Source organism: Pseudomonas sp. GYB4201 (genome assembly GCF_056312595.1).
In genome coordinates this window covers 1-55,386 of sequence record NZ_JBWGIG010000016.1, presented here as the reverse complement: position 1 = coordinate 55,386, position 55,386 = coordinate 1, and the positions used below count along the sequence as shown (strand labels likewise).

The 55,386-nt window shown below is 65.5% G+C and carries 52 protein-coding genes; 31 read left to right on the top strand and 21 right to left on the bottom strand.

Annotated elements, in window-relative coordinates; genetic code table 11:
- Positions 1-48 precede the first annotated feature (48 nt).
- The 4 genes from alr to AC0Z2B_RS16770 all read left to right on the top strand — a co-directional run bounded on the left by alr (position 49) and on the right by AC0Z2B_RS16770 (position 4,519).
- Positions 49-1,125: an alanine racemase gene (gene alr, locus AC0Z2B_RS16785; protein ID WP_476298137.1), complete on the top strand. Its 1,077-nt coding sequence runs from the start codon at positions 49-51 to the stop codon at positions 1,123-1,125.
- A 137-nt stretch (positions 1,126-1,262) separates the two neighbouring features.
- Positions 1,263-1,811 (top strand): cupin domain-containing protein, encoded by a 549-nt coding sequence (locus AC0Z2B_RS16780; protein ID WP_027980762.1) that lies wholly within the window; start codon positions 1,263-1,265, stop codon positions 1,809-1,811.
- Between the two features lie 191 nt (positions 1,812-2,002).
- Positions 2,003-2,410: a c-type cytochrome gene (locus tag AC0Z2B_RS16775; RefSeq protein WP_476298220.1), complete on the top strand. Its 408-nt coding sequence runs from the start codon at positions 2,003-2,005 to the stop codon at positions 2,408-2,410.
- Between the two features lie 162 nt (positions 2,411-2,572).
- Positions 2,573-4,519 carry an acetyl-CoA hydrolase/transferase C-terminal domain-containing protein gene (locus tag AC0Z2B_RS16770; RefSeq protein ID WP_476298135.1) on the top strand — a complete coding sequence of 649 codons (1,947 nt, stop codon included), beginning with the start codon at positions 2,573-2,575 and terminating at the stop codon, positions 4,517-4,519.
- 64 nt (positions 4,520-4,583) lie between these two features.
- Here AC0Z2B_RS16770 and AC0Z2B_RS16765 read toward each other — a convergent pair whose 3' ends face one another.
- Both AC0Z2B_RS16765 and rep read right to left on the bottom strand, forming a co-directional pair.
- The gene (locus tag AC0Z2B_RS16765) at positions 4,584-5,156 is read right to left on the bottom strand and encodes a xanthine phosphoribosyltransferase (RefSeq protein WP_416421844.1); all 573 of its coding nucleotides are present in this window, start codon (positions 5,154-5,156) and stop codon (positions 4,584-4,586) included.
- Positions 5,157-5,211: 55 nt separating this feature from the next.
- Positions 5,212-7,221 carry a DNA helicase Rep gene (rep, locus tag AC0Z2B_RS16760; protein ID WP_416421845.1) on the bottom strand — a complete coding sequence of 670 codons (2,010 nt, stop codon included), beginning with the start codon at positions 7,219-7,221 and terminating at the stop codon, positions 5,212-5,214.
- 264 nt (positions 7,222-7,485) lie between these two features.
- Between rep and AC0Z2B_RS16755 the strand changes: the two genes are divergently transcribed.
- The gene (locus AC0Z2B_RS16755; RefSeq protein ID WP_476298133.1) at positions 7,486-9,150 is read left to right on the top strand and encodes a putative bifunctional diguanylate cyclase/phosphodiesterase; all 1,665 of its coding nucleotides are present in this window, start codon (positions 7,486-7,488) and stop codon (positions 9,148-9,150) included.
- Here AC0Z2B_RS16755 and AC0Z2B_RS16750 read toward each other — a convergent pair.
- A complete protein-coding gene (locus AC0Z2B_RS16750) occupies positions 9,074-10,510 on the bottom strand; it encodes a NorM family multidrug efflux MATE transporter (protein ID WP_476298131.1) in 1,437 nt (478 codons plus the stop codon). The two genes, AC0Z2B_RS16755 and AC0Z2B_RS16750, sit on opposite strands and share 77 nt — an antisense overlap.
- A 152-nt stretch (positions 10,511-10,662) precedes the next feature.
- Between AC0Z2B_RS16750 and AC0Z2B_RS16745 the strand changes: the two genes are divergently transcribed.
- Positions 10,663-11,583 carry a LysR substrate-binding domain-containing protein gene (locus AC0Z2B_RS16745; protein ID WP_473005063.1) on the top strand — a complete coding sequence of 307 codons (921 nt, stop codon included), beginning with the start codon at positions 10,663-10,665 and terminating at the stop codon, positions 11,581-11,583.
- 192 nt (positions 11,584-11,775) lie between these two features.
- Entirely contained in the window at positions 11,776-13,761 is a 1,986-nt protein-coding gene (locus AC0Z2B_RS16740) for a methyl-accepting chemotaxis protein (RefSeq protein WP_476298129.1), read from the top strand.
- 3 nt (positions 13,762-13,764) lie between these two features.
- On the opposite strand, the gene hglS is transcribed toward AC0Z2B_RS16740, so the two are convergent.
- Both hglS and gcvA read right to left on the bottom strand, forming a co-directional pair.
- Positions 13,765-15,156: a 2-oxoadipate dioxygenase/decarboxylase HglS gene (gene hglS / locus AC0Z2B_RS16735; RefSeq protein ID WP_476298127.1), complete on the bottom strand. Its 1,392-nt coding sequence runs from the start codon at positions 15,154-15,156 to the stop codon at positions 13,765-13,767.
- A 798-nt stretch (positions 15,157-15,954) separates the two neighbouring features.
- Positions 15,955-16,842: a transcriptional regulator GcvA gene (gene gcvA, locus AC0Z2B_RS16730; protein ID WP_476298125.1), complete on the bottom strand. Its 888-nt coding sequence runs from the start codon at positions 16,840-16,842 to the stop codon at positions 15,955-15,957.
- Between the two features lie 145 nt (positions 16,843-16,987).
- Here gcvA and amaB point away from each other — a divergent pair, with 145 nt between their 5' ends.
- Positions 16,988-18,478, top strand: coding sequence for an L-piperidine-6-carboxylate dehydrogenase (amaB, locus tag AC0Z2B_RS16725; protein WP_476298123.1), 1,491 nt, complete (start codon positions 16,988-16,990; stop codon positions 18,476-18,478).
- 47 nt (positions 18,479-18,525) lie between these two features.
- Positions 18,526-19,812, top strand: a complete 1,287-nt coding sequence (gene amaA, locus AC0Z2B_RS16720) for an L-pipecolate oxidase (RefSeq protein WP_476298121.1) — start codon at positions 18,526-18,528, stop codon at positions 19,810-19,812.
- Positions 19,813-19,926: 114 nt separating this feature from the next.
- Here amaA and AC0Z2B_RS16715 read toward each other — a convergent pair whose 3' ends face one another.
- Positions 19,927-21,363, bottom strand: coding sequence for a mechanosensitive ion channel family protein (locus AC0Z2B_RS16715; protein ID WP_476298119.1), 1,437 nt, complete (start codon positions 21,361-21,363; stop codon positions 19,927-19,929).
- 144 nt (positions 21,364-21,507) lie between these two features.
- On the opposite strand from AC0Z2B_RS16715, the gene AC0Z2B_RS16710 reads away from it, so the two are divergent.
- Positions 21,508-23,505, top strand: a complete 1,998-nt coding sequence (locus tag AC0Z2B_RS16710) for an FUSC family protein (RefSeq protein WP_476298117.1) — start codon at positions 21,508-21,510, stop codon at positions 23,503-23,505.
- Position 23,506: 1 nt separating this feature from the next.
- Here the strand turns inward: AC0Z2B_RS16710 and AC0Z2B_RS16705 are convergent, their stop codons facing one another.
- Positions 23,507-25,000, bottom strand: a complete 1,494-nt coding sequence (locus AC0Z2B_RS16705; RefSeq protein ID WP_476298115.1) for a YifB family Mg chelatase-like AAA ATPase — start codon at positions 24,998-25,000, stop codon at positions 23,507-23,509.
- 307 nt (positions 25,001-25,307) lie between these two features.
- Between AC0Z2B_RS16705 and AC0Z2B_RS16700 the strand changes: the two genes are divergently transcribed.
- Together AC0Z2B_RS16700 and AC0Z2B_RS16695 are read left to right on the top strand one after the other, a co-directional pair.
- Positions 25,308-25,559, top strand: a complete 252-nt coding sequence (locus AC0Z2B_RS16700) for a type II toxin-antitoxin system Phd/YefM family antitoxin (protein WP_416421860.1) — start codon at positions 25,308-25,310, stop codon at positions 25,557-25,559.
- 9 nt (positions 25,560-25,568) lie between these two features.
- On the top strand, positions 25,569-25,934 hold the full coding sequence (locus AC0Z2B_RS16695) for a type II toxin-antitoxin system RelE/ParE family toxin (RefSeq protein ID WP_476298113.1): 366 nt from the start codon (positions 25,569-25,571) through the stop codon (positions 25,932-25,934).
- A 12-nt stretch (positions 25,935-25,946) separates the two neighbouring features.
- Here the strand turns inward: AC0Z2B_RS16695 and AC0Z2B_RS16690 are convergent, their stop codons facing one another.
- Together AC0Z2B_RS16690 and AC0Z2B_RS16685 are read right to left on the bottom strand one after the other, a co-directional pair.
- Positions 25,947-26,858 (bottom strand): LysR family transcriptional regulator, encoded by a 912-nt coding sequence (locus tag AC0Z2B_RS16690; RefSeq protein WP_416421862.1) that lies wholly within the window; start codon positions 26,856-26,858, stop codon positions 25,947-25,949.
- Between the two features lie 129 nt (positions 26,859-26,987).
- Positions 26,988-27,248 carry an accessory factor UbiK family protein gene (locus AC0Z2B_RS16685; protein WP_416421863.1) on the bottom strand — a complete coding sequence of 87 codons (261 nt, stop codon included), beginning with the start codon at positions 27,246-27,248 and terminating at the stop codon, positions 26,988-26,990.
- Between the two features lie 412 nt (positions 27,249-27,660).
- On the opposite strand from AC0Z2B_RS16685, the gene glnK reads away from it, so the two are divergent.
- The 4 genes from glnK to sutA all read left to right on the top strand — a co-directional run bounded on the left by glnK (position 27,661) and on the right by sutA (position 30,423).
- Entirely contained in the window at positions 27,661-27,999 is a 339-nt protein-coding gene (gene glnK / locus AC0Z2B_RS16680) for a P-II family nitrogen regulator (RefSeq protein ID WP_002555808.1), read from the top strand.
- 35 nt (positions 28,000-28,034) lie between these two features.
- Positions 28,035-29,372 (top strand): ammonium transporter, encoded by a 1,338-nt coding sequence (locus tag AC0Z2B_RS16675; RefSeq protein ID WP_416421864.1) that lies wholly within the window; start codon positions 28,035-28,037, stop codon positions 29,370-29,372.
- A gap of 200 nt (positions 29,373-29,572) precedes the next feature.
- The gene (locus AC0Z2B_RS16670) at positions 29,573-29,998 is read left to right on the top strand and encodes a secondary thiamine-phosphate synthase enzyme YjbQ (RefSeq protein WP_416421865.1); all 426 of its coding nucleotides are present in this window, start codon (positions 29,573-29,575) and stop codon (positions 29,996-29,998) included.
- Between the two features lie 101 nt (positions 29,999-30,099).
- Positions 30,100-30,423, top strand: coding sequence for a transcriptional regulator SutA (sutA, locus tag AC0Z2B_RS16665; protein WP_416421866.1), 324 nt, complete (start codon positions 30,100-30,102; stop codon positions 30,421-30,423).
- Positions 30,424-30,484: 61 nt separating this feature from the next.
- Here sutA and AC0Z2B_RS16660 read toward each other — a convergent pair whose 3' ends face one another.
- From AC0Z2B_RS16660 to lptM, 6 genes are read right to left on the bottom strand one after another with little or no spacing between them, the layout of a single operon-like run.
- Positions 30,485-31,183, bottom strand: a complete 699-nt coding sequence (locus AC0Z2B_RS16660; protein ID WP_476298110.1) for an HAD family hydrolase — start codon at positions 31,181-31,183, stop codon at positions 30,485-30,487.
- Positions 31,180-32,079 (bottom strand): tyrosine recombinase XerC, encoded by a 900-nt coding sequence (xerC, locus tag AC0Z2B_RS16655; RefSeq protein ID WP_416421868.1) that lies wholly within the window; start codon positions 32,077-32,079, stop codon positions 31,180-31,182. The genes AC0Z2B_RS16660 and xerC overlap by 4 nt, the downstream gene beginning before the upstream one ends.
- A 2-nt stretch (positions 32,080-32,081) precedes the next feature.
- A complete protein-coding gene (locus tag AC0Z2B_RS16650; RefSeq protein ID WP_473005067.1) occupies positions 32,082-32,819 on the bottom strand; it encodes a DUF484 family protein in 738 nt (245 codons plus the stop codon).
- A 13-nt stretch (positions 32,820-32,832) separates the two neighbouring features.
- Positions 32,833-33,663 (bottom strand): diaminopimelate epimerase, encoded by an 831-nt coding sequence (dapF, locus tag AC0Z2B_RS16645; protein WP_473005068.1) that lies wholly within the window; start codon positions 33,661-33,663, stop codon positions 32,833-32,835.
- A gap of 4 nt (positions 33,664-33,667) precedes the next feature.
- Positions 33,668-34,915, bottom strand: a complete 1,248-nt coding sequence (gene lysA / locus AC0Z2B_RS16640) for a diaminopimelate decarboxylase (RefSeq protein ID WP_476298108.1) — start codon at positions 34,913-34,915, stop codon at positions 33,668-33,670.
- 9 nt (positions 34,916-34,924) lie between these two features.
- Complete coding sequence (gene lptM / locus AC0Z2B_RS16635; RefSeq protein WP_416421872.1) at positions 34,925-35,077, bottom strand: LPS translocon maturation chaperone LptM; 153 nt, start codon at positions 35,075-35,077, stop codon at positions 34,925-34,927.
- A gap of 183 nt (positions 35,078-35,260) precedes the next feature.
- Here lptM and cyaY point away from each other — a divergent pair, with 183 nt between their 5' ends.
- Complete coding sequence (gene cyaY / locus AC0Z2B_RS16630) at positions 35,261-35,587, top strand: iron donor protein CyaY (protein ID WP_416421873.1); 327 nt, start codon at positions 35,261-35,263, stop codon at positions 35,585-35,587.
- Between the two features lie 2 nt (positions 35,588-35,589).
- Positions 35,590-35,814 carry a DUF1289 domain-containing protein gene (locus AC0Z2B_RS16625; RefSeq protein ID WP_476298106.1) on the top strand — a complete coding sequence of 75 codons (225 nt, stop codon included), beginning with the start codon at positions 35,590-35,592 and terminating at the stop codon, positions 35,812-35,814.
- Between the two features lie 3 nt (positions 35,815-35,817).
- Here the strand turns inward: AC0Z2B_RS16625 and AC0Z2B_RS16620 are convergent, their stop codons facing one another.
- From AC0Z2B_RS16620 to AC0Z2B_RS16610, 3 genes are all read right to left on the bottom strand, one after another.
- Entirely contained in the window at positions 35,818-38,652 is a 2,835-nt protein-coding gene (locus tag AC0Z2B_RS16620; protein WP_476298104.1) for a class I adenylate cyclase, read from the bottom strand.
- Positions 38,653-38,807: 155 nt separating this feature from the next.
- Positions 38,808-39,053 (bottom strand): TIGR02647 family protein, encoded by a 246-nt coding sequence (locus AC0Z2B_RS16615; RefSeq protein ID WP_476298102.1) that lies wholly within the window; start codon positions 39,051-39,053, stop codon positions 38,808-38,810.
- A 129-nt stretch (positions 39,054-39,182) separates the two neighbouring features.
- Positions 39,183-39,479 carry a hypothetical protein gene (locus tag AC0Z2B_RS16610; protein WP_473005071.1) on the bottom strand — a complete coding sequence of 99 codons (297 nt, stop codon included), beginning with the start codon at positions 39,477-39,479 and terminating at the stop codon, positions 39,183-39,185.
- A gap of 145 nt (positions 39,480-39,624) precedes the next feature.
- Between AC0Z2B_RS16610 and AC0Z2B_RS16605 the strand changes: the two genes are divergently transcribed.
- Positions 39,625-40,299, top strand: a complete 675-nt coding sequence (locus tag AC0Z2B_RS16605; RefSeq protein ID WP_476298100.1) for a glutathione S-transferase family protein — start codon at positions 39,625-39,627, stop codon at positions 40,297-40,299.
- A 19-nt stretch (positions 40,300-40,318) separates the two neighbouring features.
- Here AC0Z2B_RS16605 and argH read toward each other — a convergent pair whose 3' ends face one another.
- Positions 40,319-41,713 carry an argininosuccinate lyase gene (gene argH / locus AC0Z2B_RS16600; protein WP_476298098.1) on the bottom strand — a complete coding sequence of 465 codons (1,395 nt, stop codon included), beginning with the start codon at positions 41,711-41,713 and terminating at the stop codon, positions 40,319-40,321.
- Positions 41,714-41,808: 95 nt separating this feature from the next.
- Here argH and AC0Z2B_RS16595 point away from each other — a divergent pair, with 95 nt between their 5' ends.
- The 8 genes from AC0Z2B_RS16595 (at position 41,809) to rsd (ending at position 49,232) form a co-directional block, all read left to right on the top strand.
- Complete coding sequence (locus tag AC0Z2B_RS16595; RefSeq protein WP_476298219.1) at positions 41,809-42,903, top strand: sensor histidine kinase; 1,095 nt, start codon at positions 41,809-41,811, stop codon at positions 42,901-42,903.
- Entirely contained in the window at positions 42,900-43,646 is a 747-nt protein-coding gene (locus AC0Z2B_RS16590) for a LytR/AlgR family response regulator transcription factor (protein ID WP_416421880.1), read from the top strand. Before AC0Z2B_RS16595 ends, AC0Z2B_RS16590 begins: the two co-directional genes overlap by 4 nt.
- A gap of 90 nt (positions 43,647-43,736) precedes the next feature.
- Entirely contained in the window at positions 43,737-44,678 is a 942-nt protein-coding gene (gene hemC / locus AC0Z2B_RS16585; RefSeq protein ID WP_476298096.1) for a hydroxymethylbilane synthase, read from the top strand.
- A complete protein-coding gene (locus AC0Z2B_RS16580; protein WP_476298094.1) occupies positions 44,675-45,439 on the top strand; it encodes a uroporphyrinogen-III synthase in 765 nt (254 codons plus the stop codon). The genes hemC and AC0Z2B_RS16580 overlap by 4 nt, the downstream gene beginning before the upstream one ends.
- Positions 45,440-45,466: 27 nt before the next feature.
- Positions 45,467-46,579 (top strand): uroporphyrinogen-III C-methyltransferase, encoded by a 1,113-nt coding sequence (locus tag AC0Z2B_RS16575; protein ID WP_476298093.1) that lies wholly within the window; start codon positions 45,467-45,469, stop codon positions 46,577-46,579.
- Positions 46,576-47,814, top strand: coding sequence for a heme biosynthesis HemY N-terminal domain-containing protein (locus AC0Z2B_RS16570; protein ID WP_476298091.1), 1,239 nt, complete (start codon positions 46,576-46,578; stop codon positions 47,812-47,814). Before AC0Z2B_RS16575 ends, AC0Z2B_RS16570 begins: the two co-directional genes overlap by 4 nt.
- 196 nt (positions 47,815-48,010) lie before the next feature.
- Positions 48,011-48,526, top strand: a complete 516-nt coding sequence (locus AC0Z2B_RS16565; protein WP_476298089.1) for a disulfide bond formation protein B — start codon at positions 48,011-48,013, stop codon at positions 48,524-48,526.
- 229 nt (positions 48,527-48,755) lie between these two features.
- Entirely contained in the window at positions 48,756-49,232 is a 477-nt protein-coding gene (gene rsd, locus AC0Z2B_RS16560; protein WP_476298087.1) for a sigma D regulator, read from the top strand.
- Positions 49,233-49,261: 29 nt separating this feature from the next.
- Here the strand turns inward: rsd and AC0Z2B_RS16555 are convergent, their stop codons facing one another.
- Complete coding sequence (locus AC0Z2B_RS16555) at positions 49,262-49,918, bottom strand: FKBP-type peptidyl-prolyl cis-trans isomerase (RefSeq protein ID WP_416421887.1); 657 nt, start codon at positions 49,916-49,918, stop codon at positions 49,262-49,264.
- A 239-nt stretch (positions 49,919-50,157) separates the two neighbouring features.
- On the opposite strand from AC0Z2B_RS16555, the gene AC0Z2B_RS16550 reads away from it, so the two are divergent.
- On the top strand, positions 50,158-51,069 hold the full coding sequence (locus AC0Z2B_RS16550; RefSeq protein ID WP_476298085.1) for an AlgP family protein: 912 nt from the start codon (positions 50,158-50,160) through the stop codon (positions 51,067-51,069).
- On the opposite strand, the gene AC0Z2B_RS16545 is transcribed toward AC0Z2B_RS16550, so the two are convergent.
- Positions 51,066-51,533, bottom strand: coding sequence for a TIGR02444 family protein (locus tag AC0Z2B_RS16545; RefSeq protein WP_416421889.1), 468 nt, complete (start codon positions 51,531-51,533; stop codon positions 51,066-51,068). The genes AC0Z2B_RS16550 and AC0Z2B_RS16545 overlap by 4 nt on opposite strands.
- A gap of 50 nt (positions 51,534-51,583) precedes the next feature.
- On the opposite strand from AC0Z2B_RS16545, the gene AC0Z2B_RS16540 reads away from it, so the two are divergent.
- The 3 genes from AC0Z2B_RS16540 to tssI all read left to right on the top strand — a co-directional run.
- On the top strand, positions 51,584-53,494 hold the full coding sequence (locus tag AC0Z2B_RS16540) for an ATP-binding cassette domain-containing protein (protein WP_416421890.1): 1,911 nt from the start codon (positions 51,584-51,586) through the stop codon (positions 53,492-53,494).
- Between the two features lie 126 nt (positions 53,495-53,620).
- Positions 53,621-54,253, top strand: a complete 633-nt coding sequence (locus tag AC0Z2B_RS16535) for a LysE family transporter (RefSeq protein ID WP_476298082.1) — start codon at positions 53,621-53,623, stop codon at positions 54,251-54,253.
- Between the two features lie 128 nt (positions 54,254-54,381).
- Positions 54,382-55,386: type VI secretion system tip protein TssI/VgrG (gene tssI / locus AC0Z2B_RS16530; protein ID WP_476298080.1), on the top strand; the 1,005-nt coding region annotated here is incomplete at its 3' end.

Genomic DNA, 55,386 nt, shown 5'->3' with positions numbered 1-55,386 from the left:
TCGCCGGGTTTTTTACGCCCACAGTCTGCCCAGAAGAAGACAGCCGTCATGCGTCCTGCCCGTGCCCTGATCGACCTCGACGCCCTGCGTCACAACTACCGCCTGGCCCGTGAACTCGCCAACGGGGCCAAGGCCCTGGCCGTGATCAAGGCCGATGCCTATGGCCATGGCGCGGTGCGCTGCGCCCAGGCCCTGGAACGCGAGGCCGACGGCTTTGCCGTGGCTTGCATCGAGGAGGCGCTGGAACTGCGCGCCGGCGGCATCCAGGCGCCGGTATTGCTGCTGGAAGGCATCTTCGAGGCGGACGAGCTGCAGCTGGTGGTGGAGCACAACTTCTGGTGCGTGGTGCATTCGCTGTGGCAGCTGGAAGCCATCGAGCAGGCGCAGTTGAGCAAGCCCATCGTGGTGTGGCTGAAGCTGGACTCAGGCATGCATCGGGTCGGCCTGCATCCCAAGGATTATGCGGGCGCCTACCAGCGCCTGCTGGCCAGCGGCAAAGTGGCGAAAATCGTGTTGATGAGCCACTTCGCCCGCGCCGATGAGCTGGACTGCCCCAGCAGTGCCGACCAGGTGGCAGTGTTCGAAGCCGCGCGCCAGGGCCTGGCGGCGGAAACCAGCCTGCGCAACTCGCCGGCCCTGCTGGGCCTGCCCCAGGTGCCCGGCGACTGGGTGCGCCCAGGCATCATGCTGTACGGTGCCACGCCGTTCGAAGCGCCCCAGGCCGAGGCCGCGCGCCTGCAGCCGGTGATGACCCTGGAGTCCAAGGTCATCTGCGTGCGCGAACTGCCCGCCGGCGAGCCGGTTGGCTACGGCGCCAGGTTCATCACCGACAAGCCCATGCGCATCGGCGTCGTCGCCCTCGGTTATGCCGACGGCTACCCACGCCACGCGGGCACCGGCACCCCGGTGCTGGTGGCCGGCAAACGCAGCCGCCTGCTGGGCCGGGTGTCCATGGACATGCTGTGCATCGACCTCACCGACGTGCCCGAAGCCGAGCTGGGCAGCCCCGTGGAACTGTGGGGCAAGCACATCCTGGCCAGTGAAGTGGCGGCCTGCGCCGAGACCATCCCGTACCAGATCTTCTGCAACCTGCGCCGGGTGCCACTGGTCTATTCCGGGGCTTGACGCCCGGTTGCGCAGGGCCGCAAGTCGCCAGGGCGTAGGCCGGGCGGGGTACAAGTGTTGTAAATACTGAACGCTGTTGCCATGATAACGTTCATAACAACACCCCTGACCGTGAATACCCCCTGGAGGCACCAGCATTGGACGTCGGTGAACGACTGCAAGCCATTCGCAAACTCAAAGGTCTGTCCCAGCGTGAACTCGCCAAGCGTGCGGGCGTCACCAACAGCACCATTTCGATGATCGAGAAGAACAGCGTCAGCCCCTCGATCAGCTCCCTGCGCAAAGTGCTGGGGGGCATTCCCATGTCCATGGTGGAATTCTTCTCCGAAGAGCTGCAGCCCGAAAACCCGACCCAGATCGTCTACAAGGCCAATGAGCTGATCGACATCTCCGACGGTGCCGTGACCATGAAGCTGGTGGGCAAGGCGCACCCCAGCCGGGCCATCGCCTTCCTCAACGAGATCTACCCGCCCGGCGCCGACACTGGCGAAGAGATGCTCACCCACGAAGGCGAGGAGACCGGCATCCTGCTCGAGGGCAAGCTGGAGCTGGTGGTGGGCGCGGAAACCTTCATTCTCGAAGCGGGCGACAGCTACTACTTCGAAAGCACCAAGCCACACCGTTTCCGCAACCCCTACGACGAGCCCGCCCGGCTGATCAGCGCCGCCACCCCGGCGAACTTCTGACCGCCAATTACAGCGCTACACTCAATGTTCAGGGAGCCGTGGCCTGCGCGCCACGGCAATACCCATGAGAACAATAAGGTTGTTCCGGGGCGGCAGGCTTTGTCGCTATACTGGACGCTGCCTGCGAAACCGTGGCCGCGGGCGCGATTAGCCACCATGAGGGTGTAGGCGTGAACTTCAAAATCAACAAGATGCTGGCCGCACCAGCAACCGCACTGGCCCTCTGGGCCCTGACTGCCCAGGCAACCACCACCGACGACATCGCCAAGCGCCTGGAACCCGTTGGCCAGGTCTGCGTGCAAGGCAAGGAGTGCCCCGGCATGGCCGTGACCGCCGTGGCCGCCGGTGGCGCCGCCAAATCCCCCGACGACGTCATCGCCAAGCACTGCAACGCCTGCCACGGCACTGGCCTGCTCGGTTCGCCGAAAATCGGCGACAACGCCGACTGGGGCAAACGCGCCAAGGAACAGGGCGGCGTCGACGGCCTGCTGGCCAAGGCCATCACCGGCATCAACTCCATGCCGCCCAAGGGCACGTGCTCCGACTGCACCGACGACGAGCTGAAAGGCGCCATCAAGAAAATGTCAGGCCTGCAGTAACCCCGTAGCAGCTGCCGAAGGCTGCGTCAGGTAACACCTCGAACATCTACATTGGCCGTGACGCGACCTGGCGGTCGCTGCTACAAAGGATGTGAGGCGCTGCAGGGATTGAATCTGCCCAGTGCGCGGTCCAAGCCCAATTGAGCGCAAGCGGAGGTGCCGATGACGCAAGTCTGTTCGATCGATCGTGCCGTGGACGAGGTGCTGGCAAGGCTGCCGGCGCATATTCACATGGGCCTGCCGCTGGGGCTGGGCAAGCCCAACAAGTTCGTCAACGCACTGTACGCGCGAATTCGCCAGTTGCCCGAGCGGCGCCTGACCATCTACACCGCCCTGAGCCTGGGCCGCCCCAAGCTGGGCGATGGCCTGCAGAAGCGCTTCCTCGAGCCCTTCGTGGAGCGGGTCTACGGCGATTACCCCGAGCTGGACTACCTCGCCGACCTGCACGCCGACAAGCTGCCCCCCAACATTCGCGTCGAGCAGTTCTTCATGCAGCCGGGCAACCTGCTGCACAGCCATGTGGCGCAGCAATCCTACGTCAGCAGCAACTACAGCCACGCCGCCCGTGACATCAACGCCCAAGGCCTGAACCTGGTGGCGCAACTGGTGGCCCAGGCCCCTTACCAGCCGGCGAAGCTGAGCCTGAGCTGCAACCCGGATATCACCCTGGACCTGCTGCCGATGCTGGCCAAGCGGCGCGAGGCCGGCGAGACCATCCTGATGCTCGGCCAGGTGCATGCCGAGCTGCCGTTCATGGCTGGCGACGCCGAGGTGGACCGCAGCCTGTTCGACCTGATGATCGACGAAGCCGACGCCACCACGCTGTTTTCCACGCCGAACATGCCGGTAGGGTTGCAGGACCACTTCATTGGCCTGCACGCCAGCACCCTGGTGCGCGACGGCGGCACGTTGCAGATCGGCATCGGCTCCATGGGCGATGCGCTGACCGCCGCGTTGCTGGCGCGCCAGGCCGACAACGCCGGCTATCGGGCTTTGCTGGAGGATATCGATCTGGCCCCTTGGCAGCCGCTGATCGAGCGCGAAGGTGGGCTGGCGCCGTTTGCCGAGGGCCTGTACGGCTGCAGCGAAATGTTCGTCAATGGCCTGCTGGTGCTGGCGGAGGCCGGCATCGTGCGGCGCAAGGTGTACAGCGACGTCGCTACCCAGGCGCTGGCCAACAATGGCAGCCTGGACGGGGCCGAGCCGCCGGGTGTCAGCATCCACGGCGGTTTCTTCCTGGGCCCGCGCAGTTTCTACCAGCGCCTGCGCGAACTGCCCTTGGAAACCCTGGACGGTTTCAACATGACCGCCATCAGCTACATCAACGAGCTGTATGGCCAGGAAGCGCTCAAGCGCCTGCAACGGCGCGACGCACGTTTCATCAACACCGCGTTTACCGCGACCCTGCTGGGCGCGGCGGTCTCCGACCAGTTGGAAGACGGCCGCGTGCTCAGCGGCGTGGGCGGGCAGTACAACTTCGTGGTGCAGGGCCATGCGCTGCACGACGCGCGTTCGATCCTGGTGCTGCGCAGCTGGCGCGAGGCCGGGGGCGAGGTGAGCTCCAATATCCTCTGGGAATATGGCCACTGCACCATCCCCCGGCACCTGCGCGATATCGTGGTGACCGAGTACGGCATCGCCGACCTGCGCGGGCGCACCGATGCCCAGGTGATCGAAGCCATGCTGACCATCACCGACTCACGCTTCCAGACCTCGCTGATCGAGCAGGCGCAGGTGGCCGGCAAGCTGCCCAAGGATTTCCGCCTGCACCCACGCTTTACCGACAATACGCCCGAACGGCTGAAAAGCCTGGCAGACAAGCACGCGAAGCTGTTCCCCGAATATCCATTGGGGTGTGATTTCACGGTTGAGGAACGGGACCTGCTGCGGGCGCTGAACTGGCTCAAGAGCAAGTTCAAACTCACCGAGCTGCTGGACCTGGGCAAGGCGGCGCTGGACGCGCCCCCGGCGTCGAGCTTCCCCGTGCATTTGATGCGCATGCAATTGGCGCAGCCAGAGGGGTTGCGGGAGGATCTGTTGCAGCGCTTGCTGCTGGCAGGCTTGCAGGCCACGGTGCAGCCGGAGCCCTTGAGCTACCTGCGGGGGTAGCGGGACGCGGCTTTTGGCCGCTGCTACGAAGACCCGTAGCAGCTGCCGAAGGCTGCGTCAGCCGTTACTCGATGAACGTAACCACGCCATCTTTCAACGATTTGACGCGCGCCAGGGATTCCACGTGGTAACCCTGGGCGTCCAGTTCGGCGCGGCCGCCCTGGAACGACTTCTCGATGACGATACCCAGGCCGGCAACGCTGGCGCCGGCCTGCTTGATGATCGAGATCAGCGCCTGGGACGCCTTGCCGTTGGCCAGGAAGTCATCGATCACCAGCACGCGGTCGCTGCTGTTGAGGTGGCGTGGCGAGATGGCCACGGTGCTCTCGGTCTGCTTGGTGAACGAGTAGACGGTGGCCGACAACAGGTTCTCGGTCAGGGTCAGCGACTGGTGCTTGCGCGCGAAAATCACCGGCACGCCCAGTTTCAGGCCGGTCATCACCGCCGGGGCGATGCCCGAGGCTTCGATGGTGACGATCTTGGTCACGCCGGAGTCCGCGAACAGGCGGGCGAACTCGTCGCCGATCTGCTGCATCAGGACCGGGTCGATCTGGTGGTTCAGGAAGGCGTCGACCTTCAGTACCTGATCGGAAAGCACGATGCCTTCTTCGCGAATTTTCTTGTGCAGTGCTTCCACGGCAGTTCCTCAATATACGTATTGGCCCCGGCTACGGGGCCGAGGCGGTGTTGAATCAGCGTTTGAGCATGGCGCGAATATCGGCCAATGCATTGTTGCCTCTTACGGCTTTGACTTCCGTGGGGGTGTCATCATTGCCTTCCCAGGCGAGATCATCCGGCGGCAATTCATCGAGAAAACGGCTGGGCGCACAATCGATGATTTCGCCGTACTGCTTGCGCTTGGCCGCGAAGGTGAACGCCAGGGTCTGGCGTGCGCGGGTGATACCCACGTAGGCCAGGCGGCGCTCTTCCTCGATGGTGTCGGCCTCGATGCTGGAGCGGTGCGGAAGGATTTCCTCCTCCATGCCCATGATGAACACGTAGGGGAATTCCAGGCCCTTGGAGGCATGCAGGGTCATCATCTGCACGCCCTCGGCACCGTCTTCCTCTTCCTGCTGACGTTCAAGCATATCGCGAAGCACCAGTTTACCGATGGCTTCCTCGATGGTCATGCCGCCTTCTTCGTCTTTTTCCAGGGTGTTCTTCAGGGCCTCCACCAGGAACCACACGTTGCTCATGCGGTAGTCGGCGGCCTTGTCGCTGGAACTGTTGGTGCGAATCCAGGTTTCGTAGTCGATGTCCATGATCATGCTGCGCAGGGCCGCGATCGGGTCTTCGCCGGCGCAGTTCTCGCGCACCTTGTCCATGTAGCGCTTGAAGCGCGACAGGCGGTCGGTGAAGCGCGCGTCAAGGTGCTCGGTCAGGCCCAGCTCGTCGGTGGCCTGGTACATGGAAATCTTGCGCTCGGTGGCGTAGTTGCCGAGCTTCTCCAGGGTGGTGGAGCCGATCTCGCGGCGCGGCACGTTGATCACCCGCAGGAAGGCGTTGTCGTCGTCCGGGTTCACGATCAGGCGGAAGTAGGCCATCAGGTCCTTCACTTCCTGGCGCCCGAAGAAGCTGTTGCCGCCGTTGAGGCGGTAGGGCACCTGGTGGTGCTGCAGCTTCAGCTCGATCAGCTTGGCCTGGTAGTTGCCGCGGTACAGGATGGCGAAGTCGCTGTAGGGCCGGTCGGTGCGCAGGTGCAGGGTAAGGATTTCCATGGCCACGCGCTCGGCCTCGGCGTCCTCGTTCTTGCAGCGCAGCACGCGAATCTCGTCGCCGTGGCCCATTTCGCTCCACAGTTGCTTCTCGAAGGCGTGCGGGTTGTTGGCGATCAGCACGTTGGCGCAGCGCAGGATGCGGCTGGTGGAGCGGTAGTTCTGCTCCAGCATCACCACTTTCAACGACGGGTAGTCGTCCTTGAGCAGCATCAGGTTTTCCGGGCGCGCGCCGCGCCAGGCGTAGATCGACTGGTCGTCGTCGCCCACCACGGTGAACTGGCAGCGGGTGCCGATCAGCAGTTTCACCAGCAGGTACTGGCTGGCGTTGGTGTCCTGGTATTCGTCCACCAGCAGGTAGCGCACGCGGTTCTGCCATTTCTCCAGGATGTCGGCGTGTTCCTGGAACAGCTTCACCGGCAGCAGGATCAGGTCGTCGAAGTCCACCGCGTTGAACGCCTTGAGCGTGCGCTGGTAGTGGGTGTAGACGATGGCGGCGGTCTGTTCCTTGGGGTTGCGCGCGTTTTCCAGGGCCTCGGGCGGCAGGATCAGGTCGTTCTTCCAGGCGCCAATCATGTTCTTGATCTCGTCGACGCCGTCGTCGCCCGAGTATTCCTTTTGCATGATGTCGGTCATCAATGCCTTGACGTCCGTTTCGTCAAAGATCGAGAAACCGGGCTTGTAGCCCAGGCGCGCATGCTCCTTGCGGATGATGTTCAGGCCCAGGTTGTGGAAGGTGGACACGGTCAGGCCGCGGCCTTCGCCGCCGCGCAGCAGGGTGCCCACGCGCTCCTTCATCTCGCGCGCGGCCTTGTTGGTAAAGGTCATGGCGACGATGTATTGGGCGCGGATGCCGCAGTTCTGCACCAAATGGGCGATCTTGCGGGTGATCACGCTGGTCTTGCCGGAGCCGGCACCGGCGAGCACCAGAAGAGGGCCGCCGACGTAGTTCACGGCTTCTTGCTGCCGGGGGTTGAGTCGGGACATGCGAAATTAGGGTCGCTAGCGAAAATGGCCGGGCATTTTAACAGGGTCGAGGAATAATGCCGCGACCATCCGACACTGTGACGCATCCCTCTATCTAAATTTGCCGCTTTTGATACTTTGCCGCAGGATACGTAACAATTTTACCGCAGATAGTCGAAAATAGCGGTCAGGGGTGGCTGCCGTCGCCATCCCGGGGTTGTCGCGTCCTGCGATGCAGTCCTTTTTCCTGCCGTATTTGCCAGTGGATTTTCCTGAGGAGCCCGCTTGTCTACGCCCGTCGAACCTGTGCGCCTGTTGCTTCTGGCCAACGACCCAGCCTGGGCGGCGTCGTTGCGCGAGTGCCTGGCACCGCTTGGCGCCGCCGCCATGCTGGTGGTGGCGCAGTCGTTCGAGGCGCTGGGCGAGGTGTTCCAGACCGACCGCACCGCCGTGGTGCTGGCGACCCCGCAGCTGCAACCGGTGCCGGGGCGTTGCAGCCTGCCGGTGGTGTTGCTGCTGGAACAGGAGCCGGCGCAGCCGCCCATGGGCGCCAGCGACTGGTTGGTACGCGACACCCTGACCGTCGATGCGCTGCGCCGCTGCCTGCGCCACGTGCGCGAGCGCGGGGTGCTGGAAGGCACGCTGCAGCGCCTGGCCGAGCAGGACCCCCTGACCGGCATCGCCAACCGCCAGGGCTTCCAGACCCTGCTCAACGCGCGTTTGGCCGAATTCGAGGGCCGCGGCCTGGCCCTGGGGCACCTGGACCTGGACAACTTCCGCCACGCCAACGACGCCCTTGGCCACCAGGCCGGCGACCGCCTGATCCTGCAGGTGGTGGCCCGCCTGCGCAGCCAACTGGACGCCGGCGACCAGCTGGCACGCCTGGGTAGCGACGAGTTCGCCCTGCTGATCGACACCCGCCGCGACGCCGAGCGCGCCGAGCGGCTGGCCGAGAACATCGTCGAGGCCCTGGCCGAGCCCTACTGGGTCGATGGCGAAAGCCTGCTGATCGGCTGCAGCCTGGGCATTGCCCACGCCCGCGCCCAGGCCGGCGCCGACCCGCTGATGTGGCACGCGCACATCGCCATGCAGCAGGCCAAGAGCACCCAGGGCTGCACCTTCCATGTCTTCAACGAGCGCATCAACCGCAACGCCCGCAGCCTCGCCGACCTGGAAAGCGAGCTGCGCCGCGCCTTGCGCCGTGATGAACTGGAACTGCACTACCAGCCGCGCCTGGACCTGCAAAGCGGCGCCATCGTCGGCCTGGAGGCGCTGGTGCGCTGGCGCCACGCCGAGCGCGGGCTGTTGCCGCCCAGCGAGTTCGTGCCGTTGGCCGAGCAGAGCGGGCTGATCGTGCCGTTGGGCTACTGGGTGATTTCCCGCGCGCTGCGCGACATGCAGGCGCTGCGCGAAGCTGGCCTGCCGGAGCTGCACATGGCGGTGAACCTGTCGTTCCGCCAGTTCCAGGACAGCCAGTTGCTGGCCACCCTGGGCCGGCTGATCGCTGACCGTGGCATCGATGCGCGCTGGCTGGAGTTCGAACTGACCGAAACCGCGGTGATGCGCCGCAACGACCTGGTCAAGCAGACCATGGACGCGCTGGGCCGCCTGGGCGTGCGTTTCTCGCTGGACGACTTCGGCACCGGCTTTTCGTCGTTCGTGCACCTCAACAGCCTGCCCATCGCCCTGCTGAAGGTGGACAAGAGCTTCGTCGGCGGCATGGAGCAGCGCGAGGAGAACCGCAAGCTGGTGCACGCCATGATCAACCTGGCGCACAACCTGAGCCTGGAAGTGGTGGCCGAGGGCGTCGAGACGCCCGAGCAACTGGCCCTGCTGCGCAGCTTTGGCTGCGACCAGGTGCAGGGTTACCTGATCAGCAAGCCTCTGCCCCTGCCCGAGCTTCAGGAGTACCTGATGTTTGGGCTGTCCCAGCGCGCGGTGCAGGGCTGAGCGCGGCGGCGGCCTTGAGCCGCCGCACGCGCCACTCGAACGCCAGCGTCAGGCTGGTGGCCGAGCAGGCCAGCCCCAGCGCCAGGCCCCACCATACCCCCTGCGGCCCCCAGCCCAGCGGGAACGCCAGCAACCACGCCGCTGGCGCGCCAATCAGCCAATAGCAGCCCAGGCCGACCAGGAAGGTCACCTTGGCGTCCTTCAGGCCGCGAATGGCACCCATGGCGATGGTCTGCACGCCGTCGAACAGTTCGAACCAGGCGGCGATGCCCAACAGCACCACGGCCAGCTGGATCACCCCGGTGAAGCCCGGGTTGTCGCGGTCCAGGAACAGCTCCACCAGCGGTTGCGGTGCCACCCAGAACAGCAGGGCGAAGCCGAGCATGGCCAGGGCGCCGAAGCCGATGCCCACGCGGCCGGCCAGGCGCACGGCGTGCAGGTTGCCGGCGCCATAGTGCTGGCCCACGCGCATGGTCACCGCATAGGACAGGCCGGCCGGCACCATGAACGCCACCGAGACGATCTGCAGGGCAATCTGGTGGGCCGCCAGCTGCGTGCTGCCCATGGTGCCCATGCACAGGGCCGCGAAGGCGAACAGCCCCACCTCTACCGAATAGGTTCCGCCAATCGGCAGGCCCAGCCGCCACAGCTCGCGCAGCGCCGCCAGTTGCGGGCGCGCGAGGCCCTGGCGCAACGGGTAGGGCTGGTAGGCCGCATGCAGGCGAATGTACAGCGCCAGCGCCACGGCCATGCCGGTGGCGACGATGGCCGTGACCAGGCCGATGCCGGTCAGCCCCAGTTTCGGCAGGCCGAACAGGCCTTCGATCAACGCATAGTTGAGGCCGAAGTTGGCCACCACCGCCACCAGGCTGATCATCATCACCGGGCCGGCGCGGCCCAGGGCGCTGGTGAAGCCGCGCAGGGCCATGAAACTCAGGTAGCCGGGCAGGGCGAAGGGCAGCAGCAACAGGAACTGCCGCGCGCCGTCGACGTTTTCCGGCGTCTGGCCCAGCATCAGCAACAGCGGGCCCAGGTTCCACATCACCAGCGCCCCCGCCAGGGCCATGGCCCAGGCCAGCCACAGCCCGGCCTGGGCCAGGCGCGTCACCCCGGGCACGTCGCCGGCACCCTGGCGGATGGACGCCAGGGTGCCCACGGCGGCGATCACGCCAATGCAGAAAATCGACACGAAGGTGTAGCTCACCGCGCCCAGGCTGCCGCCGGCCAAGGCTTGCGGGCCGAGGCGGGCCATCATCAGGGTGTCGGTGAGCACCATCAGCATGTGCGCCAGTTGCGAGGCAATCAGCGGCCCCGCCAGGCGTAGCAGGGCACCGAGTTCGATACGGATGGCGGAAGGCATGGGCAGGCTCGTTTCACAGGTAGCAGGAGAGCGGCAATTCTGGGCGCTTGTCGACTTTGGCACAAAAGGATAAAAACGATGCCTGGCATGAGTTTTACTCATTCGAGCAACGTCGCTTGCCAGCGCCCGTGATTTTTCCAGGAATTGCCCTCATGTCCCGTCGCCTGCCGCCTCTGTATGCCCTGCGTGCCTTCGAGGCCGCCGCCCGCCACAGCTCGTTCACGCGTGCGGCGGATGAGTTATCGATTACCCAGAGCGCGGTCAGCCGGCACATTCGCACGCTTGAAGAGCACTTTTCCTGCCGGCTGTTCCAGCGTAACGGCCGCAACCTGCAGCTCAGCGAGTCGGCGCGCCTGCTGCTGCCCGGCGTGCGCGAGGGCTTCGCCGCCCTGGAGCGCGCCTGCGCCACGCTGCAGAGCGAAGACGACGTACTGCGCATGAAGGCGCCTTCCACCCTGACCATGCGCTGGCTGCTGGCGCGGCTCAGCCGCTTCCGCCACCTGCAGGCCGGCAACGAGGTGCAGCTCACCAGCGCCTGGATGGACGTGGACCACGTGGACTTCAACCACGAGCCGTTCGACTGCGCGGTGCTGCTGGGCGACGGCAACTTCCCGCCCGACTGGCAGGCCACCTACCTGTTCCCCGAGCTGCTGATCCCGGTGGGCTCGCCGGCCTTGATCAGCGACCAGCCGTGGACCGTGGAGCAACTGGCGGCGGTGGAGCTGTTGCACCCCACGCCGGACCGCCGCGACTGGCGCGACTGGCTTGAGCGCATGGGCCTGGCCGAGCGCATCTCGCTCAAGGGCGGCCAGGCCTTCGATACCCTGGAGCTGGGCATGATCGCCGCCGCCAGGGGCTATGGCGTGTCCATCGGTGACCTGCTGATGGTGGCCGAGGACGTGGCCCAGGGCCGCTTGAGCCTGCCGTGGCCGACCGCCGTGGCCAGCGGGCTGAATTATTACCTGGTGTGGCCCAAGACCCGCCCGGGTGGCGAGCGTCTCAAACGCCTGAGTGATTTCCTGCAGGCCGAGGTGCAGGCCATGGAACTGCCGGTGGTCGAAATTCTGCGCTAGGTGGCGAAAAGCCTTTAAAATGCCATCAGTTTAACGTTTGCGAATAACCTGCCCAAGCACTCAAGTATTGGCCGTCGCAGCCGAATCTACAGGGTGCAGGACCTCATCCAGAAAGGTCCGTTTAAAACCGAATCGAACACTACGCCGCCTGGCCCCGAGCATCTCGGGCGTGCCCTGCGGTCAGGAGCCATCATGTCTCAACCCCGTGCCCGGATTGCCTCGCAACTCGGTATCGCCCTTGCGGCCATTCTCGCTGTCGTCATTACCGGCAGTACTGTCTTTGCCCTGCGCTCGCTGGACAGCGCCAACCTCGCCACCCGCGAGCAGCACCTGGCCAGCGAGGCGCGCCTGCTGGCCGACCAGCTCAGCACGTTCCACGGCACCCTGCGCGACAGCACCCAGCGCCTCAGCGGGCTGTTCGAGAAGCGCTTCGCCAGCGGCCTGACCCTGGACAGCGACACGCCCATCACCGTGGCCGGCGTCGCCACCCCGGCGCTGCTGCTCAACGGCAAGGCGCTGAACAACGACTTCCGCGAAGTGGACGACTTCCGCCAGATGACCGCCGGCGTGGCCACCGTGTTCGTGCGCAAGGGCGACGACTTCGTGCGCGTCAGCACTTCGTTGACCAAGCAGGACGGCAGCCGCGCCATCGGCACCCTGCTCGACCACCAGCACCCGGCGTACACACGCCTGCTGGCCGGCCAGAACTACGTGGGCCGCGCGTTGCTGTTCGACCGCTACTACATGACCCAGTACACCCCGGTCAGCGACCGCAACGGCCGGGTCATCGCCGTGCTGTTCGTCGGCTTCGACTACACCGACGCGCAGAACGCCCAGTTCGACAACCTGCGCCGCTTCCGCATCGGCCACACCGGTTCCCTGGCGCTGCTGGACGAAAACAGCAAGTGGCTGGTGGCGCCCGCCGGCGTGCAGGGCCTGGCCAAGGCCACCGACATTCTCGACGACTTCATCAAGCACCCGGGCCAGGGTGACTTCTGGAGCGACACCAACGAAGACTTCTACAGTGTGGCCGTGCGCTTCGACGACGGCCCCTGGAGCGTGCTGGCGACCATGCCCAAGGCCGAGATCCGCGCCGTGACCTGGAGCGTGGGCATTCGCCTGGCCATCGGCAGCCTGTTGGCCATGCTGCTGGCGGTGGGCGTGTCCATGTGGCTGCTGCGCAGCAAGCTCAAGCCGCTGGGTGACCTGGTGCGCCAGGCCGAAGCCCTGGGCGCTGGCGACCTGGACGCGCGCCTGAACGTGGCCAGCAATGACGAAATTGGCCAGCTGGCGCGCAGTTTCAACCACATGGGCGAAGCCCTGGCCACCATGGTGACGCACATCCGCAACGCCGCCCACGAGGTCAGTGGCCGCGCCCAGGCGCTGTCGGGCATGTCCACTGGCGCCTACGAGGGCATGGAGCAGCAGTCCGGCGAGATCAGCAGCATGGCCGGCGCGGTGGAAGAGTTCAGCGCCACGTCGCTGAACATCGCCGACAACATGGGCAACACCCAGCGCATGGCCCAGCAGAACGCCGAGCAGACGCGCATCGGCCGCAGCTCGATGACCGAGGCGTCGTCGTCGCTGGAACAGATTGCCGGCGCGCTGAACAGCACCGCCACCGTCATCAACACCCTGGGCCAGCGTTCCCAGGAAATCGGTGGCATTGTCGGCGTGATTACCTCGATCGCCGAGCAAACCAACCTGCTGGCGCTGAACGCCGCCATTGAAGCGGCGCGCGCAGGCGAGCAGGGCCGCGGCTTTGCCGTGGTCGCCGACGAGGTGCGCAGCCTGGCCTCGCGCACACGCCAGGCCACCGATGAAATCTCGGCCATGATCGGCAGCATCCAGCACGAGACCGGCAATGCCATCAGCACCATGGAGCAGGGCAAGGAACTGATGGAAGAAGGCTTGTCGCGCAACGCCAAGGTCGCCGCGGCGCTGTCGCACATTGATGAGCAAAGCCGCTCGGCGGGCGAGCAGTTCGCCGCCATCACCACGGCCACCCAGGAACAGAGCAGCACCGCCACCTTGCTCAGCAGCAACCTGCAGAGCATTGCCCTGGCCAACAGCGAACAGCGCGAAGTGGTCTCCAACCTGGCCATCACCGCCCGCGAGCTGGAAACCCTGGCTGCCGACCTGCGTCAGGAAGTGAACCGCTTCCGCGTCGGCCGCTAAGCCTCAGGCCAGGCTCGCCAACCCCAGCTGCGCCGCGCACTGTTGCAGTGAGCGGCGCTGGCTCTGGGCGTACAGCTCAAGCTCGTCGAGCACCGGCCGGCCCAGGGCCTGGTGGAAGCTGTCTTGGGTCGAGCCGCCGGCATAGTTGCTCTGGGCCGCATCGCCGAGGTTGGATTGGAAGATCCCGGCGGCGCTGACGGGCAGGAAGTCCTCGTACACCAACGGCTCGAAGTGCACGTGGCCGGCGTCGATCAGCCCTTGCAGGCTTGTGGGGCGGCCTGCCTGGTCGCGTGCCGCCAGGCCTTGTTCAGTGGCGAAATAGCGGAAGTAGGCCAGGTCCTGCTCGCGCATCTGCCGCACATCATCCGGAAACTCGGCGAAATGTTCGCCCAGCTGGCGCATGTACTCTTCGGCATTGCTCTCGCTGGGGAAGCCTGCCAGCGCCTCGCGGGAATTGTTCAATAAACGGTCGTACAGCGCTCGCCCCTTGGGCGTCAGCGCAGCGCCGCGCTGTTCGATCTCGCCGAAGCGCGCGGTGTGGCTGCCACGGGTGCCGTGTTGGTCGGTGAAGGTGATGCTTTCCTGCAGGGCCTTGAAGCTGGTCTGGCGCAGCAGGATAGGGTGACGGCGGGTGGGCGGGCCTTCGATCACGGCCTTGGGGGCGACGCCCTTGCCGGGCATCGCCGCCTGCACGGCGTCGATGTCCAGGGTACGCGGCGTCAGGTGGTTGATGTGCGGGCCCTTGAAGGCCACCACGTCGGCGATCAGCCGGTGCTGGTCGTGCAGTTGCTGGTACTGCGCGCTGCTGACGGTGGCGCTGTGGTGCCAGCGGAAGGTTTCCAGGGCCTGGGTGACGAAGGCCTCGGCGTCCGTTTCATCGAGGCCGCCGTCGCGTTCGCATTGGTCAATCAGTTGCAGCGCGCGCGGGGTGAAGATCTGCCGTTGCGCCAGCAGGCCCTGGGCCAGTTCGCGCAGGGGCAGGTTGTCGATCAGCTCCAGGCGCAGCAGCGAGGTGAACACGCGGAACGGGCTGACTTGCAGGGCCTGCTCGTGCACCGCGCGGAAGGCCGTGGAATGCACCGGCACACCCGCGGGCGTCAGGTCGTAATAGCCCACGGGCTGCATGCCCATGACCGCAAACAGGCGAGCGATGGTGGCCAGCTCCGCAGCGGTGCCCACGCGGATGGCGCCGTGGCGCTCCATGTCCAGGCGCTGGATTTCGCCGGTCCATTGCAGCGCCTCGGCGACCTCCGGCTGCTGGGCCATGACGGCCTGGTTGACCTCGCCTACCAGGTCCAGCAGCGCCCCGTAGAGCGGCACCTCCTGCTTGTACATGGCGGACATGGCCCGCGAGAACCGGGCGCGGATCTGGTCGGGGCTGACGAAGCTGGGCATGGCGAAACTCCGAGTGAATGAGCTGCGCCTATGAAAGCGGGGAATGACCAGGGGCCGCAAGCGAAAAAAAGTCGGTGTTTCATTCCGCAAATTCGTGCAAGCCCGGACGCGGCCTGGGGCCGCTGCTACAGGAACCGTGTTGCCTTCATCGCGATCGGCGGATTTCGCGCACCCCTGTAGCAGCTGCCGCAGGCTGCGTTCGGGGTCGCTGCGGTGTGCCGGGAACACCGCGGCACCTTGGACGCGGCCTGGGGCCGCTGCTACAGGAATCGTGTTGCCTGCATCGCGACCAAGGTCGGCTCCTACCGCGTGCGGGGTAGGAGCCGGCCTTGGCCGCGATGCAAACGGCGCGATCAGCGGATTTCGCGCGCCCCTGTAGCAGCTGCCGCAGGCGGCGTCCGGGTTCGCTGCGGTGTGCCGGGAACACCGCGGCACCTTGGACGCGGCCTGGGGCCGCTGCTACAGGAACCGTGTTGCCTGCATCGCGACAAAGGTCGGCTCCTACAGCGTGCGGGGTAGGAGCCGGCCTTGGCCGCGATGCAAACAGCGCGATCGGCGGGCTGCGCGCCCCCGTAGCACCTGCCGCAGGCGGCGTCCGGTTTCTCTGCGGTGTGCCGGGAACACCGCGGCACCTTGGACGCGGCCTGGGGCCGCTGCTACAGGAATCGTGTTGCCTGCATCGCGACCAAGGTCGGCTCCTACCGCGGGCGGGGTAGGAGCCGGCCTTGGCCGCGATGCAAACAGCGCGATCGGCGGGCTGCGCCCCCCGTAGCAGCTGCCGTAGGCTGCGTCGTAGGGCTAGGCCAACTGGTCAGTGACCCAATCCACCAACGCCCGCACCTTCGGCACTTCCGCCGAATGTTCCTGGTACGCCAGGAAATACGCGCCGTTGCTGCGCATCGCGTGCTGCCACGGCACCACCAGCTTGCCTTCGGCCAGGTCGCGCGCCACCAGGTAGCGCGGCACCAGCGCCACGCCGCAGCCCGACAGCGCCGCGCTGATGCACATGTAGAAGGTGTCGAAGCGCGGGCCGTGGTAGCTGTTGGCCGAGTGCAGGCCCTGTTCCAGGAACCATTCGTGCCAGGTCTCGGGCCGCGAGGTGCTTTGCAGCAGCACCTGTTGCGACAGCTCCTCGGCGCTGGCCAGCTCGCGACCGCCCAGCAGGTCCGGGGCGCACACCGGCACCACTTCTTCGGTGAACAGCTCCATGCAGGTGGCGCCCGGCCAGGTGCCCTGGCCGAAGAAGAACACCACGTCGGCCTTGGCCTGCAGCAGGTTGAAGGGCTCCAGTTCGTTGCGGATGTCCAGGTGGATGTTGGGGTGGCGCTTGCCGAAGCCCTTCAGGTGCGGGATCAGCCAGCCCACGCCGAAGCTGGGCTGGGTGGCCACGGTCAACACTTCGGTTTCCTGGCCGTAGGAGAGGATGTAGCGGCTGGACATGTCCACCTGCACCAGGATCTTGTTCACCTCGGCCAGGTACAGGCTGCCGGCCGGGGTCAGTTGCAGGCGCCGGCGGATGCGCAGGAACAGGTGGTGGCGCAGCATCTCTTCCAACTGGGCCACCTGTTTGCTCACCGCGCTCTGGGTGAGGTGCAATTCCTCGGCGGCGCGCGTAAAACTCAGGTGGCGGGCGGCGGCTTCGAAGCACTGCAGGGCGGCCATCGAGGGCACCAGGCGTTTGGACATGTCGATCTCGGCGGGCAGACGGGGGAAACATCATGCCCTGGAGGAATGATGTGCTGAATAAAGGTCGTTTGTTGCGTATCACTATTCGGATTAATACTGATCCCATCGCTTGATTTCAACAACTCATCGCATGCAGGAGAAGACAATGGTTGATGGACTGCTTCAGAGCCTCGGCGTCGCGGCCAGTGCCTACACCCACGGCAACCATCCCGTTCACACCCCCATCGATGGCAGCCAGATCGCCTCGGTGACCCTGGAAGACAAAACCCAGGTGCTGGCCAAGATTGATGTGGCGCAGCAGGCTTTCCTGGCCTGGCGCGACGTGCCGGCGCCGCGCCGCGGTGAGTTGGTGCGCCTGTTCGGCGAAGTGCTGCGCCAGCACAAGGCCCAGCTCGGTGAGCTGGTGTCCATCGAAGCCGGCAAGATCACCCAGGAAGGCCTGGGCGAAGTGCAGGAAATGATCGATATCTGCGACTTCGCCGTGGGCCTGTCGCGCCAGCTGTACGGCCTGACCATCGCTTCCGAGCGCCCTGGCCACCACATGCGTGAAACCTGGCACCCGCTGGGCGTGGTCGGCGTGATCAGTGCTTTCAACTTCCCGGTGGCGGTGTGGTCGTGGAACACCGCGCTGGCGCTGGTGGCTGGCAACTCGGTGATCTGGAAGCCGTCGGAAAAAACCCCGCTTACCGCGCTGGCCTGCCAGGCCCTGTTCGAAAAAGCCCTGAAGCAGTTCGGCGAAGCGCCTGTGGGCCTGTGCCAACTGGTGATCGGCGACCGCGACGCCGGCGAGGCCCTGGTGGACGACCCGCGTGTGCCGCTGGTCAGCGCCACCGGCAGCACCCGCATGGGCCGCGAAGTGGGCCCGCGCGTGGCCGCCCGCTTTGGCCGCAGCATCCTCGAACTGGGCGGCAACAACGCCATGATCCTGGCCCCCAGCGCCGATCTCGACCTGGCCGTGCGTGGCATCCTGTTCTCTGCCGTGGGTACCGCAGGCCAGCGCTGTACCACCCTGCGCCGGGTGATCGTGCACTCCTCCATCAAGGATGAAGTGGTGGCGCGCGTGAAGGCCGCCTACGCCAAGGTGCGCATCGGCGACCCGCGCAAGGACAATCTGGTCGGCCCGTTGATCGACAAGGCCTCGTTCGACGCCATGCAGGGCGCGCTGGCCAAGGCCCGCGACGAAGGCGGCCAGGTGTTCGGCGGCGAGCGCCAACTGGCGCAGCAATACCCGAATGCCTACTACGTGAGCCCGGCCATCGCAGAAATGCCAGGCCAGAGCGACGTGGTGCGCCACGAGACCTTCGCGCCGATCCTGTACGTGCTGGCCTATGACGATTTCGAAGAGGCACTGCGCCTCAACAACGAAGTGCCGCAAGGCCTGTCGTCGTGCATCTTCACCACCGACCTGCGCGAAGCTGAGCGCTTCCAGAGCGCCTCGGGCAGCGACTGCGGCATCGCCAACGTCAACATCGGCACCAGCGGCGCGGAAATCGGCGGGGCGTTTGGCGGCGAGAAGGAAACCGGCGGTGGTCGCGAATCAGGCTCCGATGCCTGGAAAGCCTACATGCGCCGCCAGACCAACACGGTGAACTACTCGCGCGAACTGCCGCTGGCCCAGGGCATCGTGTTCGATTGAGTCCGGCCCCCGTGGCCCCTTTCCTTTGATTTGACCGGGTTCGCGTCATGACTCAATTGCGTCAGGAATGTCTTTGGGAACACCTTACCCCGCCAGCCGCCGCCACTGCAGCACTGGCGGGCTCGGCCAAGGCCGATGTCTGTGTGATCGGCGGCGGCATCACCGGGCTCAATGCCGCCATCGCCTTGCTGGAGCAAGGCCAGCGGGTGGTGCTGCTTGAGGCGCATCAGGTCGGCCATGGCGGCTCGGGGCGCAACGTGGGGCTGGTCAACGCCGGCACCTGGATTCGCCCCGACGACGTCGAAGCCACCCTGGGCCGCGAGCAGGGCAGCCGCTTGAACAAGGTGCTGGGCGAGGCGCCGGCAGCGGTGTTCGCCATGATCGAGCGCCTGGGCATCGACTGCCAGGCACGCAACGCCGGCACCCTGCACATGGCCCACAACGCCACCGGCGTGGCCGACCTGGAAAGCCGCAACGAGCAGTGGCGCCGCCGCGGTGCCGACGTGGAACTGCTCACCGGCGCGAGCTGCGAGGCGTACTGCGGCACCACGAAAATCGCCGCCGCGCTGCTGGACCGCCGCGCGGGCACTATCAACCCCATGGCTTACACCCAGGGCCTGGCGGCCGCGGTAAAGCGCCTGGGCGGCGCCATTCACGAGCATTCGCCGGTGGAGCAGCTGCAACGCCAGGGCGATGGCTGGCTGGTGAAGACTGCCAAGGGTGAAGTCAGCGCCGCCAAGGTGGTGATCTCCACGGGCGCCTACACTGAGGGCGACTGGACCGACCTCAAGCGCCGCTACTTCCGTGGCTATTACTACCAGGTGGCGTCGAAGCCGCTGGTGGGCGCAGCGGCTGATGCGGTGCTGCGTCACGGCCAGGGCTCGTGGGACACCCGCACGGTGCTCAGCAGCATCCGTCGCGACGCCGATGGCCGCCTATTGCTGGGCAGCATGGGCCGGGTCGACAACAAGCCGGCCTGGTTCGTGCGGCGCTGGGCCGACCGCATCCAGGGCCATTACTTCCCGGCCTTGGGCAAGGTGGATTGGGAGATGCACTGGACCGGCATCATCGACTTCACCCCCGACCACCTGATGCGCCTGTTCGAACCGGCGCCCGGGGTGGTTGCGGTGACCGGCTACAACGGCCGCGGCAACACCACCGGCACGGTGGTGGGCAAGGCGCTGGCGGACTATCTGCTGAGCGACGACCCGGCGGGGCTGCCGCTGCCGTTCTCGCTGGACAAGCCGGTGACGCGTCCGGCGCTGCGCACCGGGTTCTACGAGACAGGGTTCTCGCTGTACCACGCGGGGCAGTGTTTGCGGGTGGTGTTGTAGCGCGTGGACGTACCACGTGTAGCCGCTGCCGAAGGCTGCGCTGGCCCTTGACCACGCTGAAGATCTCCGGCGTTCATAACGGCCAGCGCAGCCTTCGGCAGCAGCTACAGGTGCTCAGCGCTCTTTCAGATGCAACCAGTTCAGGAATCCACCCTTGCGGATTTCCGTCGGCTTCTGCAACAGCAACGACTGGCTCTTGCGCTGCCGGTAGTGCTGCAACTTGGTGAACGCCGCCACCACCTCGCTACGCTCGCCCATGCAGGCCTTCAGCGCCTGCTTGTCGATGCGGTACAGGATGCAGGTGGTCAGCGAGCGGAACTCCGCCATCGAGGTGCCCTCGGACACCAGGTTGTCCTCGCCCAGTATCTCCCCAGGCCCCATGCGTCCCGCCTCGATCATCCTGTCGCCGTCCTTAATGCGCGCCGACACCACGCCCGTGCCGATCACCAGCAGGAATTCGGACGTGGCGCCGTAGGCCAGGATCAAATGGTCCTCGGGGTATTCCACCGGGCTCATGCTTTCGGCCAGGTGGTCTTTGTCCTCGTTGCTCAGCGAGCGGAACACCCGCACCTCTTCCAACAGGCTGCGCTGCCGCGACCATGGCCGCTCCGCAGCTTCCAGCGCCCAGCTCACGCCCGAGGCCTGCAGGTGCCGGTGCGCCAGGTCGAACAACAGGTTCTGCGCTTCGGTCTTCTGGTCCATTGAACGGATGAAGCCGCTGGCCTCGTATTCCATGTATTCCAGGGTCGAGGCCTTCACCGCCGCCTTGGGCTTGGGCGAAATCAACAGCGCCGTGGTGCCTTGCAGGGCCTTTTCCAGCGCGTCCAGCACCTTGCGCGGGCGCACCTGGGCGGGCACGGCGATGCTGATGGACACGCCATGAATATTGCTCGGCCGGCTGAAGTTGAGGATTTTCGCCTTGGCCGCCACCGAGTTGGGGATCACCGCCATGGCGCCGTTGCTGGTCATCAGGTGGGTGGCGCGCCAGTCGATGTCGACGACCTTGCCTTCGGTGCCGTCGATGGCAATCCAGTCATCCACCTGGTAGGGCTTGGTGGTGTTCAGCACGATGCCGGAAAACACGTCGCTCAGGGTGCTTTGCAGTGCCAGGCCGACGATGATCGCCATGGCGCCGGAGGTGGCCAGCAGGCCTTTCACCGGCAACTGCATCACGTAGGCCGCGGCGGCGACGATGGCGATCAGGAAGATCACCGCGCCCATCACGTCCTGCAGCAGGCGCCCGGTGTGGCCATTGCGCTGGAACAGCACGGCGCCGAGGATCACCGTCAACAGCCGCGCGGCGAACAGCCACCAGACGATCTCCAGCAGCGTCGCCACCATGTTCAGCGTGGCGTCGTCGGGCCAGGGCGCTGGCGTCAGCGGGCTCATGCCGGTGGAATTGAGCACCCAGCTGAACAGGATGAAGGCGCTGGCGCGGGTGGCCAGGCGGGCCATGCGGTGCTTCTGCGGGATCGAGTGCCACACGGCCAGGTCGATCAATAGCAGCACGGTACCGATGGCCAACGGATGATTACTGATCAATGAGAACATGGCGGCCCCAGGGCGATTCGGCTGTTCTAGTGTGTTCGAGTATCTGCCGCGCCGCCACTGTGGATCTTGAATGAATGGGCTGGTTCTTGCGCCGGGATATGGCTACGATGCTAATCGTTAGCTAGCTATGCAGATTTGCAGGCAATGGCGATATTTCCCCGCGCACTGAGCGACTTTTCCAAGGCGGTCTTCAACCCCTCGACCCCGGCGCTGCAGTTCGCCCTCAAGAACATGCTGGGCGGCGGCCTGGCGCTGTACCTGGCGTTCATCCTGCAGATGCAGCAGCCACAGTGGGCGCTGACCACAGTGTTCATCGTCAACCAGCCGCTGAGTGGCATGGTGCTGTCCAAGGGCGTCTACCGCCTGCTGGGCACCTTCGTCGGTGCCGTGGTTTCCCTGGGCATGATCGCCGCGTTCGGCCAGGCCTCGTTGATGTTCCTGCTGTGCATGGCGCTGTGGCTGGGCTTCTGCACCGCCGGCGCGTCGCTGTACCGCAACAACGCCTCCTACGGTTTCGTGCTGGCTGGCTACACCACGGCGATCATCGCCTTGCCCTCCACCGCCGCGCCCCTGAACGTGTTCGACCAGGCCCAGGCGCGCTTCTTCGAGATCACCCTGGGCATCCTTTGCGCCTCGTTGGTCAGCACCGTGCTGTGGCCGCGCCGTGTCGAGCGGCAACTGGCGGCGCAGGCCCGCGGCGCCTGGCAGGCCGGCATGGCCGCGGCAGCATCGGAACTGCTGGGCGTGGACCAGCGCCAAGGCCTGCTGGATGCCCTGGGGCGCATCGTCTCGGTGGACGCCCAGCGCGACCACGCCGCCTTCGAGGGCCCGCTGGGGCGGCTGCGGGCCCAGGCGTTGCGGGTAATGAGCCGGGATTTGCTCAGCCTGTTGCGGGTGGCGCGGGGTGTGGCGCGCTTGCGGCAGATGCTGGATGAAGCGGCAGGCGAACGCCTCGACCCGATGATCCAGGGCGTGGCCCAGGCCCTGGCCGACGGCAGCGAAACAGCCCTCAACCAGCAGGGCGTGGTGCTGGACGAAAGCCTGCTCGACCCCAGCTTCGAACCCCAGGTGCACACCTGCCTGATGCGCCTGACCGTGGTGGTGCGCCTGGCCAGCGTGGCAGTGCAGACCTTGCGCGCCGTCGAGCAAGGTGACCCGGTCAGCAACGCCCCCGGCCCGCTGGCCTGGCACCGCGACATCGAACAAGGCGCCATCTCCGGCCTGCGCAGCGCCCTGGCGTTCCTCGCCGTGGCCGCGTTGTGGGTGTTCACCGCCTGGCCGGCGGGCCTGGGCGCGGTGTCCATCTGCGGCGTGGTGCTGAGCCTGTTCGCCGGCCGCGAAGCCCCGGCAGGCGCGGCGCTGAACTTCCTCAAGGGCATCGCCCTATCCGTGCCCGTGGCGGCGTTGGTGGCCTACGGGCTGCTGCCTGGCTGGGAAGGCTTCCCCATGCTGTGCCTGGGCCTGGGCGTGCCGCTATTCATGGCCTCGCTGTGCCTGAGCCAGCCGAGCATCGCGCCCATCGCCTCGTCGTTCTGCATCTTCTTCGTCAACAACGTCGCCCCCAACAACGTCATGAGCTACGACCTGGAACAGTTCCTCAACAAGGCCCTGGCCACCCTGTTCGGCGTCGGCATCTCGGTGGTGGTGTTCCGCCTGGTCACCCTGGGCCCTGGCCTGCGCCACTACCGGCGCCTGGTGCAGGCGTCGCTCGCCGACCTGTCCCAGCTCACCCAACGCCCGCTGAGCCACGCCGAGGGCTGGTTCGGCGGGCGCATGGCCGACCGCCTGATGCGCTTGGCGCGCTATCGCACCCAACACCCGGACGAACCCAACCTGCACTGGCACGACGGCCTCTACGGCCTGGACCTGGGCGGCGAACTGCTGCACCTGCGCGGCTGCCTGGTGGACGCCACGGGCACCGTCGCGGCGGCGCGTGACCGCTACCTGCGGCAGGTAGCGCGCCTGCTCAAGCAGGGGCCGCCGGCGCCGGCGCGGGCGGCGGTGCTGGATGAGCCGAGCGAGCGGCTGTTGGCGGTGCTGATGGCGGATACGCAATTGACCGAACGGCGCCGGGAGCTGGCGCGGGCGGCGGTGGTGCAGTTGCGGTTTGTTTGGCGGGGGTGGTGCAAGAAGAGCTCCTGAGCTAAGTGCTGCTGGGCCGATATTGCAACGCCTCCGCCACATGCCCCCGCCCAACCTGCTCCACCTCTTCCAGGTCCGCCAAGGTGCGCGCCACCTTCAACAGCCGATGCGCTGCCCGCAGTGACAGCGTCAGCCGCTCGCAGGCGGTTTCCAGCCATTGCTCATCGGCTGTGGATAACTTGCAGTGTTCCTTCAGCCCCGGCAGGTCGAGAAAGGCGTTGGCGCAGCCCTGGCGCCGCAGTTGCCGATCGCGTGCGGCGGCCACGCGTGCGGCAGCGTGGGCGGTGTCGTCGCCGGGCTGTGGGGTTGGGTTGAGGGCGGTGGTTTCGCGGGCGACGGTGACGTGCAGGTCGATGCGGTCCAGCAAGGGGCCGGAGAGTTTATTGCGGTAGCGGGCGATCTGCTCGGTACTGCAACTACAACGGCTGCTGGGGTCGCCGAGATATCCACAGGGGCAGGGGTTCATGGCCGCCACCAGCTGGAAGCGCGCGGGGAAACGGATTTTATCGCGGGCGCGGGCGATGACGATTTCGCCGGACTCCAGCGGTTCGCGTAGCACCTCCAGCACCTTGCGGTCGAACTCTGGGAGTTCGTCAAGAAACAGCACGCCGTGGTGGGCGAGGGTGATCTCCCCTGGCTGCGGGCGGCTGCCACCGCCAACCAGCGCCGCCCCGGAAGCTGAATGATGTGGGTGGCGAAACGGCCGCTGCGGCCAGTGCTTCAAAGGCGCCAGGCTGGCCACCGACTGTATGGCCGCGACCTCCAGCGCCTCGCGCTCATTCAGCGGCGGCAGCAGCCCGGGCAAGCGGCTGGCGAGCAGCGTCTTGCCGGTGCCGGGCGGGCCGCTGAACAGCAGGTTGTGCGCCCCGGCGGCGGCTACCAGCAGCGCACGCTTCGCCGCCGGCTGGCCCTGCACCTCGCTGAGGTCGGGGTAGGGCCGGTCCAGCAGGATCAGGCCGTTGGAGCTGAAGGGGCTGATGCGCCGCTGGTCATTGAAATGGCAGACCAGCTCCAGCAGGTTGCTGGCGGCAATGACCACCAGCCCTGACGCCAGGCTGGCCTCCTCGGCATTCTCGCAGGGCACCACCAGCGCCCGCCCGGCCTCGCGCGCAGCGAGCGCGGCAGGCAGCACGCCCTGCACCGGCCGTATCGCCCCCGACAACGCCAGCTCGCCCAGGCATTCCACGTCCTGCAGCGCCGCCGTAGGGAACTGCCCGCTGGCAGCGAGAATGCCCAGGGCGATGGCCAGGTCGTAGCGGCCCCCGTCCTTGGGCAGGTCCGCAGGCGCCAGGTTCTGGGTGATGCGCCGCGCGGGGAAATTCAGGTTCGAGTTGACGATGGCGCTGCGCACCCGGTCCTTGCTCTCCTTGACCGAGGCTTCCGGCAGGCCCACCAGCGTCAGCGAAGGCAGGCCGTTGGCCAGGTGGGTTTCCACCGTGACGGCCGGCGCGCCGACCCCGACCTGGGCGCGGCTGTGGACGATGGCTAGGGACATGATTGCTCCGTGCAGGGGTAGGGAAGGACCGCTTCCTTGCGGTGCTTTCAGGGTAGTGGCTGGTGAGGGGAGTGCCAGGGGGGTATTGCGTCGGGGTGTTTCTGCACTGCGCTCGTGCGCGGAAGAAGAGAAGCAAATAAGTGATGGAGGCATCGAACTGACACCAGCGTTGCCACACCAAGGGCAGGTTTCCAGTTGTCGGTTGGTATCGACCGTGGCCTAAATTTGGGCCACTATGAGTTCTCACACTCTTCCCTAGCGCAGTCTTCGTCTGCGCACCCTGCACCATCCGCCAGTGAGGTTTTCCATGAGGGTTGAAACCATCAGTTACCTGAAAAAGCATGCAGCCGACCTGGAATTGGATGAACCTATGGTGGTCACCCAAAACGGCAAGCCGGCCTATGTGATCGAGTCCTATGACGAGCGCGCGCGTCGTGACGAGGTAATCGCGTTGGTCAAGCTGCTGGCCATGGGTTCACAAGAGTACAAGGAAGGCAAACATTGCTCTGGCGATGAGCTCAAGGCGCGCCTTGCCAAAAGATTTACGTCTGAATCATAAGGATATCGTGTGGCGGAATCCGGAAGGCCTTTCAAGCTTCTATTCACCCCTACTGCTGTTCAGAGTATTGAAGATCAAGTGTCGTTCCTGGCCTCGACACCGGCTCACGATGATGCTTCAGCCTACCGCTGTCTTACCGAGTTGATCGACCAACTGCAGGAGCGCTTGTGCAAATTTCCTTCTGGATTTCCAGTCTCACCAGAGGCAAGTGAATTGGGGGTTGTCAGTTACCGACGCGTGATAATTGGACCATTTCGGATCTTTTACGAGATCCTGGAAGCGCCTCGTGAGGTTGCCGTGCTCCTTGTATTGCGCCAGAGGCAAAGCGTTGAGAAAGCCCTGATTCGATACTGCCTGGTGAAGCCTTTTTCCTGAAAGGCTGCGAAGTCAGCGCGGCAAATCACTCATGAACGCCTCCAGCCGCGACCTCAACCACCGCTCCCCCGGGTCCGTATCCATCACGCTCAACCACACCATCGACAGGTCCAGCGTAGGCGTGTCGAACGGCAGCGGCTCGGTGTACAGGTTGCCGTAGCCCACCATCGCGTTCGCCGCGTAGTCGGGGGCGCCGGCGAGCAGGTCGGTGCCGGCCAGCAGGGCGGGCAGGGCACTGTATTGGGGGACGGAGAGGACGACGTTGCGCTTGCGGCCGATTTCCTCCAGCCACTCGTCCACCACGCCGCTGGTGTTGGCCATGTGCGAGACCAGCACGTGGGGGCGTTCGCAGTATTCGTCGAGGGTCAGCGGGTGGTCGGATTTGTCGGCGCGCAGGATGCGCGGCTGGATGCGCCGCAGCAGCTTGCGCTTGGCGTTGGCCGGCAGGCCGCGGGTCTGGCTGATGCCCACGGTGATTTCGCCGGAGGCGAGCAGGTCGGGCACGCGCCAGTAGTCCACGTGCTGCACCACGAACACCACCTTCGGCGCCTCCTGGCGCAGGGCGCGCAGCAGGGGCGGCAGCAGGCCGAACTCGACGTCGTCGGACAGGCCGATGCGGAAGGTGGAGTTGCTGACGGCGGGGTCGAAGTCGTGGCTCAGGCTGATGGCGATGGACAGCGCGTCCAGGGCCGGCGACAGGTGCCGGGCCAGTTCCTCGGCGCGGGCGGTGGGCTCCATGCGGTGGCCGACACGCACGAACAGCGGGTCGTTGAACATGCTGCGCAGGCGGTTGAGCGCCGAGCTGATGGTGGGCTGGCCGAGGAACAGCTTTTCGGCGACGCGGGTGACGTTGCGCTCGAGCATCAAGGTCTCGAACACCACCATCAGGTTGATGTCGGCCTTGCGCAATTCATTGCGGTTCATCGGCGGCTGCCCCCAGTCCATTCGCATATGGCTGGAGTGTAGAGGGGCGGGTTTGTATGACGCAATGCTACAAACCCAACGCCCCGTAGCAGCGGCCGCAGGCCGGGTCACCGGGCGCGAGCAGAGCCGTTATTCCGCAGGTGGCGCCAGGCGTGCTTCGAGTTCGGCCATCTTCGCTTCCAGCGCTTCCAGGCGCGCGCGGGTGCGGGCCAGCACCACCATCTGGCTGTCGAATTCTTCCCGGCTTACCAGGTCCAGCTTGCTGAAGCCGCTTTGCAGCAGCACCTTGAACTGGCTTTCCAGCTCGGCGCGTGGCTGGCTGGTGTCGCTGCTGAACAGGCGCGAGGCGTGGTCGCCAAGGGCGTCGAGGAAGGCTTTGGGCGCAAGCATGGTGAAATTCCTGAATCTGATGGCCTGGAGTGTAACACGCAGGCGTCTATAGTCAGTGGCGTGGCGGCCGCACGGTTTTTGCGCATCGCCACGTTCGAGTGCGCACCAGGATAGGGCGCAACCGTTGATCAGATGTGGGGCGAGGGCGACAAGCAAGGGGAAACACGCCGAATTTGTTGGGTTGCACGGACATGGCAAGCTTTCTGCTTACACAGCATTGACCCATGCACTGATGCAGTCGATGTGACGAATGCAGTGCGCAGGCGGAGCGGGATGTGTTTCGTCAGGAGCGGTACTGGTGGTTGGTCTGGGGATGTGGGACCGACGACGCGTTACAAAGCCAGGCACTGCGCTTAGACTTGAGCTGGGTTTGTTTTCCTGGGGCAAGTCCACTAATTCGGGAGAGAGTTTCATGAAGCTAGTCACTGCCATCATCAAGCCGTTCAAATTGGACGACGTCCGCGAGTCGCTGTCTGAAATCGGCGTGCAGGGCATTACCGTAACCGAGGTGAAAGGCTTCGGGCGCCAGAAGGGTCACACCGAGCTGTATCGCGGCGCGGAATACGTGGTCGACTTTTTGCCCAAGGTGAAGATCGATGTCGCCATTGACGACAAGGATCTGGACCGGGTGATCGAGGCGATCACCAAGGCTGCCAACACCGGCAAGATCGGCGACGGCAAGATTTTCGTGGTCAATCTGGAACAGGCCATTCGCATCCGTACCGGCGAAACCGATACCGACGCGATCTAAGCCGCCCCAAACCCAACGCCCCAGGAGAAAACAATATGACTCTGCGTCAATTCGCAGGGCTAGGAGCCCTGTTGTCCCTCGTAATACCCGGCATGGCCCTGGCGGCTGATCCGGTTCCGGCACCGGTGCTCAATTCGGGCGATACCGCGTGGATGCTGACGTCCACCGCCCTGGTGCTGTTCATGACCATTCCTGGCCTGGCGTTGTTCTACGGCGGCATGGTTCGTTCGAAAAACATTCTTTCCGTGATGATGCAGTGCTTCGCCATTACCGGCCTGGTCAGCATTCTGTGGACCATCTATGGCTACAGCCTGGCGTTCGATACCACCGGTATGGAAGCTGGCGTCGTCAACTACAACTCCTTCTTCGGCAGCATGGCCAAGGCGTTCCTGGCGGGTATCACCCCGGCCAGCATCACTGGCCCTGCGGCGCTGATTCCGGAAGCGGTGTTCGTCACCTTCCAGATGACCTTCGCCATCATCACCCCGGCGCTGATCGTGGGTGCCTTCGCCGAGCGCATGAAATTCTCGGCCATGCTGGTGTTCATGGGCATCTGGTTCACCCTGGTGTACGCACCGATCGCGCACATGGTCTGGTCTGGTCCGGGCTCGCTGCTGGGTGACTGGGGCGTGCTGGACTTCGCCGGTGGTACCGTGGTGCACATCAACGCCGGTATCGCAGGCCTGGTGGCGTGCCTGGTGCTGGGCAAGCGCAAAGGCTTCCCGACCACCCCGATGGCCCCGCACAACCTGGGCTACACCCTGATGGGCGCAGCGATGCTGTGGGTAGGCTGGTTCGGCTTCAACGCCGGTTCCGCCGCCGCTGCCAACGGCACCGCCGGCATGGCCATGCTGGTCACCCAGATCGCCACCGCCGCCGCTGCACTGGGCTGGATGTTCGCCGAGTGGATCACCCACGGCAAACCTAGCGCCCTGGGTATCGCTTCGGGCGTGGTTGCCGGCCTGGTAGCCATCACCCCAGCTGCCGGTACCGTGGGCCCGATGGGCGCCCTGGTCATCGGCCTGGCGGCTGGCGTGGTGTGCTTCTTCTGCGCCACCACCCTGAAACGCAAGCTGGGCTACGACGACTCCCTGGACGCCTTCGGCGTGCACGGTATCGGCGGTATCCTCGGCGCTATCCTGACCGGCGTGTTCGCAGCCCCGTCGCTGGGCGGCTTCGGCACCGTGACCGACATCGCTGCCCAAGTCTGGATTCAGTGCAAGGGCGTGGCGTTCACCATCGTCTACACCGCCGTGGTGACCTACGTCATCCTCAAGGTGCTGGACGTGGTCATGGGCCTGCGCGTCAACGACGAAGAAGAGTCGGTTGGCCTGGACCTGGCGCAACACAACGAGCGCGGCTACAACCTGTAACCGCCTGCGAAAAAATGCCCGGCTTGCCGGGCATTTTTTTGCCTGCGATTTGTCATTTGTCCAGGGCGCAAACGGTTTCTGCCAGCCAAGTTCCAGCAACCGTGCCATGTAGGCGAAAGGCTTACAGGCAATGATGAATTTAGCCCCTTTGCTTTTTCCCAGAGCGCGCTAGAATGCGCCCCGAACGTGTGGAGAATGGTATGTGGCAGCAACGGTTGATCACCTTGAAGCCAAGGCCGCGCGGCTTTCACCTGGTAACGGATGAGCTGCTGCACGACTGGCCAGAGTTGCGTGCATGCCGTATCGGCCTGCTGCACCTGCTGCTGCAACATACGTCGGCGTCGTTGACCATCAACGAGAACGCCGACCCTGCGGTTCGGCGTGATTTCGAGCGTTTCTTCAACCGCCTGGTGCCCCAGGGCGACGGCGGCTATGAACACAACGACGAAGGCGCGGATGACCTGCCGGCACACTTCAAGGCCAGTTTGCTAGGCTGTCAACTGACGTTGCCGGTGCGGGACGGGCGGCTGGCGCTGGGTACCTGGCAGGGTGTGTATTTGGGTGAGCACCGTGATCATGGCGGTGCTCGCAGGGTGCTCGCCACGTTGCAGGGCGAGGCCAAATGACCGTCGGCAAACCGACGGATATGAATTTTTCCTGGCAGCCATCGACAGACGGTCAGGCTGCGCTATAAATAATCTGCTTTTCGCAAGTCATGAGGTAGAACATGAGCGACGATGATCTGGAAAACGACGAACTCGAAGTAGGTGACGAGGACGATACCGAGGAAGGCCTGGAAGCGGCAGCTGAAGACGTTGCCGACGACAGCGGCGACGATACCCCCGCGCCCTCGGCCAAAGGCAAATCCAAGGCTGCAGTGTCGGTAGACGAACTGCCTAGCATTGAAGCCAAGAACAAGGAGCGTGATGCCCTTGCCCGCGCCATGGAAGAATTCCTGGCTCGTGGTGGCAAGGTGCAGGAAGTCGAGGCCAATGTGGTCGCCGACCCGCCCAAGAAGCCGGACAACAAATACGGCAGCCGCCCTATCTGAGTCCCTGCTTGCATGAAAAAAGCCCGCCGTCGCTGCGGGCTTTTTCATGCCTGGGCGTTGGTTATTTCCAGCGTGCGAGAATGTGCGGGATCTCCAACAGGCTACGCACCTCGGCGTCCGGCTTGTGATCCGCCTCCCACGCCTTGCCCTGCGGGTTGAACCAGATGGCCCGGAAGCCGGCCTGCTGGGCGCCGAAAATGTCGTCGCCGGGGTGGTCACCCACATGCACCGCGGCACTGGCCGCTACGCCACCGGCGCGCTTGAGCGCCTCGTTGAACAGCGCCGGGTCCGGCTTGCCGATGCCCAGGTCCTCGGCGCACAGGGCAAAGCCGAAGCGGTCGGCCAGGCCCAGGCGGCGCACGTCGGCGTTGCCGTTGGTGACCACGCCCAGGGTGTAGTGCTGGCCCAGTTGTTCCAGTGCCGGTAGCACTTCGGGGAATACCTCGATCTGGTGACGGGCGTGTAGGAATACCTCGAAGCTCTTTTCTGCAAGCGGCACGGCTTCGGCCTCCGGGTAGCCGGCTTCGCGCAGGGCGTGCAGCAGCACCAGGCGGCGCAGCGCACTGATGCGGTGCTTCAGGCCAGGTTCGGCATCCACCAGGCGCTGGCGAATGGCGAACAAATGCTCGACCTCAACGCCGCCCAGTTTTGGTGCGTGCCTGGCCAGCCAATCGCGCAGCACCGCTTCGGCGCTGACGATGACGGGCGCGGTGTCCCACAGGGTGTCGTCGAGGTCGAAGGTGATCAGCTCGATGCTCATGTGTCACTGTCCTTGCTGCGTTTGGCCCGTGGGTGGGCGCTGTCGTAGACCGTGGCCAGGTGCTGGAAGTCCAGGTGGGTGTAGATCTGCGTGGTGGCGATGTCGGCATGGCCGAGCATTTCCTGCACCGCGCGCAGGTCCTGGGACGACTCCAGCAAATGGCTGGCGAAAGAGTGCCGCAGCATGTGCGGGTGCAGGTTCTGGCCCAGCTCGCGCTCGCCGGCGGCCTTGACCCGCAGCTGGATGGCCCGCGGGCCCAGGCGTCGGCCCTGCTGGCTGACGAACACGGCGTCGTCGGCGGGGTTGCTCAGGCCGCGCAGGGGCAGCCACTGCTGCAGCGCCTCGCGCGCCTTGCGCCCCACTGGCAGCACGCGGGTCTTGCTGCCCTTGCCGTGCACTTGTACCAGGCCGTCGGCCAGGTCCAGCTGCTCAAGGTTCAGGCTGGTCAGCTCCGACAGGCGCAGGCCCGAGGAATAGAACAGCTCCAGCATGGCCTGGTCGCGGTGGGCGAGAAAATCGTCCTCCACGGCGCCTTCCAGCAACTGCAGCGCACGGTCGGTGTCGAGGGTGCGCGGCAGGCGCCGCTCGCCCTTGGGTGGCGACAGGCCGTTGGCCGGGTCGTGGCTGCAGATGCCTTCGCGGTTGAGGTAGCGGTACAAGCCGCGCACCGCTGATAGCAGGCGGGCCAGGCTGCGCGAGGATTGCCCCTGCTGGTGCAGGCGGGCGACCAGGCGGCGCAGCTGCTGGATGTCGAGGGCGTTCCAGCTGGCCAGCTGTTCTTTCTCACAGAACGCCAGCACCTTGTCCAGGTCGCGCCGGTAGGCTTGCAGGGTGTGGTCGGACACTTGCCGCTCACTGCGCAGGTGCGCGCAGTAAGCGTCCAGGTGCGCCTGCATGGTCAGCGTACCGAGCGCAGGCTGCCGGTGAAGCGCGGCAACACGCGGCCCAGCACCTCGGCGATGTAGCTCAGGAACAGCGTGCCCACCGAGCTCTTGTAGTGCTGGGGGTCGCGGCTGCCGATGGCCAGCACGCCGTGCAGGCCCTGGTGGGTCAGCGCGACCACGGCGGTGGAGCCGACCTGCTTGCGCTGTTCCTCGCCGAACAGGAAGTCCAGCTCATGGTCGCGCAGGCTGCCGCTGACGGTCTTGCCGCCCGACAGCAGCGCGCCGATGGCCTGGTGCGCCTCGCTGCTGCTGACCCAGCGGCCCACCGGGGTGGCGATCTCGCTGAACAGGATGAGGCTGACGAAGGGCACCTGGAATTCCTGGCGCAGGCTGTCTTCCACGGCGATGACCACTTCTTCCAGGCTGGCGGCATCGAGGATGTCGAGGATCAGCCGGCGGGTCTTGTCGAACAGGCGGTCGTTGTCGCGGGCCACGTCCATGAGCTGCGACAGGCGGTGGCGCATCTCGATGTTGCGCTCGCGCAGCAGCTTCATCTGCCGTTCCACCAGCGACACGGTGTCGCCGCGCTGGTGCGGCAGGCGCAGGCTGATCAGCAGCTCCTCGCGTTCCACGAAGAACTCCGGGTTGGCTTGCAGGAACGCCGCGACCGCATCAGCCCCGGGGGCCGGCGCCGTGCTGTCCTCAACGTTATCAAGGGGCTGTGGTGCAGGTGCCTGGGGCTTCTTGGTCATGGTCGTGGCTCGCTCATAGACGCACTTGTCCTTCGTAGACGCGCACCGCCGGGCCGGTCATCAGCACGGGCTGGCCGGGGCCCGCCCATTCGATGGACAAGCGCCCGCCGGGCAGGTCGATCAACAGCGGTGAATCCATCCAGCCCTGGCTGATGGCGGCGACCGCGGCGGCGCAGGCGCCGGTACCGCAGGCCTGGGTTTCCCCGGCGCCGCGTTCCCAGACGCGCAGTTGCGCGCGCTGACGGTCGATCACGTGCAGGAAGCCGACGTTGACCCGCGCCGGGAAGCGCGGATGGTGTTCGATTTTCGGGCCCAGCTGGTGCACCGGCGCGGCGTTGATGTCGTCGACCTTCAGCACCGCATGGGGGTTGCCCATGGACACCGCCGCCAGGTTCACCACCTGGCCGTCGACCTCGACGTCGTAGTTCTTCGCCTGGGCGTCGGCCACGAACGGGATGTCGGCGGGCACCAGGCGTGGTGGGCCCATGTCGACGCTGATCTGGCCGTCGTTGCGGATATCCAGCTCGATGATGCCGCTCTTGGTTTCCACGCGAATGCGCTTCTTGGCGGTCAGGCGCTTGTCCAGCACGAAGCGGGCGAAGCAGCGCGCGCCGTTGCCGCACTGTTCCACTTCCGAACCGTCGGAGTTGAAGATGCGGTAGCGGAAGTCGACGTCCGGGTTGCTCGGCGCCTCCACCAACAGCAGTTGGTCGAAGCCGACGCCGGTGTGGCGGTCGCCCCATTGTTTGGCATGCTTGGGCAGGATATGCGCGTGTTGGCTGACCAGGTCCAGGACCATGAAGTCATTGCCCAGCCCATGCATCTTGGTAAAGCGCAGCAGCATGGGTTTACTCCGGCAACAGGCTTTCGCCCGCGAACAGTTCGGCGACCGTTTCACGGCGGCGCACTTCAAACGCCTGGTCGGCATCGACCAGCACTTCAGCGGCACGGCCGCGGGTGTTGTAGTTCGAGCTCATGACGAAACCATACGCCCCGGCCGAACGCACGGCCAGCAGGTCACCTTCTGCAAGGGCCAGCTGGCGCGCCTTGGCCAGGAAGTCGCCGGTCTCGCAGATCGGCCCGACGATGTCATAGCTGCGGCCTTCGCCTTCGCGCGGCTGTACGGCGCTGACGTCCATCCACGCCTGGTACAGGGCCGGGCGGATCAGGTCGTTCATGGCCGCGTCGACGATGGCGAAGTCCTTGTGATCGGTGTGCTTGAGGTACTCGACCTTGGTCAGCAGCACGCCGGCGTTGGCGACGATGTAGCGCCCCGGCTCGAACACCAGCGCCAGGTCGCGGCCTTGCAGGCGCTCGCGCACGGCCTTGATGTAGTCGCCGGCCAGCGGTGGTTGCTCGTCCTGGTAACGCACGCCCAGGCCACCGCCCAGGTCGATGTGTTGCAGGAAGATGCCGCAGTCGCCCAGGCGGTCGACCAGGCCCAGCAGGCGGTCGAGGGCGTCGAGGAAGGGTTCCAGGCTGGTGAGCTGCGAGCCGATGTGGCAATCGACGCCTATCACTTCCAGGTTCGGCAGCTGGGCTGCGCGAACGTAGACGTCTTCGGCGGCGACGATGTCGATGCCAAACTTGTTTTCCGCAAGGCCGGTGGAGATGTACGGGTGGGTGCCGGCGTCGACGTCGGGGTTCACCCGCAGCGACACCGGGGCGCGCACGCCCAGCTCGGCGGCTACCTGTTGCAGGCGCTCCAGTTCGTCGGTGGACTCGACGTTGAAGCAGTGCACGCCCACTTCCAGAGCGCGGCGCATGTCTTCGCGGGTCTTGCCGACGCCGGAAAACACCACGCGGTCGGCACGGCCGCCAGCGGCCAGGACGCGTTCCAGCTCACCGCCCGAGACAATGTCGAAGCCTGCACCCAGGCGGGCCAGCAGGTTCAGCACGCCGAGGTTGGAGTTGGCCTTGACCGCGAAGCAGACCAGGTGCGACATGCCGGCGAGGGCGTCGGCATAGGCCCGGTACTGCTGTTCGATGTGCGCACGGGAATAGACATAGGTTGGCGTGCCGAAACGCTCGGCAATGGAAGCCAACGACACGCCTTCCGCGAACAGCTCACCGCCGCGGTAGTTGAAAGCGTCCATGGTCTTCCCTTACATCATGTGTTTGTGCGATTTCGACGAGCCGTCCTGTTGCACGGTGGATTTTTGGCCGTCCGGCAGGAACAGCGGGCCTTTCTGGCCGCAGGCGGACAGCAGGCAGGCAGCCGCGACCAGCGCAGCAAGGGCGGAAATCAGGCGCTTCATGGCGAAATCCTTTGTAAAAGCATTAATTGCGCCCGAGTATACCGGCCACCCGGCGCCTTGCCTATTGATGCCCGGTCGCTGCGCCCAGGGGGGGTAACTGGTCGTAATAACTTTGCAATCGGCGCCCGCTGCTCGTATCTTCCCGCGCTTGCAGTGTGATTGGACACTTACGAGGTTCCCGCAATGAGTTTGACCGAAGCGCGCTTTCATGACCTGGTCGATGCCACGCAACAGGCATTGGAAGAACTGTTCGAAGATCACGCCGACGACGTCGAGATTTCGTCCGGCCTGATGACCATCAAGTTCGACAACGGCAGCCAGCTGATCATCAGCCGCCAGGAACCCCTGCGCCAGCTGTGGCTGGCCGCGCGTTCGGGTGGCTACCACTTCGACTACGACGAAGAGATGGGCAAGTGGGTGTGCGAGAAGTCCGAAGAGCTGCTGGGCGAGATCCTCACCCGCGCCACCTGGGAACAGGCCGGCGTGAAGCTGGACTTCGAAGAGATCTGAGCGTGACCACCCAAACGCCAGCGGCCCGCCCGCCCAAGCCCTTGTTCAGCAACGTCAGCCCGGCGGTGCCGTCACCCTGCATCAGCCTGTGCCGGCTCAATGAGCAGAAGGTCTGCAAGGGCTGTTTCCGCCACGTGGAAGACATCCGCGAATGGCGTTCGGCCGACGACGCCCGTCGCCGGCAGATCTGCGACCAGGCCGCCGAGCGCCGCGCAGGCACGGCCTGAGGCCTACATCTGGCTCAAGGCGTTGTTCAGTGAGCGCTCAAGGTCGGCCTTGTAGCGCAGGTACAGGTGGGTGGCGCCCGGCGTGTCGCCCAGCAGGCCGGACAAGTCCAGGTCAGTGATGTAGCAGCGGTAGGCCATGGGCTCGGTGCGCTGCTTCAGGATCTGGCGGGCCACCACGCTGAACAGTTGCTCGCCATGCTCCAGCTCCGAGAACTCGCGTTGATTGCAGTACAGGGTCACGTGCACCTGGCCGGGTGGCGAGCGTTCGATAATCGCCTGCACATCGTAGTAACGCTTGCTGGTGGCCGTCGGCGGACCCGGCCGAGGTTCGGCGCTGCGGGCGCGGCCGCTGCCGGTGGGCAGCAGCTGGTAATACAGCACCTGCTCGTCATGGCCTTCCACGGCCTGCAGCGCGTTGCGGCGGCGCAGCACCGACTGCAGGAAACGCTGCATCGGCACCAACAGGCTAGCCTCGTCGTGTAGCGGCAGGCGCTGGTGCCATAGCGCGTTCAACTCATCCAGCACGTAGACGTCCGCCCAGCTGTCCTGCAGGCGGTAGAACAGCTGCACGCATTCGGGTTGCCCTAGCGGCAGCACAACGGCCAGGTCGTGATCTTCCAGCGCGTTGCCGTCCAGGTGCAGCGGGCTGTAGCCCGGCAGGTCCTCGCCCAGGTATTGCACCAGTGCCGCCACCGTAGGCAACGCCATGTGGCGCACGTTGCCCGGTACCAGTTCCAGCACGTGATACTGCTGCTGCACCTGGATCAGGTAGCGGTAGTGCAGGCCGCTGCGCAGCAACTGCTGGGCGGTGGCCAGCAAGGCCTCCACGCGCTGGGCGATGGCCTGGGCGCGGTTGTGGCAGAAGCAGCGCACACGCACCCGTGGCGTGGTGCCGGCGGGGAGATGATTGAGGTAGTCGCGCAGGCAATCCATCAAGGCCGTCGGGCCGTCGAAACGGTTGACCAGCACCTCGTTCCAGCTGTTGAGCACGACCTGGTCCAGGGTCAGCACCAGGTTCTCCCGCACCCCCGCGTAGCTCAGCGAGTCGGTGCGTTCGGTGGTCATCAGGATGTTCAGGTCGCGGTGATGCTTGAGCGGGTCGATGCCCACGTTCACCAGCAACAGCACTTCAACCGGCACCGTGGGCCGTAGCAGCTGTTCATCGGCCACCGTGCCCAGGGGCAGGGGGATGCTCTGTTGCAGGCTGGCAATCAGGTTGAACAGCTCGAATTCGGTCAGGTCGCTTTCGCCAGGGTGCAAGGCCAGGCGCGTGCTGCTGTCGATCACGCCGTTGCGGTGGCACCACACCAGCATTTCCAGCAGGTAGCGGCTGCGCTTGAAGGGCGCGAAGTGTTCCCACTCGTAGGCGCCCAGGTTGCCGTTGTACAGCCCCCACAGTACTTGCCCCGGTTCCTTGCGGTTGGGCGACTGCACCAGGGTCAGGGTGTCCTCGGCCAGGTCCGGGGCGATGCCGGGGTTGATGAACTCGACCTTGCCGGCCTTGCGCTCGAACGCTGCGTACAGGCGCCGGCCGAGAATGCTCAGGTCGCGACTGTTGATCCGGTTCACCGCTTGCTGGTCGCGGGCGAACTGGGTGAGGAAGCGGTAGCTGTAGTTGAGTTCGTTGACCAGCGCCCGGCGCTCGCTGGTCACCTGGCGCACCTTCCACTGGCTGCGGCTGTCGAGCAGCGCCAGGTGGCGGTTGTCCCAGCCCCATTCCGCCGCCAGGCGCTGCATCACCTGCCGCTGCCAGCTGGGCGGGCGTTGCCGGGAGCCGGCGGTCAGCTTCTTGTTGACCTTCAGGTACAGGCTGCGGCGCGCCAGCTCCAGGCGGTCGATGTCGCCGCGTGCCAGCAGGTATTCCTCGATGCGCCGGTACACCACCATGTAGGGGTCCAGTTCGTCGATGTCGACCTGGTTGGCGTACACCGCCTGCTTGAGGCGCAGGCTGAGGCAGCGCACCTCTGGATGTTCGCTGGCGTAGGCCTCGGTCAGCAGCAGCTTGAGCACTGACTTGTAGGGCGAGTCGATGCCCTTGAACAGTTGCCACAGCCCGGCGCCGATGAACTCGCCGGCGGGAATGTGCGCCAGGTGGCCCAGGTCCAGCACGTCCTCGGCGCGGATGAAACGCTTGCCCAGCAGGGTCTCGGTGTACTGGGCGTAGCGCGTCTCTTCGTACACCGGCACCAGCCACCACAGCGGCGTGCGGCCGGCCAGCCAGATGGCGGTGCGGTAGAACTCATCCAGCAGCAGGTAGTGCTGGCTGGTGCCGCAGTCTTCGGAGCTGAGTTCGGTGTCGCGCTCGCCACGCACGAAGCGCGGCGGGTCGATCAGGAAAAAGTGCGCCTCGGCGCCCTGGGTCGCGGCCCAGGCTTCCAGCAGCTGGCATTTCTTGCGCAGCTCGGCGATTGCGTCAGCGCCCAGTTCGGTGTCGTGGCACACCCAGAAGTCCATGTCGCTCTGTTCGGCCTGGGCCAGGGTGCCCAGGCTACCCATCAGGAACAGCCCGTGCAGCGGGCGTGGCGGGTTGCCATGGCGCGCCTTGTAGGAGAACGAGCGCGTCAGGCGCTGGGCTTCGGCCAGCACCTCGGGCTCGGGCTCGTAGTTCGACAGGCCGGCCGGGGTATTGCCCGAGACATAGCCGGGCAGCAGCGGGTGGTTGACGTGAAAGAACAGCGGCAACAGCGTCAGCACCTGTTGCTGGCGGGTCGACAGCCCTTCCATGGCGCGCCCCAGGCGGCCCTGGTTCAGCGTCAGGAAGCGTGCGCGCAGGGTCGCGAGAACCTTGCGATCGATTCCCTCGTCCAGATCGGGGCGGATTTCATGGGTGCGCGGCATCTGTGGCTCGAATCGACTGCTGGGCGACGTGACGTGGGCAGGGCGGAACACCCGCCTTCAGCCGGTTATCGGCAGCCTTGAGAAGAGTTTGAGCCGGGTTGGCAAAAATAACGGCAGCGCCGGCACCCCATCTGGCGCCGGCGCGAGCAGTGGCGTCAGGCGGGTTCGCCGACACTCAACACGGTCAGCAGCGCCTGGGCGTGCTGCGCAGCCTGTAGCCCGCCGCTGGTCAGGTAGCCGCCGTCGACCTGGGTGATCAGTTCCTTGTCGTGCAGCCGCTTGGCCGCCGCAATGGCCTGTGGGGTGGCGGTGTGGTGGATCTTGAGGCCTTCCTGGGTGTTGTCCAGATTGAACAGCGCGAGGATTTCCAGTTCGGCGACCAGCTCAGGGGTATACGACATAGGTACTCCGGACTTTTCTAGGAATAGACGGCCAACCCCAGCGGGGGCAGGCCGTGGAGGCCCCGGTTTGCGTGGAGGGCAGCGGGGCATCTCCAGTGTAGTAAGGCCGCAGCGATTCTGCCGGGAAACTCAGTCCTGCTCGGGCTTCGCCTCGGGTGGCAGCTCGGGCAGGGCGCGCAGGGCCTTTTCGTACCATTCGGTGTCGAACGCGCGGTCTTCTTCCAGGATCTTGTCGATTTCTACGGCAAGTACGTGGGCCATCATTTCCAGGATATCGTCGCGCTCGTAGCCGACCAGCGTCAGCTTGTTGAACGTGGCCTTGGCAGCGGGCGGGTTGTCGCTCTCGATCTGGTTCTCGATGGCCTGGATCAGGGTGTCTTCGGCGAATTGTTCGTCTTCGTCGTCGCGTTGGGTGGCGTCGGTCATTGCAGGTTCCTCACGGTAGGCCGCCAGTTTAACGGTATTGGTCGGCTTTGCATCAGCTGACGCGTCTTGAAATACAGAATGGCCCATCGCCCAACGGCGGCTGCCTAGTTTGGCGGCTCTCGTTCAAGGCCATGGAGGTCAGGTGATGCTCAAGTTGTACGGGTTTGCGTCCAGTAACTATTTCAACATGGTGCAATTGGCGTTGCTGGAGAAACGCCTGCCGTTCGAGGAGGTGTTGCTACACGGCTGCCAGAGCCCCGGGGTCATGGCGGTGAGCCGTCGTGGCAAAATCCCGGTGCTGGGCACCCCGGACGGATATTTGACTGAAACGGACGTGATCCTCGGTTATCTGGAGGAGGTGTACCCGCAACGGCGATTATTGCCTTGCGACCCGTTCGACCGGGCGCGGGTGAAGGCGTTGGCCAAGGAAATAGAGCTGTACATCGAGCTGCCCGCGCGGGTCTGCTACCCGGAGGTGTTCTTCGGCGGGCGCGCAACGCCACCGGCCTTGAAGGAGAAGGCCAGGCGAGACCTGGTGAAGGGGTTTGCCGCGTTGGCTGAAGGGGCATCATTTACCCCGTACGTCGCGGGGCGCGAGCCTACGCTTGCCGATATCTACTTCCTGTACAGCGTGGACCTGGCCAGGGAGGTGGGGTTGAAGCTTTTCGACATCGATTTCCTGGAGGGCCTGCCGGGTGCGCAGGCGCTGCTGGCGCTGTTGGCGCTCAACCCCAACGTGGTGGAGGTCGCCAGCCGCAGGGCCGATGACCAACTGCGGTTCCTGGCGCAACTCAACCCGGTAACCGCTGCCGCAGGCTAGCGGCAGCGGCTACAGGCGATCAGCGCTGGGCCAGCAGGGCCTGGCCGCGGATCACGGCGGCGCGTACCTGGGCTGGCGCGGTGCCGCCGATGTGGTCGCGGGCGTTGACCGAGCCTTCCAGGGTCAGCACCTCGAAGACGTCCTGGTCGATCTGGTCGCTGAAGTGGCGCAGTTCTTCCAGGCTCATCTCGGCCAGGTCCTTGCCGCTGTCCACGCCGTATTTCACGGCATGGCCGACGATTTCGTGGCAGTCACGGAACGGCAGGCCGCGGCGCACCAGGTAGTCGGCCAGGTCGGTGGCGGTGGAGAAACCGCGCAGAGCCGCTTCGCGCATGATGGCGTGCTTGGGCTTGATGGCCGGGATCATGTCGGCAAAGGCACGCAGCGAGTCGCGCAGGGTGTCGGCGGCGTCGAACAGCGGTTCCTTGTCTTCCTGGTTGTCCTTGTTGTAGGCCAGTGGCTGGCCTTTCATCAGGGTCAGCAGGCCCATCAGCGCACCGAACACGCGGCCGCTCTTGCCACGCACCAGCTCGGGCACGTCGGGGTTTTTCTTTTGCGGCATGATCGAGCTGCCGGTGCAGAAGCGGTCGGGCAGGTCAATGAACTGGAACTGGGCGCTGGTCCACAGCACCAGCTCTTCGGAGAAGCGCGACAGGTGCATCATGGCGATGCTGGCGGCGGCGCAGAATTCGATGGCGAAGTCACGGTCCGACACGCCGTCCAGCGAGTTACCGCCCACGGCTTCGAAGCCCAGCAGCTGGCAGGTCAGTTCGCGGTCGATCGGGTAGGTGGTGCCGGCCAGCGCGGCGCTGCCCAAAGGCATGCGGTTGGCGCGTTTGCGGCAGTCCACCAGGCGCTCGTAGTCGCGGCTGAGCATTTCGAACCAGGCCAGCAAGTGGTGGCCGAAGGTAACCGGCTGTGCAGTCTGCAGGTGGGTGAAGCCGGGCATGATGGTCTCGGCTTCGCGCTCGGCTTGCTCCAGCAGGCCTTTTTGCAGGCGGGTGATCTCGCCCAGGATCAGGTCGATCTCGTCGCGCAGCCACAGGCGGATGTCGGTGGCCACCTGGTCGTTGCGGCTGCGGCCGGTGTGCAGCTTCTTGCCGGTGATGCCGATGCGGTCGGTCAGGCGTGCCTCGATGTTCATGTGCACGTCTTCCAGGTCCACACGCCACTCGAAGGTGCCGGCCTCGATCTCGCCCTGGATGGTCTTCAGGCCATCGACAATGGTGTCGCGCTCGGCCTCGGTAAGCACGCCGACCTTGGCCAGCATGGTCGCGTGGGCGATCGAGCCCATGATGTCGTGACGGTAGAGGCGCTGGTCGAAGTTGACGGATGCGGTGAAGCGGGCGACAAAGGCGTCGACGGGCTCACTGAAGCGGCCGCCCCAGGACTGGTTGGTCTTGTCAGTACTCATGAATTCGCTCGTTGAAGGCGTGAACGGGAAATTGGCTGCAATAATAACAGGGCTTCAATCCGCTCGGGGATTGAGTGCCCAGTGGAATGCACATAATGCCTACAGATGGACGCAAGGCCGCACGCCGCCAGCGTGCGCAACAGGAGTTCTTCCTGCCGGTGCTGTGCGAGGCGCAGGCATTGCTGGTGCTGGTGATGCTGGCCGAACTGCTGGTGCTGGTACTGGTGCTGGCCGATCCCGGTGCGCCGGGCTTCGACTGGTCGCGGCTGGCCCTGACGTCGCTGTTCGTGCAGTGGCTGGTGCTGTTGTCGGCGGCGCTGCTGTGCGGCCTGCGCCCCTGGCTGGCGCGCCTGCACCCCGGCGCCGCCGGCGGCACCTGCTGCGCCATGGTGGTGGCGCTGACCCTGCTGGCCACCGGGCTGACCGATTACCTGCATTTGGTGCCGGCTACGCCTGCCTCGGATCTTTCCTTCGGCATATTCAACCGTTACCTGCGGCACGGGCTGATTGCGCTGATCATGTCGGCGCTGTTGCTGCGCTATTTTTACCTGCAGAGCCAATGGCGCATCCAGCAACGGGCCGAGCTCCAGGCACGGCTGGAAGCCTTGCAGGCGCGCATCAAGCCGCACTTCCTGTTCAACACGCTTAACAGTATCGCCAGCCTGGTGCCGGTGGACGCAGTGCGCGCCGAGCAGGCGGTGCTCGACCTCTCTGACCTGTTCCGCGCCAGCCTTGGCAAGGCCGGCACCCTGGTGAGCTGGCGCGAGGAGTTGGCCCTGTCGAAACGATATTTACGGATTGAGCAATATCGTCTTGGCGAGCGTCTACAGTTGGACTGGAGGGTCGACACAATTCCCGATGACCTGCCGATCCCGCAGCTAACCTTACAACCGTTGTTGGAGAACGCCTTGATCCACGGAGTGGCCCCACGCATAGAAGGGGGTGTGATCCGGGTGGAAGCCGACTATAAAGGGGGAGAGTTCATATTGTGTGTAAGCAATCCCTACGACGAAGCCGCCCCGCCGCGGGCTTCGGGCGGTACTCACCAGGCACTGACAAATATTGGTGCTCGACTTGCGGCACTTTTTGGCCCGCGCGCGAGTCTGAGCGTGGATCGCCGTGACGGTCGTCACTTCACCTGTCTACGCTATCCTTGTGCGAGACTCACGCAGGAATCCAGTGCTATATGAATGTCCTGATCGTTGATGACGAACCCCTGGCCCGCGAGCGCCTGACCCGATTGGTCAGCGATCTCGAGGGTTACAGTGTGCTAGAGCCCAGCGCCACCAATGGCGAGGAGGCCCTGGCCCTTATCGACAGCCTCAAGCCCGACGTGGTGTTGCTCGACATCCGCATGCCCGGCCTTGATGGACTGCAGGTTGCAGCCAAGCTGTGCGAGCGCGAGGCGCCGCCGGCGGTTGTGTTCTGTACCGCCCATGATGAATTTGCCCTGGACGCCTTCCAGACCAGCGCCCTGGGCTACCTGGTGAAACCGGTGCGCCCCGAGCACCTGCTCGAAGCGCTGAAAAAAGCCGAACGCCCCAACCGTGCGCAGCTCTCCGCGCTGACCCGTCCGGCCGCCGAAAGCGGCAGCGGCCCGCGCACCCATATCAGCGCACGCACGCGCAAGGGTATCGAGCTGATTCCGCTGGACCAGGTCATCTATTTCATTGCCGACCACAAGTACGTGACCCTGCGCCATGAAGGCGGCGAGGTGCTGCTCGACGAGCCCCTCAAGGCACTGGAGGACGAGTTCGGTGACCGCTTCGTGCGTATCCACCGCAACGCGCTGGTCGCCCGCGACCGCATCGAGCGCCTGCAACGCACGCCCCTGGGGCATTTCCAGTTATTCCTCAAGGGCCTCAATGGCGATGCGCTGATCGTCAGCCGCCGCCACGTGGCCGGTGTGCGCAAAATGATGCAACAGTTGTAGGCCGTCCGGGGCGGGCGAACCCGCTCCGGCCGCCATGCTGTTCCCGCGATGCTGGTATGATCGGCCCATCTACCCAGCACGGATTGATTCATGCCTACTCGCGAGATCCGCATCGCCACCCGTAAAAGCGCCCTGGCCCTGTGGCAGGCCGAATACGTCAAGGCCCGCCTGGAACAGGCTCACCCCGGCCTGGTGGTGACCCTGGTGCCGATGGTCAGCCGCGGCGACAAGCTGCTTGATTCGCCCCTGTCGAAAATCGGCGGCAAGGGCTTGTTCGTCAAGGAGCTGGAAAACGCCCTGCTCGACAACGAAGCCGACATTGCCGTGCACTCCATGAAGGACGTGCCCATGGACTTCCCTGAAGGCCTGGGCCTGTACTGCATCTGCGAGCGCGAAGACCCGCGCGACGCCTTCGTTTCCAATACCTTCCCAAGCCTCGAAGCCCTGCCTGCCGACAGCGTGGTCGGCACCTCCAGCCTGCGTCGCCAGACCCAGCTGCTGGCGCGCCGCCCCGACCTGCAGATCCGCTTCCTGCGCGGCAACGTGAATACCCGCCTGGCCAAGCTCGACGCCGGTGAGTACGACGCCATCATCCTGGCCGCCGCCGGCCTGATCCGCCTGGGCTTCGAGGAGCGCATCACCGACAGCATCAGCATCGAAGACAGCCTGCCAGCCGGCGGCCAGGGCGCCGTAGGCATCGAGTGCCGCACCGCCGACAGCGAAATCCACGCACTGCTGGCGCCGCTGCATCACAGCGACACTGCCGCCCGGGTCACTGCCGAGCGTGCCCTGAACAAACACCTCAACGGCGGCTGCCAGGTGCCTATCGCCTGCTACGCCGTGCTGGAAGGCGAGCAGCTGTGGCTGCGTGGCCTGGTGGGCGAACCCGATGGCGGCCGCCTGCTCAGTGCCCAGGCTCGCGCCCCGCGGGGCGACGCCGAGCGCCTGGGCATCGAGGTCGCCGAAGCGCTGCTGCACCAGGGCGCCGACCAGATCCTCAAGGCCGTCTATGGCGAGGACGGCCACCCGTGACGGGCTGGCGCCTGCTGCTGACCCGCCCTGCCGAGGAATCGGCCGCGGTGGCGCAAGCGCTGGACGCCGCCGGCATCTACAGCGCCAGCATGCCCCTGCTCGATATCGAGCCCCTGCCGGTCACGCCGCAAATGGTCACCCAGGTGTTGAACCTGGCGCAGTACTGCGCGGTGATCGCCGTCAGCAAGCCGGCCGCACGGCTGGGCCTGGATTTGATTGACCAGTACTGGCCGCAGCCGCCGCTGCAAAGCTGGTTCAGCGTGGGCGCCGCCACCGCGGCCATCCTCGAGGACTACGGCCTGCGCGTGCACGTGCCGCCCCAGGGCGACGACAGCGAAGCCCTGCTGGCCCTGCCGGAGTTGGGCCAGGCGCTGCAGCAGCCTTACCCGCGGGTGCTGATCCTGCGCGGCGAGGGCGGCCGCGAATTGTTGGCCGAGCACTTGCGCGAGCAGGGTGCTACTGTCGATTATCTGCAACTCTACCGTCGCAGCCTGCCCGATTACCCGGCGCAGGCGCTGTACCAGCGGGTAACGGCGGAACGCCTGAACGCGCTGGTGGTCAGCAGTGGGCAGGGTTTCGAGCATTTGCAGCAACTGGCCGGTGAGCACTGGCCACAATTGGCCGGGTTACCGCTGTTCGTGCCCAGCCCGCGAGTCGCCGCCCTGGCCCAGGCCGCCGGCGCTCGCCATGTAGTGGATTGCCGTGGCGCCAGCGCCGCGGCCTTGCTGGCGGCCCTGCAAGAACACCGCCTACCCGGGTGAAACCTGCCCTATGCAAAGGATGGATACGTGAGCGAAACAGTCTTGCCCCAAGATGATCTGCAGTCGACGCCCCAGGCGGCTGTCCCCCCTGTGGTGAAGAAGTCTGGCCGTGGCGCCGCCGGCATCGCGGTCGTGGCCTTGCTGCTGGGCGCTGCCGGCGTCGCGGTCGGTGGCTGGAGCGTCTGGCAGTTGCGCCAGTTGCAGGCGGGCCACCAGGCCCAGTCCGGGCAATTGCAGGCGCTCGACAGCCAGGCCCAGGCGTTGAGCCAGGGTGAGCAGGCGCTCACCACGCGGCTGGGGCAACTGCCTAACGCCGATGAATTGGAAGACCGTCGTCGCCTGGTGGCGCAGTTGCAGGGCGACCAGCAGCGCCTCAGCCAGCGCCTGGAAACGGTACTGGGTGCCAGCCGCAAGGATTGGCGCCTGGCCGAGGCCGAGCACCTGTTGCGCCTGGCCAGCCTGCGCCTGTCGGCGTTGCAGGACATTGCCAGCGCCAAGGCGCTGGTCCAGGGCGCCGACGAGATCCTGCGCGAACAGGATGACCCCTCGGCCTTCGCTGCCCGTGAACAGCTGGCCAAGTCCCTGGCGTCGCTGGCCAGCGTCGACCAGCCGGACCGCACCGGCCTGTTCCTGCAATTGGGTGCCCTGCGCGACCAGACCGTGGGCCTCTCGGCCCTGGCGCCGGAGTTCCAGGCCCAGGGTGACGCCGAGCGTGCCGCCCTGGCTGGCGACGATGACCGCTGGGAGCGCTGGTGGCACAAGATTTCCAGCTATTTCCGCGTTGACTTCCGCCCCGACCAGAACATTCGTCCGCTGCTGGCCGGGCAGAGCCTGAACCAGGTGCGCCTGGCGTTGAGCCTGGCGCTGGAACAGGCCCAGTGGGCCGCGCTCAATGACGAGCCGAAGGTCTATGGGCAGGCGCTGGATGAGGCCCGCAGCATCCTGCTGGCCAGCTTCAACCAGGACAACACCGAGAGCCGTTCGATGCTGGCCCGCCTGGATGCCCTCAAGGGGCAGCCGGTGTCGGTGGTCACGCCGGACCTCAACGCCAGCCTCGAGGCGGTGCAGAACTACCTGGAGCATCGGCACATGCCCGCCGAGGCACTGATGACCCAGCCGCAAGCGGGGGCACGCCCATGAAGCGTGCCTATGTCCTGGTCTTCATCGCCATTGCCGTGGCCGTCGGCCTGGGGCTGGGCATCGCCAAGCACCCAGGCTACGTGCTGATCGACTACCCCCACGTGTTCCGTTATGAGTCGGGGCTGTGGGCCACCCTGGCGGCGCTGGTGGTGCTGGTGCTGGCGGTGTTCGTGCTGTGGGTGTTGCTCAGCCTGGTGCTGACCTCTGCGGGGGTGGTGAACCCCTGGTCTGGCCGCAACCGCCAGCGTCGCACCCAGGTGGCCATCGAGCAGGGCCAACTGGACCTGGCCGAAGGCCGCTGGGCCAGCGCCCAGCGCAACCTGCACCGTGCCGCCGAGGCTGAGCGCCAACCTTTGCTGTATTACCTGGGTGCTGCGCGCGCGGCCAACGAGCTGGGCCGCCACGAAGACTGCGACAACCTGCTTGAGCGCGCCCTGGAGCGTCAGCCCCAGGCCGAGCTTGCGGTAGCCCTGACCCACGCCCAACTGCAAGTGGACCGCAATGACATGCAGGGCGCCCGCGACACCCTGGAAGCCATGCGCGAGCGCCACCCCGGCAACGTCCAGGTGCTGCGCCAGTTGCAGCGCCTGCACCAGCAGCGTGGCGACTGGACCGCGGTGATCCACCTGCTGCCCGAGTTGCGCAAGAGCAAGGCGGTCACCGCTGCCGAACTGACCGAGCTGGAGCACCGGGCCTGGGGCGAGAACCTCACGCTCACCTCTACCCGCGAAGACGGCGAAGCTGCGGTCGAGGCGCTCAAGCGTGCCTGGGAACAGCTCAGCGCTGGCCAGCGCCAGGAGCCTGCGCTGGTGCTGGCCTACGCCGACCAACTGCGCCAACTGGGCGCCCAGGCCGACGCCGAGGCCATCCTGCGCGCCACGCTCAAGCGCGGTTACGACAGCCACCTGGCACGCCTGTATGGCCTGGTGGTAGGCAGCGACCCGGCCAAGCAGTTGCAGGCCGCCGAGGGCTGGCTCAAGCAGCACGCCGACGACTCCAGCCTGCTGCTGACCCTGGGCCGCCTCAGCCTGCAGAACAGCTTGTGGGGCAAGGCGCGCGATTACCTGGAAAGCAGCCTGCGGCTGCAGCGCAACCCCGAAGCCTGCGCTGAACTGGCACGCTTGCTGGCGCGCCTGGGAGACACCGAACGCAGCAACCAGCTGTTCCAGGAAGGCCTGGGGCTGCTGGACGAGCGCCTGCTGGCGCTGCCCCTGCCTGAACCAGCCCGCGCCTGAAACTGGCGTGATAAACGGCCTGGTAACGTGGCTTGCACGTTGCCGGGCCGCTTCCCTCGATCGACTTTGCCCTGTCCCTGCACTTCAGTCGGATTTTCCCTACACGATTAGAGAAATGTCCTTCAGGACACAGCTTGAAAGCATTCCGGGCTTTCCTCTACCGTAGTTTTCCAACTGTCGCGTAACTGGATTTGCCATGGTACTGGCTCGATCGCGCTCCTTGTTTCTGCTGGGTTTCCTGGTGTCCACGGGCATCCTTGCTGCTGCGTTTTACCTGCAATGGCAGATCGGGCTGGTGCCCTGCTCGTTGTGCCTGGTGCAGCGTTTCTTCATTGCCCTGCTGGCCATTGCCTGCCTGGCAGCCTGTGTCCATGGCCCGGGCCTGAGGGGCATCCGTCGCTATCTGGTTGTTCATACGCTGCTGATCAGCGCGGCTGTCGCGGCGGCCTTGCGGCAGTTGTGGCTGCAGGCCAATGGCGAGCAGCCCAAGGTTGCCTGCCAGCCGGGGCTGGATTACCTGATGGCAACGCTGCCGTTTCCCGAGGCGCTCAAGACCCTGCTGCTGGGGACGCCAGAGTGTGCCCGCGTCAATTGGACACTGTTGGACATGAGCGTCCCGGAATGGAGCCTGCTGGCCTTGAGCGGCTTGCTGCTGTTGACCCTGGGTGGGTGGCTGCAAGCGTTGCGCCTGGGCGCCCGCGCGCCATCCTGACCCGGGCCGGTGCCCGGATTTCGGGGGTGGCGTGCGGGTACGCCGGTTAAACACTTGTATGAACTTTATCGAAGGGACACTTGAAGCGGCAGACGCACGGGCATAATCTCCCAGCACGCACCATAGAAAAACAGACTGCTTCGATTGCTGCTTTTTTCCGAACGGTTCCGCATCCCAGCTGTCTTGGAATGGGCCGATGGCGGCATGACCCAAAAGGGAAGAAAAGACCATGTTGGAAAGTTGTCAGAATGCTCAGGAACGCTGGGGTGGGGTGCACAAGCTGATCGATCGCTGGCTGCAGGAGCGGCAAAAGCTGGTCGAGGCTTTCGACAAGCTTGGCGAGACGCCCGAAGCGCTGGCCGGCAACCGCAAGAAACTCAAGGAGTTCTGCGGCGTGCTGGTGGACTATGTGTCCGCCGGGCACTTCGAGATCTACGAGCAACTGATTGCCGAGGCCAGGGCCTTCGATGACGAGCGCGGCCTGGAGCTGGCCGACACGATTTTCCCGCGCATCGAAGCCATCACCCAGTTTGCCCTCGACTTCAACGACCACTGCGACAAGGGCGACTGTTCCTGCGCAACCACCTTGACCGGCAAGCTCAAGGAGCTGGGTTCAAGGCTGCACGAGCGCTTCGAGCTGGAAGACTGCCTGATCGAAGTGCTGCACAACGCGCACAAGGACGAAGCCACCGCCGTCCAGGCGTGATTTCCCGCCGGCGCTGCTGGGGGCGGGCGTCAGGCGCCCACGTCGAGCAGGCTTATCTCGAACACCAGCGGGCTGTAGGGTGGAATCAGGTCGCCGGCGCCGTCGGCGCCATAGGCCTGCTGGGAAGGGATCACCACTCGCCATTTCGCCCCTTTCGGCATCTTCGACAGGGCGGTGCGCCAACCGGCGATCACCGCGTCCAAGCGGAACCACTGCGGTTGCTGGTTCTGGTCGAACACGGTGCCATCGGGCAGGGTGCCTGTATAAGTCACCTGCACGCGGCCATCGGCCGGCGGCAGCGGCCCGCTGCCAGGCGTCAATTCGCTCATCAACACCCCATCTGCCAGCTCATGCACGCCCGCCTTCGCACGTTCGGCGGCCATGAAGCGCTGTTCGGCCATCAAGGCCTTTTCCACCGGCGACGGGGCAGGTTCGGCGCTGGCCTGTTCGTCGTGTTCGCGCAGGATCTGCTCGATGCGCTCGGGCGGCAGCGCCAGGGGCTTGCCTTCGTAGGACTGCTGCAGGCCCTGCAGCAGCGCCTGGATGTCCACCCCGGGTGCTTCTTCACGCAAGCGTTCGCCCAGGCTGGCGCCAAGGCTGTAGGCCAGGTCGTGCGGGCTGGTGGGGGTGTCGGCATGGGCCAGGCCAATCAATAGCCACGGCAACAGCAGCAGGTAACGCGACATGGAGAATTTCCCTGTTCGGAGGCGGGTGATTATGCCAGTCTCGCAAGTTGCCAAGCGAAGAGATTTCAGGTCGATGACAGCAGACTTTTCCATAACTTCTACACTTGTCTCGAACTGCCCTTAACAACAACTTTGCCCAGGCATGCAACGCGGCTCGTTTGGCACTGTCAACAATGTCTAGCGGTGACACTTGCACAGGTCTAGTATGAGCCGCAATCACGTCAGCCAGGAGGTAACCCATGTCGGCTAACAAGAAGCCAGTCAATACCCCGTTGCATTTGCTCCAACAGCTATCGAGCAGCCTGCTCGAGCATTTGGAAAGCGCCTGTTCCCAGGCCCTGGCTGATGCCGAGAAACTGCTGGCCAAGTTGGAAAAACAACGTGGCAAGGCTCAGGAAAAACTGCACAAGTCACGCAGCAAACTTCAAGAAGCCGCCACCGCCGGCAAAGCCAAGGCCCAGGCCAAGGCAAAAGCGGCGGGTGCTGAACTTGAAGAACTGCTGGAAGCCCTGAAAGATCGCCAGGCCGAAACACGTAATTACATCGTGCAACTCAAGCGCGATGCGCAAGAAAGTTTGAAGTTGGCCCAAGGGGTGGGTCGGGTACATGAAGCGGCCGGCAAGGCGCTGACCCAACGTTCGGCCAAGCCTGCTGCCGCTGCTGCAGCCAAGAAAGCCCCGGCTCGCACCGCTGCCAAGCCTGCCACTGCCACCAAGGCTGCTGCCAGCAAGCCAGCCGCTGCCAAACCGGCTGCCACCAAGGCCGCTGCTGCCAAGCCAGCTGCTGCGAAAACCGCCGCGGCCAAGCCAGCGGCGAAAACCGCTGCCGCCAAACCGGCCGCCGCCAAGGCGCCAGCCCGGGCTGCTGCCAAGCCGGTAGCTGCAAAAGCCGCCGCCAAGCCAGCCAGTGCAGCCAAGCCTGCGGCCGCGAAACCAGCCGCAGCCAAGCCTGCTGCTGCCAAGCCTGCGGCCAAGCCTGCTGCGAAACCGGCTGCCAAGGCCGCTGCGCGCCCTGCGGCGAAGAAGCCGGCAACCCCTGCAGCCAAGCCGGCAACAGCCGCTACGCCAGCACCGGCCAGCGCGCCAACCCCGGCTGCTGCCTCGCCTGCGCCATCGAGCCCGGCCAGCAGCAGCGCGCCAAGCGCCTCCTAACCGGCGACACTCGCGGCGTGCAGCCTTTGCAGCGCGCCGCGTTGTTTCTCCCGGGCAATGGGCGGCGCCACGCCGTCCAGCCAGGCCGCCAGGTCGTCGGCGCCTTCTGCTTGCCAATCCTGGGCAAGCAGCTCGATACGTTCCAGCAACTGCCGTTCGGCTTCCAGCTCAAGGGCCTTGACCTGTTCGCGCAGTGCTTCAAGCTCCGGGTCGCTGGCTGCGGCCTCGCGCCAGTTCTGGCGCAGCTGGCGCAAGGGCCGTATGACTTCGTCATGCCAGGGCTGGCCCAGGTCGCGCAGGCGTGCCAGGCGGTCGCCGTTGCAGGCCACCCCCAGTTGCCCCAGCCACGCAGCGCCTAGCAGCAGGCACACATTGGCACCTTCGGCCTGCAATTCAAGGCAGGCTTGCTCGATGCCCAGGCGAGTGTAAAGATCCAGGGAAAAGCTCCACAGGTCAGAGTGCATAGTCCTTCTCGCGCCAGTTGTCGTCGAAGCTGGTAGACTCCGCCGCCATTATGATTCGACTTCAAAGCCTTACTTTACAGCGTGGCCCGCAGCGTCTGCTAGAAGACGCCGAGCTGACCCTGCACGCCGGTCAGAAAGCCGGCCTGATCGGTGCCAACGGCGCCGGCAAATCCACCCTGTTCGCCCTGCTGCGTGGCGAGCTCGTGCCCGACTCCGGTGACTGCCAGTTGCCGGCGGATTGGCGCATCGCTCACATGCGCCAGGAGGTCGATACACTCGACAGAGTAGCCGTTGATTACGTGCTCGACGGGGATTTGCGCCTGCGCGAGGTCCAGCAGCAGCTGGCCGCGGCCGAGGCTGCCCATGACGGCGCAGCGCAGGCCCGCCTGCACGCCGAGCTGGACAGCGCCGACGGCTACACCGCCGATGCGCGCGCCCGCAAGCTGCTGGCTGGCCTGGGCTTCACCAACGAGCAGATGGACCGCCCGGTCGGCAGCTTCTCCGGTGGCTGGCGCATGCGCCTGAACCTGGCGCAGGCGCTGATGTGCCCATCCGACCTGCTGTTGCTCGACGAGCCCACCAACCACCTGGACCTCGACGCCATCCTGTGGCTGGAAGAGTGGCTCAAGAGCTACCCCGGCACCCTGATGCTGATCTCCCACGACCGCGACTTCCTCGACGCCGTGGTCGACCATGTGGCCCACGTGGAGCAGTGCAAGCTGACCCTCTACCGTGGCGGCTACACGGCCTTCGAGCGCGCCCGCGCCGAACGCCTGGCCCAGCAGCAGCAAGCCTACGAGAAGCAGCAGGCCCAGCGCGCGCACATGGAAAAGTACATCGCCCGCTTCAAGGCCCAGGCCACCAAGGCCCGCCAGGCCCAGAGCCGGATCAAGGCGCTGGAGCGGATGGAAGAGCTGTCCGCGGCCCACGTCGATTCGCCGTTCGACTTCGTCTTCCGCGAATCGCAGAAAATCTCCAGCCCGCTGCTGGACCTGTCCGAAGGCCGCCTGGGCTATGGCGACAAGGTCATCCTGGAGAAGGTCAAGCTGCAGCTGACGCCAGGCGCACGCATCGGCCTGCTGGGCCCCAATGGCGCCGGCAAGTCGACCCTGATCAAGAACCTCGCCGGTGAGCTGTCGCCCATCGGCGGGCGCCTGGTGCGCGGCGAGAACCTCACCGTGGGTTACTTCGCCCAGCACCAGCTCGACTCGCTGGACAGCAAGGCCAGCCCGCTGCTGCACCTGCAGCGCCTGGCGCCGACCGAGCGCGAGCAGACCCTGCGCGACTTCCTCGGTGGTTTCGACTTCCGTGGCGCGCGCATCGACGAGCCGGTGCTGAACTTCTCGGGTGGCGAAAAGGCCCGCCTGGCCCTGGCGCTGATTGCCTGGGAACGGCCGAACCTGCTGCTGCTCGACGAGCCCACCAACCACCTGGACCTGGAAATGCGCCTGGCGCTGACCATGGCCCTGCAGGAATTCAGTGGCGCGGTGCTGGTGGTCTCCCACGACCGTCACCTGCTCAAGAGCACCACCGATGACTTCCTGCTGGTGGCGGACGGCAAGGTCGAGGCCTTCGACGGCGACCTGGACGACTACACCCGCTGGCTGGCCGACTATCGCCTGCGCAACGCGCCGGTGAGCAGCACCCCGGTCAACCCCGACAAGACCGACAAGAAGGCCCAGCGCCAGGCCGCGGCAGCCCTGCGTCAGCAGTTGGCCCCGCACAAGCGCGAGGCCGACAAGCTGGAGGCCGAGCTGGGCAAGGTCCACGAGCAGCTGGCGAAAGTCGAGGCGGCGCTGGGTGACAGCGGCATCTACGAGGCTGCCCGCAAGGACGAGCTGCGGGACCAGCTGGCCCAGCAGGCCAAGCTCAAGGCCCGCGAGGCCGAACTGGAAGAGGCCTGGATGATGGCGCTGGAAACCCTGGAAACCATGCAGGCCGAGCTCGAGGCGTTGTCGTAAGGGGGGGATGCGGATTCGTAGCAGCGGCCGCAGGCCGCGTCCGCCCGCAAAACCGATATTCTCGTGGCGTTTTCCCCCCACAAGCAGTAGGTTTACCGGTCTACTGATTTTGTTACGAGGTGCGTCATGGCGCTGCAAACCTGGCTGGCATTCTTTGCCGCCTGCTGGATCATCAGTCTTTCCCCGGGCGCTGGCGCCATCGCGTCCATGTCCTGCGGCCTGCAGTACGGTTTCGTACGCGGCTACTGGAATGCCCTGGGGCTACAGCTGGGCCTGATCCTGCAGATCGCCATCATCGCCGCCGGCCTTGGCGCCGTGCTGGCCGCCTCCGCTACCGCGTTCACCCTGATCAAGTGGTTCGGCGTGTTCTACCTCGTCTACCTGGCGATCAAGCAGTGGCGCGCGCTGCCCATGGACATGTCCGCCGACTCGGCCGTGCGCCCCATCGGCAAGCCCATGAGCCTGGTGTTCCGCGGCTTCCTGGTGAACGTCAGCAACCCCAAGGCGCTGGTGTTCATGCTGGCGGTGCTGCCGCAGTTCATCAACCCCCATGCGCCGCTGGTGGCCCAGTACGTGACCATCGCCGCCACCATGATCAGCGTCGACCTGCTGGTCATGGCCGGCTACACCGGCCTTGCCGCCAAGGTGCTGCGCCTGCTGCGCACGCCACGGCAGCAACAGCGGGTGAACCGCACCTTCGCCGGGTTGTTCATCGCTGCGGCGACCCTGCTGGCGACCCTGCGCCGCGCGCCGGTGTAGGGCGCCCGGCGCCGCACGTTTTTGGCTAAGGAGATATTTCCTACGAAAGCTTGGGATTCGTCCGGCATTTTCGACTCCGTGCCTCCCTGACACTGGTCCTTTTTCGCTGACGCGCTCAAGGACCCCGAATGCCCTACTCGGCCGCCAACCAAAGCCGCTTCCATCTCGACCTGCTGGGCATCGAGCACGACTTCAAGGTGCTGGCCTTCACCGGCACCGAAGGCGTCAGCCAGCTCTACCACTTCGACATCGAGGTGGTCAGCGAGCGTTCCGACCTCGACCCCGCCCAGTTCCTGCAGTGCCCCACCTTCCTCGGTATTGATGCCGGCGGCTTCCATGGCGTGATCAGCGCGTGCCAGGTGGGCGAGCGTGGCACGCGCCTGAGCCATTACCACTTCACCCTGGTGCCGCAGCTGGCCAACCTGCAGCACCGGGTCAACCAGCGCATTTTCCAGGGCCAGACCACCGCGCAGATCATCACCCAGGTGCTGAAGGAGCACGGCATTCTCGGCGACCGCCAGCGTTTCGAGCTCAGCCCGGTGGAGTACGTCCCGCGCCCGTACTGCACCCAGTACGGTGAAAGCGACCTGTATTTCATCCAGCGGCTGTGCGAAGAGGAAGGTTGGCACTTTCGTTTCGAGCACGCGCCTGGCCAGCATGTGCTGGTGTTTGGCGACAGCCAGGGGTTCTTCCCCAAGCTCGAGCAACCGGTACGCTTCGCGGCGGATTCGGGCATGGCCGCGGAAGAGCCGGTGGTCAGCCGTTTTCGCCAGTACGTGCGCACCCGGCCTACACGGGTGACGCAGCGCGATTATGACTTCGCCCACCCCAGCTTCATTCCTGAATACACCGCCCGGCCTGCGCCGCAGGAGGGTGAGCGCAGGCTGCACGAGCTGGAAGTGTTCAGCTTTCCCGAGCCGCTGCCAAACGCCCGGCACGGCAAGCGCCACGCGGCCCGCGCGCTGGAACGCCTGCGCTTCGAGGCCTGCCTTGTCGAGGGCGAGGGCGACGTCGCGCGGCTGGCCAGCGGTTGCCTGATGACCTTGCAGGAGCATCCCCGCGCGGATGCGAACGGGCTGTGGCTGTTGTACGAAATTGAGCATGAAGGGAAACAGCCCCAGGCGCTGGAAGAG

Excerpts from the sequence above, each read along its gene's own strand:
- argH (WP_476298098.1), bottom strand. The coding sequence starts at position 41,713 with ATGAGTACTGACAAGACCAACCAGTCCTGGGGCGGCCGCTTCAGTGAG.
- AC0Z2B_RS16550 (WP_476298085.1), top strand. The coding sequence starts at position 50,158 with ATGTCGGCTAACAAGAAGCCAGTCAATACCCCGTTGCATTTGCTCCAA.
- AC0Z2B_RS16745 (WP_473005063.1), top strand. The coding sequence starts at position 10,663 with ATGTCCCGTCGCCTGCCGCCTCTGTATGCCCTGCGTGCCTTCGAGGCC.
- AC0Z2B_RS16715 (WP_476298119.1), bottom strand. The coding sequence starts at position 21,363 with ATGTTCTCATTGATCAGTAATCATCCGTTGGCCATCGGTACCGTGCTG.
- AC0Z2B_RS16570 (WP_476298091.1), top strand. The coding sequence starts at position 46,576 with ATGAAGCGTGCCTATGTCCTGGTCTTCATCGCCATTGCCGTGGCCGTC.
- lysA (WP_476298108.1), bottom strand. The coding sequence starts at position 34,915 with ATGGACGCTTTCAACTACCGCGGCGGTGAGCTGTTCGCGGAAGGCGTG.
- AC0Z2B_RS16555 (WP_416421887.1), bottom strand. The coding sequence starts at position 49,918 with ATGTCGCGTTACCTGCTGCTGTTGCCGTGGCTATTGATTGGCCTGGCC.
- AC0Z2B_RS16650 (WP_473005067.1), bottom strand. The coding sequence starts at position 32,819 with ATGACCAAGAAGCCCCAGGCACCTGCACCACAGCCCCTTGATAACGTT.
- AC0Z2B_RS16590 (WP_416421880.1), top strand. The coding sequence starts at position 42,900 with ATGAATGTCCTGATCGTTGATGACGAACCCCTGGCCCGCGAGCGCCTG.
- alr (WP_476298137.1), top strand. The coding sequence starts at position 49 with ATGCGTCCTGCCCGTGCCCTGATCGACCTCGACGCCCTGCGTCACAAC.
- hglS (WP_476298127.1), bottom strand. The coding sequence starts at position 15,156 with ATGCCCAGCTTCGTCAGCCCCGACCAGATCCGCGCCCGGTTCTCGCGG.
- cyaY (WP_416421873.1), top strand. The coding sequence starts at position 35,261 with ATGAGTTTGACCGAAGCGCGCTTTCATGACCTGGTCGATGCCACGCAA.
- lptM (WP_416421872.1), bottom strand. The coding sequence starts at position 35,077 with ATGAAGCGCCTGATTTCCGCCCTTGCTGCGCTGGTCGCGGCTGCCTGC.
- AC0Z2B_RS16675 (WP_416421864.1), top strand. The coding sequence starts at position 28,035 with ATGACTCTGCGTCAATTCGCAGGGCTAGGAGCCCTGTTGTCCCTCGTA.
- AC0Z2B_RS16750 (WP_476298131.1), bottom strand. The coding sequence starts at position 10,510 with ATGCCTTCCGCCATCCGTATCGAACTCGGTGCCCTGCTACGCCTGGCG.
- AC0Z2B_RS16595 (WP_476298219.1), top strand. The coding sequence starts at position 41,809 with ATGCCTACAGATGGACGCAAGGCCGCACGCCGCCAGCGTGCGCAACAG.
- AC0Z2B_RS16700 (WP_416421860.1), top strand. The coding sequence starts at position 25,308 with ATGAGGGTTGAAACCATCAGTTACCTGAAAAAGCATGCAGCCGACCTG.
- AC0Z2B_RS16615 (WP_476298102.1), bottom strand. The coding sequence starts at position 39,053 with ATGTCGTATACCCCTGAGCTGGTCGCCGAACTGGAAATCCTCGCGCTG.
- AC0Z2B_RS16705 (WP_476298115.1), bottom strand. The coding sequence starts at position 25,000 with ATGTCCCTAGCCATCGTCCACAGCCGCGCCCAGGTCGGGGTCGGCGCG.
- AC0Z2B_RS16685 (WP_416421863.1), bottom strand. The coding sequence starts at position 27,248 with ATGCTTGCGCCCAAAGCCTTCCTCGACGCCCTTGGCGACCACGCCTCG.
- glnK (WP_002555808.1), top strand. The coding sequence starts at position 27,661 with ATGAAGCTAGTCACTGCCATCATCAAGCCGTTCAAATTGGACGACGTC.
- amaA (WP_476298121.1), top strand. The coding sequence starts at position 18,526 with ATGACTCAATTGCGTCAGGAATGTCTTTGGGAACACCTTACCCCGCCA.
- AC0Z2B_RS16660 (WP_476298110.1), bottom strand. The coding sequence starts at position 31,183 with ATGAGCATCGAGCTGATCACCTTCGACCTCGACGACACCCTGTGGGAC.
- rep (WP_416421845.1), bottom strand. The coding sequence starts at position 7,221 with ATGTCCCGACTCAACCCCCGGCAGCAAGAAGCCGTGAACTACGTCGGC.
- AC0Z2B_RS16690 (WP_416421862.1), bottom strand. The coding sequence starts at position 26,858 with ATGAACCGCAATGAATTGCGCAAGGCCGACATCAACCTGATGGTGGTG.
- sutA (WP_416421866.1), top strand. The coding sequence starts at position 30,100 with ATGAGCGACGATGATCTGGAAAACGACGAACTCGAAGTAGGTGACGAG.
- AC0Z2B_RS16620 (WP_476298104.1), bottom strand. The coding sequence starts at position 38,652 with ATGCCGCGCACCCATGAAATCCGCCCCGATCTGGACGAGGGAATCGAT.
- AC0Z2B_RS16540 (WP_416421890.1), top strand. The coding sequence starts at position 51,584 with ATGATTCGACTTCAAAGCCTTACTTTACAGCGTGGCCCGCAGCGTCTG.
- hemC (WP_476298096.1), top strand. The coding sequence starts at position 43,737 with ATGCCTACTCGCGAGATCCGCATCGCCACCCGTAAAAGCGCCCTGGCC.
- AC0Z2B_RS16605 (WP_476298100.1), top strand. The coding sequence starts at position 39,625 with ATGCTCAAGTTGTACGGGTTTGCGTCCAGTAACTATTTCAACATGGTG.
- AC0Z2B_RS16670 (WP_416421865.1), top strand. The coding sequence starts at position 29,573 with ATGTGGCAGCAACGGTTGATCACCTTGAAGCCAAGGCCGCGCGGCTTT.
- dapF (WP_473005068.1), bottom strand. The coding sequence starts at position 33,663 with ATGCTGCTGCGCTTTACCAAGATGCATGGGCTGGGCAATGACTTCATG.
- AC0Z2B_RS16610 (WP_473005071.1), bottom strand. The coding sequence starts at position 39,479 with ATGACCGACGCCACCCAACGCGACGACGAAGACGAACAATTCGCCGAA.
- AC0Z2B_RS16545 (WP_416421889.1), bottom strand. The coding sequence starts at position 51,533 with ATGCACTCTGACCTGTGGAGCTTTTCCCTGGATCTTTACACTCGCCTG.
- AC0Z2B_RS16565 (WP_476298089.1), top strand. The coding sequence starts at position 48,011 with ATGGTACTGGCTCGATCGCGCTCCTTGTTTCTGCTGGGTTTCCTGGTG.
- amaB (WP_476298123.1), top strand. The coding sequence starts at position 16,988 with ATGGTTGATGGACTGCTTCAGAGCCTCGGCGTCGCGGCCAGTGCCTAC.
- AC0Z2B_RS16535 (WP_476298082.1), top strand. The coding sequence starts at position 53,621 with ATGGCGCTGCAAACCTGGCTGGCATTCTTTGCCGCCTGCTGGATCATC.
- gcvA (WP_476298125.1), bottom strand. The coding sequence starts at position 16,842 with ATGTCCAAACGCCTGGTGCCCTCGATGGCCGCCCTGCAGTGCTTCGAA.
- AC0Z2B_RS16770 (WP_476298135.1), top strand. The coding sequence starts at position 2,573 with ATGACGCAAGTCTGTTCGATCGATCGTGCCGTGGACGAGGTGCTGGCA.
- AC0Z2B_RS16710 (WP_476298117.1), top strand. The coding sequence starts at position 21,508 with ATGGCGATATTTCCCCGCGCACTGAGCGACTTTTCCAAGGCGGTCTTC.
- rsd (WP_476298087.1), top strand. The coding sequence starts at position 48,756 with ATGTTGGAAAGTTGTCAGAATGCTCAGGAACGCTGGGGTGGGGTGCAC.
- AC0Z2B_RS16775 (WP_476298220.1), top strand. The coding sequence starts at position 2,003 with ATGCTGGCCGCACCAGCAACCGCACTGGCCCTCTGGGCCCTGACTGCC.
- xerC (WP_416421868.1), bottom strand. The coding sequence starts at position 32,079 with ATGCAGGCGCACCTGGACGCTTACTGCGCGCACCTGCGCAGTGAGCGG.
- AC0Z2B_RS16740 (WP_476298129.1), top strand. The coding sequence starts at position 11,776 with ATGTCTCAACCCCGTGCCCGGATTGCCTCGCAACTCGGTATCGCCCTT.